Raw genomic sequence first — 46936 nt, forward strand, 5'->3', positions numbered from 1 at the left:
AAGTGCGCACCGCTGGTTGCGGCCGGCGCCCGACAGGTATCGAGCCCTGCCGAACTGTGCGCACACGCCGACATCGTCATGCTGTGTCTGGCCGACACTGCCGTGGTGCGTGAAGTGGTGTTTGGTGCTGGCGGTGTTGCCGAAGGTGCAAAAAACGGCCAGCTATTGGTGGATTTCTCAAGTCTTGAACCGACCGCGACTCGCGAGATGGCCGCAGAGCTGGCCGAGAAAACCGCTATGGGTTGGCTTGATTCACCGGTGTCCGGCGGTGTGGTCGGCGCCGAGGCTGGCAGTCTGGCGATCATGGTCGGTGGTGCAGCGGCAGATCTTGAGCGCGTGCGCCCGGTGCTGCTCAACCTCGGTCAGCGCGTCACGCACATGGGCGGCATCGGTGCCGGCCAGGTGACCAAGGCCTGTAACCAGATGATCGTCGCGTGCAATGCGCTGGTGATTGCCGAAGTGGTGGCGCTGGCCGAGCAGGCGGGGGTCGATGCCAGTCTGATCGCCGAGGCGCTGGCCGGTGGCTTTGCCGATTCCAAGCCCTTGCAAATCCTTGCCCCGCAAATGGCCGAGAGCCGTTTCGAACCGATCAAGTGGCACGTGCGCACGCTGCTCAAGGATCTCGACACGGCGGTGAAATTTTCCCGCGAGCAGGGCTCGGCGACGCCAATCAGCGGATTGGCCGCACAATTGATGCGCCTGCATGGGGCGCAAGGCTTTTTAGCGAAGGATCCAGCGACGCTGGTGCAAATGTATCGCGCGCCAGACTCAACGGATTGACCCCGAGGACGGGTTTGCGCTGGTTGATTTCATCGAGCACCGCGCGCAATTCGTCCAGCGGCACCGGGCGGCTGAGCAGATAACCCTGAATGAAATCGCAGCCCGAACGCTCGAGAAACTCGTATTGCTCCAGGCTCTCGACGCCCTCGGTGACTACCTGCAGATGCAGGGTGTGAGCCATGACAATGATCGCCTGGACGATCTCCATGTCCGCCGTGGCGGTGGGGATGTCGAGGATGAACGAGCGGTCGATCTTCAGGGTGTTCAGCGGCAGGCGCTTGAGGTAGGCCAGCGACGAGTAGCCGGTGCCGAAATCATCGATCGACAGCGACACACCGAGGGCGCGGATCTGCCGCAACAGCACCAGAGTGTCGGCGATATTGCCCATCAAGGCGTTTTCGGTGACCTCCAGTTCCAGGCGTTCCGGGGCAACGCCCGCCGTGTGCAAGGCGTGCTCGATCTCCTCGGCCAGCTCTTCGCGCGCCAGATTCAGCGGCGAGCAGTTCCAGGCGATTTTCAATTCGGCACAACCATGCCGCGACAGCTCGCCGAGATCCTTGCAGGCGCGGCGCAGCACCCAGTTGTCCAGTTCGGCAATCAAACCGTTGTTCTCGGCGATACCGATGAAGCGATCCGGCGTGAGCAAACCGTGAACCGGATGCTGCCAGCGAATCAGCGCTTCGAGTTTGGTCACGCGTCCGGTTTTCACTTCGAATATCGGCTGGTAGTAGAGCATCAGCGCGTGGTCTTGCCGCAGCGCACTGCGCAGTTCCTCTTCCAGTTGCAGCTCGAAACTGGCGCGGGTCTTCAGGCTGGAATTGAAGAAGTGCAGACCGTTGCGCCCGGCGCCTTTGGATTGGTACAAGGCCAGGTCGGCGTGCTTGAGCAGCTCTTCGCAAGTGGTGCCGTCTTCGGGGAACAGGCTGATGCCGATGCTGGTGGTCATCACCATGCGCCGGCCGGCCAGTTCGATCGGCTCTTTCATCTTGTGCATGATGCGCTGGGCCATGCCGCGCGCCTCCTCGCGGTCACGCAGGCTGATGAGGATGCAGAACTCGTCGCCGCCGAACCGCGCGACCACGTCTTCATGGCTGCGTACCGAGCTTTTGATGTGCTGGGCGATGACTTTGAGCAGCGCGTCACCGGCGTCATGGCCGAGGCTGTCGTTGATGCGCTTGAAGTGGTCGATGTCGAGAAACATCACCGCGAGCATGCCGCCCTCGCTGGTTTTCTGGCTGAGTTTTTCGGCGAACATCTGGTTGAAACCACGGCGGTTGATCAGATTGGTCAGCGCGTCGTAATTGGCCGCTTGCTGCAAGGACATGCGCGCCTGATCGAGTTGACTGAGCAAGGCGTTGACCCGGCGCAGGTCGTTTTCCTTGTTCTGCAGTTTCTTGTCGGCGAGGGCGGCGCTGATCGCACTGCCGAGGATCAACAGGATGATCAGCGCCACGGTCAGGCCCAGTTGCAAATGCCCGGTTTCACTGCCGCTCGCTGCCAGGGCACCTTCGGGAAGCACCAGATCCAGCGCAGCCATGCCAGTGAAGTGCATGCTGATGATGCCGGCGCCGAGAATCAGTGCCGCGCTGTACTTGAGCAATTGATGCGCCACGCCACTGCCTTCGCTCAAATAGCGCGCCACCCACAGCGCGGTGAAACTGGCGCCGATGGCAATCAGCACCGACAGCGCGAACAGCCCTGGCTGATAGTAGGCGGTGGCGCTCGACTTCATCGCTGCCATGCCGACGTAATGCATGCCCGCGATGCCCAAACCGATGACACATGCGGTCTTGAGGCAATGCAACGCGCTCGGCTGCACCTCACTGAGGGTATGCATGGCCAGCCACGAGGCGAGCAGGGCGATCAGTAACGACAAGAGGGTGATGCCGAGGTCGTACTGAATATCAATGGGGGTCTGGAAAGCCAGCATGCCGATGAAGTGCATGGCCCAGATGCCGCCGGCCAGGCAGGTCGCGCCGATCCAGCGCCAGATTCGCCGCGACCCCGGATCTTCGGCATGCACCAGGCGCTCTGCCATGTCCAGGGTGGCGAAGCTCGCCGCGCAGGCGACCAGATAGGCCACCATCACCAACAAAGGGTTGTGGCTGCAATCGAGGAGAATCTGCCCGCTCGCCGGCAGCTCGGCAACAAACTGCAAACCAAGCCACTCCATAGCATGCCCCGTCTCGGATTCATCTGGCCCTTGCGTCAATCAACGCAGGCGAATGAAAGCAGTATAGAGGCGGTTTTCCGGCTGCAAGCCGTAGTGGCATATTGGTGGTAATGATTTTGCCATTAGCCTCATAGCGATTTGCGCTAAGGCTCAGGCAATGCGCTCCAGCGGCAGATCATTCCAGTGTGGCGGCAAGGGGGGCAGGCCGTGGGCGGCGCGGGCCTTGTCGCAGTCGGGATTGTGCTCGCCGTTCTCCCACGACGCCTCGAACTCGCGGCAGGTGCTCGAGCGCTTGTCATAGATCGTGCAGGCCACAGCGCTGCCGACCTCACCCGCCAGGGACATGCAACGCGCCGGTTTGCGATCGGTGCCGATCATTGCCACCCGGCTCGGGGTGATCTGCGCGACCAGTTCATCGGGCACCGTCCCGCCAGAGGATGAGCACTCACCCCAGAAAAAAGACACACGAAAATGGGAACAGCAGGCACCGCAATTCAGACACGGACTGGCTTCGGACATGGGCGGGGGTATCAAAGGGATTGATCGGAAGATCCGGACGGATCCGGCGGCCATTCTAGACTTTGCCATGGCGTTGGGAAGGGGGGCGCGAAACTATTTTTTTGTCGCTGGATTTTGCCGCGAAAGCCCCGTATGGCGGGGGATTTCAGACTTATCAAGGGCTTACGTTTCGTTACAGTGCGATGGGTCGATATCAGGCTGACGAATGATGACAGACAGCCCCGGCGCAGCTGACTAGATTGCAGGTTCCGGGCTCGACGCGCTGGCAGTGAAGCCCTCATAACAATAAAGAGACGGACCCATGCAGAACTCGACCCAAGCGGCGAATGCCTGGCGCATTCTGTTCCTGCTGTTCCTCGCCAACCTGTTCAATTTCTTCGACCGCACCATCCCGGCGATCATCATCGAACCGATCCGCATGGAATGGCACCTCAGCGACTTTCAGCTGGGCATCATCGGCACCGCGTTCACCATCGTTTACGCGATTGCCGGCCTGCCACTCGGGCGCATGGCCGACACCGGTTCACGCAGCAAACTGATGGGCTGGGGCCTGGCCACCTGGAGTGCGCTGACTGCGGTCAACGGCATGGTCGGCAGTTTCTGGAGTTTCCTCATCGTGCGCATGGGCATCGGCATCGGCGAAGCCAGTTACGCACCAGCGGCCAACTCGCTGATCGGCGACCTGTTTCCCGCACACCGTCGGGCGCGGGCGATGGGTATTTTCATGCTTGGCCTGCCGCTGGGGCTGCTGCTGGCGTTCTTCACCATCGGCGCGATGGTCAAGGCGTTCGACAGCTGGCGCGCGCCGTTCTTCATCGCCGCCGTGCCGGGGCTGATCCTCGCGGTGTTCATGTTCTTCATCAAAGAGCCAAAACGCGGCGCAGCGGAAACCGTGCAGGTCTCGCAAGAGAAAGTCGACAAACCGATCCGCCGCGTCCTCGCCGTGCCGACCTTCCTGTGGCTGGTGATGGCCGGGCTGTGCTTCAACTTCGCGACCTATGCCTGCAACTCGTTTCTGGTGCCGATGCTGCAGCGCTATTTCCTCATGCCGTTGCAGGAGGCGGCGGTGGCCACGGGCGTGATCGTCGGCGTCACCGGACTGGTCGGGCTGACCCTTGGCGGCTGGATCGCCGACAAGATTCACCAGCGCTTCGCCAGTGGGCGGCTGTTGTTTGCCGCGTTCAGTCTGATCATTTCGACCCTGTGTACGGCGTGGGCGCTGCATGCCGGGCGCATCGAGATTGGTGTGTTCGTCGCGGTGTTCAGTGTCGGCTGGCTGTTCGCGTACAACTTCTATACCTGCGTGTACACGGCGATTCAGGATGTCGTCGAACCGCGCCTGCGGGCGACGGCGATGGCGTTGTTCTTTGCCGGTCTGTATCTGCTCGGCGGCGGGTTGGGGCCAGTGGTGGTGGGTGGGCTGTCGGATCATTTCGCGCATACGGCGATGCTGGCGGCGGGGGCTGAGCAGATGACCGAAGCGTTCAAGGCTGTCGGCCTGCATGACGCGATGTACCTGATCCCGGTGGCGCTGTTCCTGACGATGGTCTTTCTGTTTCTGGCATCGCGGTGTTTTGTTCGCGATGCGCAGCGGATGAAGGAGGGATTGGTGGCGGTGGTTGAGCCAGAAATTTCTGCGGCGACTGCTTAAGAACAAAAGATCGCAGCCTTCGGCAGCTCCTACATGTGAATGCGTTTCCCCTGTAGGAGCTGCCGAAGGCTGCGATCTTTTGCTTCTGAAATAAAAAAGGCCCGCATCACTGCGGGCCTCTTGGTTTTCAGCGGTGGAGCGGGGCGGTTAACCCGCCACCAACACCCGAATCGCTTCCAGGCGCAGCGCCGCTTTGTCGAGCATCGCCAGACCCTGCTCACGCTGAGTGCGCAACGCCTCCAGTTCGCTGTCGCGCACGGTCGGGTTGACCGCTTGCAACGCGGTCAGGCGCGCCAGTTCTTCGTCGGTGTCGGCGGCCAGACGACGGCGCGCTTCGGCCACACGCTCGGCGTGACGCGGGGCGATCTTTTCTTCGCCGGCGTTGATCCGTGGCGTCAGCTGATCGCGCTGGGCCTGGATGAACTTGTTGGCGCTGGCCCGTGGCACGCTTTCCAGCTGATCGTTGAGGGTTTCGAACGACACCCGTGGCGACAGGTCATTACCATTGGCATCGAGCAGGCAACGCAGCGCCGCCGGTGGCAGGTAGCGACCCAGTTGCAGCGAGCGCGGTGCGACCACTTCGCTGACGTAGAGCAATTCGAGCAACACGGTGCCCGGCTTCAACGCCTTGTTCTTGATCAGCGCGACGGCGGTGTTGCCCATCGAACCGGACAGCACCAGATCCATGCCGCCTTGCACCATAGGGTGTTCCCAGGTGATGAACTGCATGTCTTCGCGCGACAGCGCCTGATTGCGGTCGTAGGTGATGGTCACGCCTTCGTCGTCGCCCAGCGGGAAACTGGCGTCGAGCATCTTCTCGCTCGGCTTGAGGATCAGGGCGTTTTCCGAATGGTCTTCGCTGTCGATGCCGAAGGCGTCGAACAGGGTTTCCATGTAGATCGGCAGGGCGAACTGGTCGTCCTGCTCGAGGATCGCTTCTACCAGCGCTTCACCCTCGCCAGCGCCACCGGAGTTGAGTTCCAGCAGACGGTCGCGGCCAGTGTGCAGCTCGGCTTCGAGACGCTCACGCTCGGCGCGTGCTTCGTCGATCAGCGCTTGCCACTCGCCGTCATCGGCTTCTTCGAGCAGCGGCAGCAGGCGTGGGCCGAACTGATGCTGCAAGGCGTTGCCGGTCGGGCAGGTGTTGAGGAAGGCGTTGAGCGCTTCGTGGTACCACTGGAACAGGCGCTCTTGCGGGCTGGTTTCCAGGTACGGCACGTGCAGTTCGATGATGTGCTTCTGGCCGATCCGGTCGAGACGGCCGATACGCTGCTCGAGCAAGTCAGGGTGCGACGGCAGATCGAACAGCACCAGATGATGAGCAAACTGGAAGTTGCGACCTTCACTGCCGATTTCCGAGCAGATCAGCACCTGAGCGCCAAACTCTTCATCGGCGAAGTAGGCGGCGGCGCGATCCCGCTCGAGGATGTTCATGCCTTCGTGGAACACCGTGGCCGGGATGCCGGAACGCACGCGTAGGGCGTCTTCCAGGTCCATCGCGGTTTCGGCGTGGGCGCAGATCACCAGCACTTTGGTGCGCTTGAGCATTTTCAGCTGATCGATCAGCCACTCGACGCGCGGATCGAATTTCCACCAGCGCTGTTCTTCGTCGGCGTCCGGTTGCGCCTGGAAGCTGACTTCCGGGTACAGCTCGGCGTGTTCGCCCAGCGGCAGTTCGAGGTATTCGTCGGGGCACGGCAGCGGATACGGATGCAGTTTGCGCTCCGGGAAACCCTGCACGGCGGCGCGGGTGTTGCGGAACAGCACGCGGCCGGTGCCGTGGCGATCGAGCAGTTCACGCACGAGGCGGGCGCTGGCTTCAGTATCGCCATCGTTGACGGCGGTGAGCAGGGTTTCGCCTTCGTTGCCGAGGAAACCGTGAATGGTCTTGTGCGCCTCGGCGGAGAGACGGCCCTTGTCGAGCAGTTCCTGCACCGCTTCGGCGACCGGGCGATAGTTATCGCTCTCGGCGCGGAACGCGGCCAGGTCGTGGAAACGGTTCGGGTCGAGCAGGCGCAGACGGGCGAAGTGGCTGTCCTGACCGAGTTGTTCCGGGGTGGCGGTGAGCAGCAGCACGCCGGGGATGACTTCGGCCAGTTGCTCGACCAGCGAATACTCCGCGCTGGCCTTGTCTTCATGCCAGACCAGGTGGTGCGCTTCGTCGACCACCATCAGGTCCCAACCGGCAGCGAACAAGGCGTCCTGTGCCTTCTCGTCATCGACCAGCCACTCCAGCGCGACCAGCGCCAGTTGCGTGTCTTCGAACGGGTTGGTGGCATCGCTTTCGATAAAGCGTTCTTCGTCGAACAGCGCGACCTGCAGATTGAAGCGGCGGCGCATCTCCACCAGCCACTGATGCTGGAGGTTTTCCGGGACCAGGATCAGCACGCGGTTGGCGCGCCCCGAAAGCAGTTGGCGATGGATGACCAGACCGGCTTCGATGGTCTTACCCAGACCCACTTCGTCCGCCAGCAATACGCGCGGGGCGATACGGTCGGCGACTTCGCGGGCGATGTGCAGCTGGTGCGCGATCGGTTGCGCACGCACGCCACCCAGGCCCCACAGCGAGGACTGCAACTGGCGGCTGGTGTGTTCAAGGGTGTTGTAGCGCAGGGAGAACCACGGCAGCGGGTCGATCTGTCCGGCGAACAGGCGGTCGCTGGCCAGACGGAACTGAATGAAGTTCGACAGCTGGGTTTCCGGTAGGGTAACGACCTCGTTCTGCCCGTTGAGACCGTGGTAGACCATCAGCCCGTCGACGTCGTCGACCTGCTGCACGGTCATCTTCCAGCCTTCGAAATGGGTGATGGAGTCGCCCGGCGAGAACCGCACGCGGGTCAGGGGCGCATTCCGTAGCGCGTACTGGCGGGTTTCGCCAGTGGCCGGGTAAAGCACGGTCAGCAAGCGGCCGTCCTGTGCCAGAACGGTGCCTAAACCAAGCTCTGCTTCGCTGTCACTGATCCAGCGTTGCCCCGGTTGATACTGCTGCGCCATGCTGCCTGACTCCCACCTTGAAAAAGCGGGCTATCTTAACGGAATGCGACCCTGAGGCCAAAGAAATACTGGGGTAGGAGCTGCCGCAGGCTGCGATCTTTTGATCTGTGGGAACACTTCGGTTTTGCGTTGTCCCATAAGAGATCGCAGCCTTCGGCAGCTCCAGCAGGTGCCAAGTGCATCACAAGTTTGCGACAGGCGGCTCAAGGCGCCTGCGCCCCAGCCGATAGCCTGCAGACAGGAGACCTTTATATGTTGCCACCGATGCTCCCCTTGAGCGCCGTGCCGATCACTTCCCAGCAGGATCCGATCCGCCAGCGGCCGGACATCCCGCCAGTGGTGCCGGTGCAGGAAAGCTCCAACGAAAGCACGATCGATCTGCAGAAGCGTGATCCGGAAGAGGATCGTCTGCTGGCGCGCGAAGAACAGCGTCGTCAACAGGAACGTGACCGCCGACGCCGCGAGGCGGATGAAGATCCTGAAGAGCATCTGGCCGTGCCGGGTACCGAGTTGAACGCCGACAACACCGTGCCGGTGGTGCCGTTGATAGACGATCAGCCGCGTCAGGGGCTGTGGGTCGATATCGAGATTTGAGCAGTGACTGGTCAGCGCCTGCGCCAAGCGGCATGATTGGCGCAATCCTGTCGGTGACGGCAGCTGTGATCTCTTCTGCGATGTGCCGGACGCCATGAGCCAAGACGACAAACTGATCGACCTCAGCACTGAACGCGCCAAGCGTGTGCATGACCTCAACGAGAAGCGCCTGAACGAAGTGCGCCAGGCTTTCGAGCAGGCGATGCCGTTGGGAAAAGCCAAGAAAAAGTCGAAGAACAAGCCGAAAAAGCGTTGATCTCCCGCTGCATTGGTTGATGCAGATCAGTTATTTCCCCTCCTTTATTTCCCAACGTTGCGGATATTGATCCTGGTCAATATGTGCGCCTGTGTGTTTGTTAATTTGAATCCATCGCAGCAAAGCAGGGCCGGGAGGTCAGTCATGTTTTTCGATAACGTGGTGTTTGCCGGGGTTCTCACGGTGGGGCTCATGGTGCTGTTTTTTGCAGGGTTTGGATTTTTTATCTGGAAGGATGCGCATAAGCGGCGCAAGTGAGTTCTTCTGGATTGATGGGCACGCAAGGCATTTTGGGGCGACTTCGGTTGCCCCTTTTTTTTTGTGCCTTGGCGGCCTTTCGGCCGACCAGGCTGTTGGGGTTTTGGGTGAATATCCGTTGCTTCGGGTGTGGCGGCTGGCGGTTTCGCCCTTACGGCGACTTACTTTTTTACAAGCGCCTAGAAAAGTAAGCAAAAAACGCTAGCTCCTGCGTTCGGCCCTCGCAGGCTCGGGTCCCTTCGCTCCGGGACTGATCCGGGCGCAGCGGCTCCGGTTTGCTTCGCTGCACCTCCTTCCGCTGTGTCTGGCTGCGCCAGACGGTCGCTGCGCTCCCACGCCCGGATCAATCCCTCCACTCAGCCTTCCGACGTCGCCGGTGGATCAAGATCAAAAGCAGGCGAGCTGACACTCGGCCTATTGAGTGGTGAAAAGCGTGGGTGTTCGGCTTTTGATTTGCATTGTTGCTGCCCCTCACCCCAGCCCTCTCCCGAGGGAGAGGGGGCCGATTTGTGTGGTGTTCAAAACCTGCATCGACTCGGTATCTCAGGTCGGCGTACTTCGATTAAACACCTCGGTCAGTTCCCTCTCCCTCCGGGAGAGGGCTAGGGTGAGGGGCTCTTGATCTGGCTTTTGCTTTGGCTTTTGATCTTTTGCCCCTTCGGCAGACTTCTTACCCCCAATAACAAAAAAGGCGTGATCCTCACGAATCACGCCTTTTCCAATCAACAGCTAACGATCAACTACCCAAAGCCTTCGAAGCCAACCAGAACAACCCGGCCGACAGCGCCACGGTCGCTGGCAAGGTCAGTACCCAGGCCAGCAGAATAGTCTTGACCGTGCCACCCTGCAGGCCGCTTTTGTTGGCAACCATGGTCCCGGCCACACCCGAAGACAACACGTGAGTGGTCGACACTGGCAGGCTGAAGATGTTGGCCATGCCGATCAGACTGGCGGTGGTGATCTGCGCCGACATGCCCTGGGAATAGGTCATGCCCTGCTTGCCGATCTTCTCGCCAATGGTCAGCACTACGCGCTTCCAGCCGACCATGGTGCCCAGGCCCAGTGCCAGGGCGACCGCCAGAATCACCCAGAACGGGGCGTATTCAGTGGTGGTGGTCAGATCTTTGCGCAGCTTGTCGAGGTCAGCCTTTTCACGGGCTTCGAGGCCTGGCAGCTTGCCGACTTTCTTCGCCGTGTCGTCCAGGCAGAGCAGGTAGCGACGCACTTCGATGCGGCTGTCCGACGACAGCGAATGGTAGTCCGCTACACCTTTAAGGGTGTGCAGCAGGGCGGTGATGGTCGGTTCGGTCTGCTGCGGGTTGCAGCGGAATTTCTCCGGCAGGTCGCCTTCCACGCTCTTGCCCAGGGCCAGGAACTCACCCAGCGAATCGGCGTTGCGCTGGTAGAACTGGCTCAGGTGCAGGGTCGCGTCGCGGGTGCGTTCGATCTGGTAGGTGGTGCTGTTCAGGTCGAGTACGAACTGCGCCGGGACGATACCGATCAGTACCAGCATGATCAGGCCGATGCCTTTCTGGCCGTCGTTGGAACCGTGCACGAAGCTCACGGCCATGGCCGAGATCACCAGGACCAGACGGTTCCAGAACGGCGGGTGCTTTTTGTCGTCGATCTTGCGGCGTTGTTCCGGCGTCTTGTGCATCTTCGACAGCGGGCGCCACCATTTCAGGCCGATCAGCACCAGCGCGGCGATGAGGAAGCCGGCCATTGGCGAGAACACCAGCGAGGCGCCGATGTCGATCGCTTTCTGCCAGTTCACGCCATCTCTCAACGGAATGTCGTTGATCAGCGCGTTGGCCAGGCCGACACCGAGGATCGAGCCGATCAGGGTGTGCGAGCTGGAAGCCGGGATACCGAAGTACCAGGTGCCCAGGTTCCAGGCGATTGCCGCGGCGAGCAACGAGAACACCATCGCCAGGCCATGGCCGGTGTTCACATTGATCAGCAGTTCAACCGGCAGCAGGTGGACGATGGCATACGCCACGCCAACGCCGCCCAGCAGCACGCCGAGGAAATTGAACACACCGGAAAAGAACACCGCCAGGTGTGGCGGCATGGCTTTGGTGTAGATAACAGTGGCTACCGCGTTAGCGGTGTCATGAAATCCATTGATGAACTCGAAGGCGAGGACAAACGTCAGGGCGAGCAAGAGGCTCACAAGCACCCAAGCATCCAGTCCGCTGAATAAATCGATCATGAAGGTTTTCTGACCCGGTCGTAAGGGGGCGCGATTATGCCAGAAAAGACAGGAAATCGATGCCCCGTCTGCTCACTGGTCACACCCTTCTTCGATTTAATTTGTTGCAGGGCGTGAAAACCAAGCAGCACGCAGGGTTTTTCAACTACTTGATTTTATTGAATAAACTATATTTTCGAGGCGTTTTTTCAGACATCGCAAAGGCTCAAACGCTTGTCTGAAATATCTCTGAAACCTGTGGGACGCTCGTTCATACGCCGCAGAACAGCGATGCAGCCGCTGCCCGCGGATAGCGGGCGCGCGAGGTGTCGTCTTCCACCGCGCTGTGGCTCAGGCGGACGCCGACTTTCGAATGCTCAACCGCCGTGGCTCATGGCTCTTCGGCTTTGAGTTCCTTTTCGATCTTTTCAATTTCCTGCTTGAACACCTGATCCTGGACGGTAGGGCGCTTGCGCCATGCCTTGCGTTCCGGTTCCGGCTGAGCGGCGTAGGTGGTGACTTCCCCGCCGTAAACTTCCTTGTAACGTTGTTCCTGGCGCTCTAGTTCCGCGCGCAGTTCGTCTTTTGTCACGGTGCTACCTGTATGAGTTGAATTGAATATCCGGTGAAACACACTGCAACGAGTCAATTGCGCGCCCCCGCCAGTCATCCACAGCCCGATCAGGCGCGGAGACATTGCAGAGGCGATCAAGACTTCCGTGTTACAGGCGGCTACGGCACCAGATAAAAACTGACGCAGCATCAGTTTCCTGTTTCAGCGAGCGCTGGCGTTGCATGTGTGATGGGCGCCGGGCGCTGGCCGGAGCTGAGACGAAGGACCTCGTTTCAGCAAGTCGCGGGCTTTTGATTAAAGCGCCGCGACTAGGGTGCATTATAGCGGCCGATTCGGGAATGACTATCTTTGCCAAGTTAAAAACGGTTCTGAATGTGTGATGGTTTTGTTGCTGGCAACTTTTGCCGCTAGTTAAGTGTAAAGACAGCGTTATAGAACCGGCGTTCTGTTTTTGGCGCCATTAACTGGAACAACTAAGTTGCGAGCAGAATCGCTAAAGCTGCCTCTAGCATGAAGAGGAGGGCGGGGCACTGGATTGCGATTATCGGTCGGCGGTTCGATAATCGCCCAATGTTGGCGCCCCGGTGCTTGTGCATCGCGCGGCGAGCCGTTTGACTAGGCATCGATGCGTGCCGGACAAGGACAAGAAATGAACGATCAAATGCGCAACTCCTTCACGTCGGTGGCGCCGCCCATCGTCGCCTCGCCGGCCAAGCGCATTCAGGCGCTGACCGGTGATCCGGATTTCATGACGTCCCTGGCCCGTGGTCTGGCGGTAGTGCAGGCGTTTCAGGAGCGCAAACGCCACCTGACCATCGCGCAGATCAGTCATCGCACGGAAATCCCCCGCGCCGCCGTGCGCCGTTGCCTGCACACGCTGATCAAGCTCGGCTACGCCACCACCGACGGGCGCACCTATTCGCTGCTGCCGAAAGTGCTGACCCTCGGCCATGCCTATCTGTCCTCGACGCCGCTGGCGGTCTCGGCCCAACCGTATCTGGATCGCATGAGCGAGCAACTGCACGAGGCCTGCAACATGGCGACGCTGGAGGGCGATGACATTCTCTATATCGCGCGTTCGGCGACCACTCAGCGATTGATCTCGGTCGACCTTTCCGTCGGCGGGCGTCTCCCTGCCTATTGCACGTCGATGGGGCGCATTCTGTTGGCCGCGCTGGACGACACCTCCCTTGGCGAATACCTCGACCACGCCGAACTGGTGGCCAAGACCAGCCGCACCATTCATACCCCCGACGCGTTGCTCGAATGTTTGCAGCAGGTGCGGCAGCAGGGCTGGTGCATTGTCGATCAGGAACTGGAACAGGGGCTGCGCTCGATCGCTGTGCCGGTGTACGACGCCTCGGGGCAAGTGGTCGCCGCGCTGAATGTCAGCACCCACGCCGGGCGGGTCAGTCGCGCCGAGCTGGAGCAGCGCTTCTTGCCCGGCCTGCTCAGCGCCAGTCGCGACCTCAGTGCGCAGCTGTTCGCCTGAGGAAGCTGTTCGATAAACGCACAGTGTTGCGTTTATCGAATTGACGCTAAAACCCTCGGATCATTAATGTCGCGGCAGCGTCATCCGGCGCTGATGTGAATGAGCTCGCCGGACTGTCGACCCCATAATAATGACAAGAGGCAACTCACCATGCGCTCGCTCCCCGACTGTCTGTATCCCGCCCGTTGTTGCCGGGTTCACCGCAACGCCTGATTACAACCTTCTATTCTTGTGACCGTGCCTTCCTTTGGCCGGCCGCCGTTCGACTGCGTTTTTTGCGTGGAATAAAAATAATGAACCAGCCTCAGTCCGCTGTGGGTAACTGCCTCGATGTGCAGACCTTCATCAACGCCCAACCGATCTCGCGCTATCAGTGGCGGGTGGTGATCCTGTGTTTCCTGATCGTATTTCTCGACGGCCTAGACACCGCCGCCATGGGCTTCATCGCCCCGGCGCTGTCGCAAGACTGGGGCATCGACCGCGCCAGCCTCGGCCCGGTGATGAGTGCTGCGCTGATAGGCATGGTCTTCGGCGCTCTCGGCTCCGGCCCTTTGGCTGACCGCTTCGGGCGCAAAGTCGTCCTCGTCGGTGCGGTGATTCTGTTCGGCGGCTTCAGCCTGGCCTCGGCGTACAGCACCAACGTCGAACAACTGCTGGTGTTGCGCTTCCTCACCGGCCTCGGTCTCGGCGCGGGCATGCCCAACGCCACGACCCTGCTTTCGGAATACACACCCGAGCGCAAGAAGTCGCTGCTGGTGACCAGCATGTTCTGCGGTTTCAACCTCGGCATGGCCGGCGGCGGTTTCATCTCCGCGAAGCTGATCCCGGCGTTCGGCTGGCATGCTCTGCTGATGATCGGCGGGATCCTGCCGCTGATCCTCGCCGTGGTATTGGTGTTCTGGCTACCGGAATCGGCGCGCTACCTGGTGGTGCGCAACCGTGGCACCGACAAAGTACGCAAGACCCTCGCGCCGATCGACCCAATTACCGTCGCCCAGGCTGCGAGCTTCAGCGTGCCGGAACAGAAAACCGTCAAGGCACGCAACGTCTTCGCGGTGATCTTCTCCGGCACTTACAGCACCGGCACGCTGCTGTTGTGGCTGACTTATTTCATGGGGCTGGTGATTGTGTACCTGCTGACCAGTTGGCTGCCGACGCTGATGCGCGACAGCGGCGCGAGCATGGAGCAGGCCGCGTTCATCGGTGCGTTGTTCCAGTTTGGCGGCGTGTTGAGCGCGGTCGGGGTGGGCTGGGCGATGGATCGCTTCAATCCGCACAAGGTCATCGGCATTTTCTACCTGCTGGCCGGGGTGTTTGCCTACGCCGTAGGGCAGAGCCTGGGCAACATCACCTTGCTGGCGACGCTGGTATTGGTGGCGGGGATGTGCGTCAACGGCGCGCAATCGGCGATGCCGTCATTGGCCGCGCGCTTCTACCCGACTCAAGGCCGCGCGACCGGTGTGTCGTGGATGCTCGGCATCGGCCGCTTCGGCGCGATCCTCGGCGCGTGGATGGGCGCAACCTTGCTCGGCCTGGGCTGGAATTTCGAGCAGGTGCTGACCGCACTGGTGATCCCGGCCGGTTTGGCGACGGCGGCGGTGCTGATCAAAGGCATGGTCAGTCATGCGGATGCGACCTGAGTCGGGCGCAGATCGTTATTGAACAGACTGGCCCCTTCGCGAGCAGGCTCGCTCCCACATTCTGGAATGCATTCCAAGGTGGGAGCGAGCCTGCTCGCGAAGCTTTTGATCAGATTGTTAGCTGAACAACAATCCGTTCGATAAACGAACGCTCAGTCGATTATCGGATTGTTTGGCGAATTTCCCGAGCTTAATCTTCAGTGACTCCGGCGCTGAACCTCGCGCCTTTTTATCACTGGCGATTCCTTACAAGAACAGGAGCCCGCTCCATGGCTGAGATCCTTTCGCTGCACGACGCGGTGAAGCAATTCGTCAACGACGGCGATACCGTCGCCCTCGAAGGCTTCACTCACCTGATCCCTACGGCAGCGGGTCATGAAATCATTCGTCAAGGCAAGAAAGATCTGACGCTGGTGCGGATGACGCCTGACCTGATCTACGACCAACTGATCGGCGCCGGTTGCGCGCGCAAACTGATTTTCTCCTGGGGCGGCAACCCGGGTGTGGGCTCGCTGCACCGCCTGCGTGACGCGGTCGAGAAACAGTGGCCGCACGCGCTGGAAATCGAAGAACACAGCCACGCCGACCTCGCCAACGCCTACGTCGCCGGCGCGTCCGGCCTGCCGTTCGCAGTGCTGCGTGCCTACGCCGGCTCCGACCTGCCGAAGGTCAATCCGCTGATCAAAACCGTGACCTGTCCGTTCACCGGCGAAGTGCTGGCGGCAGTGCCATCGGTGCGCCCGGACGTCACCGTGATTCACGCGCAGAAGGCCGACCGCAAAGGCAACGTGTTGCTCTGGGGCATTCTCGGTGTGCAGAAAGAAGCCGCGCTGGCGGCCAAGCGCTGCATCGTCACCGTGGAAGAAATCGTCGACGACCTCAATGCACCGATGAACGCTTGCGTACTGCCGACCTGGGCCTTGAGCGCGGTCTGCCATGTGCCGGGCGGCGCGCATCCGTCCTACGCCCACGGTTACACCGAGCGTGACAATCGTTTCTATCAGGCGTGGGACCCGATCGCTCGCGACCGTGAGACGTTTACCGCGTGGATCAACGAATACATCCATGGCTGCGCTGACTTCAGCGAATTCCAGGCCAAATTGGCCGCTGCTTCGGAGGCCAAGTAATGACTTACACCACCAATGAAATGATGACCGTCGCGGCGGCCCGGCGCCTGAAGAACGGCTCGGTATGCTTCGTCGGCATCGGCCTGCCATCGAAAGCCGCCAACCTCGCGCGCCTGACTTCATCGCCGGACGTGGTGCTGATCTACGAATCCGGCCCGATTGGCGCCAAGCCGAGCGTACTGCCTTTGTCCATCGGTGACGGTGAGCTGGCCGAGACCGCCGACACCGTGGTGCCGACCGGTGAGATTTTTCGCTATTGGCTGCAGGGCGGGCGCATCGACGTTGGCTTCCTCGGCGCCGCGCAGGTCGACCGTTTCGGCAACATCAACACCACCGTGGTCGGCGACTACCACGCGCCAAAAGTGCGCCTGCCGGGTGCTGGTGGCGCGCCGGAGATTGCCGGTTCGGCGAAAAGCGTGCTGATCATCCTTAAACAGTCGGCGCGTTCGTTTGTCGACAAGCTCGATTTCATCACCTCGGTCGGTCACGGCGAAGGTGGCGATTCGCGTAAACGTCTCGGACTGCCGGGCGCCGGGCCGGTGGGCATCATCACCGATCTGTGCATCATGGAACCGGAGGAGGGTACCCACGAATTCGTGGTCACCGCGCTGCATCCGGGCGTGACCCGCGAGCAAGTGGTCGCCGCCACCGGTTGGGCGATCCGTTTTGCCGACTCTATTGAAACCACCGCTGAGCCGACCGAAGTCGAGCTGACGGCGCTGCGTGATCTGGAAGCGCGCACCGCTGCCGCCCACGGTCAGGCACCGGGAGAAGCATGATGCGTGACGTGTATATCTGCGACGCGATTCGCACCCCTATCGGCCGTTTCGGCGGCGCACTGTCCGCCGTGCGCGCCGATGACCTCGCCGCCGTGCCGATCAAAGCCCTGATGGAGCGCAATCCTTCGGTGGACTGGAATGCCGTCGATGAAGTGTTCCTCGGCTGCGCCAACCAGGCCGGCGAAGACAACCGCAACGTTGCGCGCATGGCGCTGCTGCTGGCGGGGCTGCCGGACAGCGTGCCCGGCGTTACGCTCAATCGTCTCTGCGCTTCGGGCATGGACGCGATCGGTACTGCATTCCGTGCGATCGCCAGCGGCGAAATGGAGCTGGCGATTGCCGGTGGCGTCGAATCGATGTCTCGCGCGCCGTTCGTGATGGGCAAGGCCGACGCGGCGTTCTCGCGCAACATGAAGCTGGAAGACACCACCATCGGCTGGCGTTTCATCAACCCGCTGATGAAAGCGCAGTACGGCGTCGATGCCATGCCGCAGACCGCTGACAACGTCGCCGACGACTATAAGGTCTTGCGCGCAGATCAGGACGCCTTTGCCTTGCGCAGTCAGCAACGTACCGCCGCCGCGCAGGCTGCCGGTTACTTTGCTGAAGAAATCGTCGAAGTGCGCATCGCCCACAAAAAGGGCGAAACCGTGGTCAGCGAGGACGAACATCCGCGCGCCGACACCACGATTGAAGCGCTGGCGAAACTGAAACCGGTCAATGGCGCGGATAAAACCGTCACCGCCGGCAATGCCTCCGGGGTCAACGATGGTGCTGCTGCGCTGATTCTGGCGTCAGCCGAAGCGGTGAAAAAACACGGCCTGACCGCCCGCGCAAAAGTGCTCGGCATGGCCAGCGCCGGCGTCGCACCACGGGTGATGGGCATCGGCCCGGTGCCGGCGGTGCGTAAACTGACCGAGCGCCTTGGCGTCGCGGTCAGCGATTTCGACGTGATCGAACTCAACGAAGCGTTTGCCAGCCAGGGGCTGGCGGTATTGCGCGAGTTGGGCCTGGCCGACGATGCGCCGCAGGTCAACCCGAATGGCGGCGCGATTGCCCTCGGTCACCCGTTGGGCATGAGCGGTGCGCGGCTGGTGCTGACCGCCCTGCATCATCTGGAAAAAACTGGCGGCAAGAAAGGTCTGGCGACCATGTGCGTCGGTGTTGGCCAGGGTCTGGCCCTGGCCATCGAACGTGTCTGACGCGCTGCGGCACTTACAAGAACTGAGGAAAGCGAAATGACTGACAAGCCTGGTTACCGTCGCCCACAGGCAGGCACTCAGCCTGACTACCTGCACCCGACGTATCAATCCACCAACCTGCGCTCGCCGTCCAAGCCGTTGGTGCACCTGCCGCACTCGCTGTCGGAAATCACCGGGCCGACCATCGGCGCCGAACACGTTGCCGAGAAGGACAATGACCTCACCGCTCAGCACGACGGCGAGCCGTTGGGCGAGCGCATCATCATTCACGGCCGCGTGCTCGACGAAGACGGCCTGCCGGTGCCGGGGATTCTGGTGGAGATCTGGCAGGCCAATGCCGCCGGCCGCTACAACCATGCCCGCGACCTGCACGACGCGCCGCTGGACCCGAACTTCACCGGCACCGGCCGCACCGTCACCGATGCCGATGGCTGGTACCAGTTCCAGACCATCAAGCCCGGCGCCTATCCTTGGGGCAACCACCACAACGCCTGGCGCCCGGCGCACATCCACTTTTCCCTGTTCGGGCCGAGCATCCTTACGCGTCTGGTCACGCAGATGTACTTCCCCGGCGACCCGCTGCTGGCGTATGACCCGATCTACAACTGCGTGCCGGACACCTCGGCCAAGGAACGCCTGATCGCTGCTTTCGATCTGGAAAAAACCATTCCGTCCTACGCCCTCGGTTACCGCTGGGACATCGTGCTGCGCGGGCGTGAAGCCACGCCGATGGAGAAATAAGATGACGCTCTATGCGACCACGTCCCACACCGTCGGGCCGTATTACCACATCGGCCTGACGTGGCTGAACCGCGAAACCCTGGCCAACGAGCTGACTCTCGGCGAGCGCGTGGCGATCACCGGCCAGGTGGTCGACGGCAACGGCGATGTCGTCAACGATGCCATGCTCGAAGTCTGGCAGGCCAACGCCGCCGGCAAGTACGACCACCCGGAAGATCAGCAGGACAAACCGCTCGATCCGAATTTCGAAGGCTTTGGCCGGGTACCGGTGGACGCTGAAGGGCGCTTCCGTTTCACCACGATCAAACCGGGCACCGTGCCGGGGTTGAAAGGTTCGACCCAGGCGCCGCATCTGGTGGTGCTGGTGTTTGCCCGTGGTCTGGTCAAGCATTTGCTGACGCGGATTTATTTTGAAGGTGAACCGGCGAACGTGGCTGACCCGTTGCTGGAATGTGTGCCGGCGGAGCGTCGTCAAACCTTGCTGGCCAAGGCGGATGCGTCGGGTGTGTACCAGTGGAATGTGGTTCTGCAGGGCACCGATGCCGAGACGGTGTTCTTCGATTATTGAGAGAACACCCCAAATCCCCTGCAGGACAGAGTCCCTGTGGTGAGGGGATTTATCCCCGCTGGGCTGCGAAGCAGCCCCAAAAACCAGTCGGCGCGGTATTCAGATGAACCGCGTGTATCTGATTTGCGAGTGCTTCGCACTCGAGCGGGGATAAATCCCCTCGCCACAAAGGCTGATCCAGACTTGAGTGATGATCCGGTGTGGAACGGGACTGTTGCAAAGTATGTCTAGACTGTGACTGTCCCTATCGAGTGAAAAAACAATGACAACCACCACCTCCCACTACACCGGCGAAGAGCGCAGCAAGCGCATCTTCGCCATCGTCGGCGCTTCCTCCGGCAATCTAGTCGAGTGGTTCGACTTCTACGTCTACGCCTTCTGCGCGATCTATTTCGCCCCGGCGTTTTTCCCCTCCGATAACCCCACCGTGCAACTGGTCAACACCGCTGGCGTATTCGCCGCCGGGTTCCTGATGCGGCCGATTGGTGGCTGGATTTTCGGCCGGGTCGCTGACAAGCACGGGCGCAAGAACTCGATGCTCATCTCGATTCTGATGATGTGCTTCGGCTCGCTGCTGATTGCCTGCCTGCCGACCTACAAGGACATCGGCGTCTGGGCGCCGCTGCTGTTGCTGTTCGCGCGTTTGCTGCAAGGTCTGTCGGTGGGCGGCGAGTACGGCACCACCGCGACCTACATGAGCGAGGTTGCGCTCAAGGGCCAGCGCGGTTTCTTCGCCTCGTTCCAGTACGTGACGCTGATTGGCGGACAACTGCTGGCGGTGTCGCTGGTGGTGGTGCTGCAACAGTTCCTCACTGAAGAAGACCTGCGTGCCTACGGCTGGCGGATTCCGTTCGTGGTCGGTGCGGTGGCGGCGCTGATTTCGCTGTTCCTGCGTCGTTCGCTGAAGGAAACCACCAACGAGGAAACTCGCGCACACAAAGACGCCGGCAGCATCACTGCACTGTTTCGCGATCACAAAGCGGCGTTCATCACCGTCCTCGGTTACACCGCTGGCGGCTCGCTGATTTTCTACACCTTCACCACCTACATGCAGAAATACCTGGTGAACACCGCCGGGATGCACGCCAAGACCGCCAGCTACATCATGACCGGCGCGCTGTTCCTGTATATGTGCATGCAGCCGTTGTTCGGCATGCTCGCCGACAAGATCGGCCGACGTAACTCGATGCTCTGGTTCGGCGCCCTCGGCACGCTGTTCACCGTGCCGATTCTGCTCAGCCTGAAAAGCATCAGCAGCCCGTTCCTCGCCTTCGTGCTGATCACTCTGGCGCTGGCGATTGTCAGCTTCTACACCTCGATCAGCGGTCTGGTAAAAGCCGAGATGTTCCCGCCGGAAGTGCGCGCCCTCGGTGTCGGCCTGGCTTACGCGGTGGCCAATGCAATCTTCGGCGGCTCGGCAGAATTCGTGGCCCTGAGCCTCAAGGCCGGCGGCATGGAAAACGCCTTTTACTGGTACGTCACGGCGATGATGGCGGTGGCCTTCCTGTTCAGCCTGCGTTTGCCCAAGCAGGCGAAGTATCTGCACCACGATCTGTAAACCCATGTGCGCGGGCTGCGAGGCCCGCGCCGGCAAGGACTGTTTATGACTCAGCGACCGGGCAATCAATTGTTCGATGCCTACTTCACCGCCCACGATATGCGCGAAGTGTTCTGCGATCAGGGCCGGGTGCAGGCGATGCTCGATTTCGAAGCGGCTCTGGCCCGGGCCGAGGCGCGGGTCGGGCTGATTCCTGCATCGGCCGTGGCACCGATTGCCGCAGCGTGCGAGGCGGGTCTGTATGACTTCACGGCGCTGGGCGAGGCGATTGCTACGGCCGGCAATTCAGCGATTCCGCTGGTCAAGGCGCTGGGTAAGCAGGTCGCCTCAAGCGATGCCGAAGCCGAGCGCTATGTGCATCTGGGCGCGACCAGCCAGGACGTGATGGATTCCGGGCTGGTCCTGCAATTGCGCCAGGCGCTGGTGCTGATCGAAAACCAACTGGCACAACTGGCCGACTCGCTCGCCGTTCAGGCACAACGTTTCGCTACCACGCCACTGGCCGGGCGCACCTGGCTGCAACATGCCACGCCAGTGACCCTCGGTATGAAAATCGCCGGATGGCTGGGCGCCGTCACGCGCAGCCGTCAGCGTCTACAGGAGCTGAAACCGCGTCTGCTGGTGCTGCAATTTGGTGGCGCCTCCGGCACCCTCGCGGCGCTGGGGGCACAGGCGTTGCCGATCGCTGAGGCCTTGGCCGAAGAGCTGCAACTGACCCTGCCCGAGCAACCGTGGCACACCCAGCGTGATCGCATCGTCGAATTCGGCGCGGTGCTTGGCCTGATCGCCGGCAGCCTCGGCAAATTCGGCCGCGACATCAGCCTGTTGATGCAGACCGAAGCAGCGGAAGTATTCGAGCCTGCGGCACCGGGCAAGGGTGGTTCGTCGACCATGCCGCACAAGCGCAACCCGGTTGGCGCAGCGGTGCTGATCGGCGCGGCCACGCGGGTGCCGGGGCTGGTGTCGACGCTGTTCAGCGCGATGCCGCAGGAACATGAACGCAGCCTTGGTTTGTGGCATGCCGAATGGGAAACCCTGCCGGAAATCTGCTGCCTGGTGTCCGGTTCGCTGCAACAGGCGCGCTTGCTGGCCGACGGTCTGGAAGTCGACGCGGCGCGCATGGCCCGCAACCTCGAACTGACCCAAGGCCTGGTGCTGGCCGAAGCGGTGAGCATCGTCCTTGCCCAACGCGTCGGCCGCGACACCGCGCATCACCTGCTCGAACAATGCTGCAAACGTGCAGTGGCCGAGCAACGTCATTTGCGTGCGGTGCTCGCTGATGAGCCGCAAGTCACTGCCGAACTCAGTGGCGCTGAACTCGATGATCTTCTCAACCCCGCGCATTACCTCGGCCAGGCGCAAGTCTGGGTCGAGCGCGCGGTGGCTGAACACAACGCTTTGACTGTCTGAAGGAGAGGGCTGTGGCTTTCGTTCAACTCGCCGATGGCGAACTGCACTATGAAATTGAGGGCCCGGCGGAGGCGCCGGTGCTGGTGCTGTCCAACTCGCTGGGCACCGACCTGCACATGTGGGACGCGCAAATGCCGGCGTTCACCGAGCATTTCCGCGTGCTGCGTTTCGACACGCGCGGCCATGGGCAATCGCTGGTCACCGAGGGGCCGTACAGCATCGAACAACTCGGTCGCGACGTGCTCGGTCTGCTCGATGCGCTGCACATCGAGCGCGCGCATTTCTGCGGACTGTCGATGGGCGGGCTGATCGGTCAGTGGCTGGGGATCAACGCAGGCCATCGTCTGCACAAACTGATCGTGTGCAACACGGCGGCGAAAATCGGCGATCCGTCGGTATGGAATCCGCGCATCGAAACCGTATTGCGCGATGGCCCGGCGGCGATGGTCGCGCTGCGTGATGCCTCGATTGCGCGCTGGTTTACCCCGGACTTTTCCGCAGCGCATCCCGAGGCGGCGAAGAAGATTACCGACATGCTTGCCGCAACCAATCCACAAGGCTATGCGGCCAACTGCGCGGCTGTGCGCGATGCCGATTTCCGTGAACAACTGGCTTCGATCAACGTGCCGTTGCTGGTGATTGCCGGCAGCGAAGATGCGATGACGCCGCCGTCCGGCGGGCACTTCATCCGCGACCACGTGCGCGGTGCCGAGTACGCCGAGTTCCATGCGGCGCATTTGTCCAACGTGCAGGCCGGTGCCGCTTTCAGCGACCGTGTGCTGGCGTTTCTGCAGGCTCAGTGAGGAAGAATTTGTGGACGAGAAACAACGTTACGACGAAGGCATGCAAGTACGCCGCGCGGTGCTGGGCGATGCCCACGTCGATCGCAGCCTGACCACGCTGACCGAGTTCAACTCGGAATTCCAGGAGATGATCACCCGCCACGCCTGGGGCGACATCTGGACCCGCCCGGGCCTGCCCCGTCATACCCGCAGCCTGATCACCATCGCCATGCTGATCGGCATGAACCGCGAGGGCGAACTGAAACTGCACTTGCGCGCGGCAGCCAACAACGGCGTCAGCCGTGGCGAGATCAAGGAAGTGATCATGCAGAGCGCAATTTACTGCGGCATCCCGGCGGCGAACGCGACGTTTCATCTGGCGGAGTCGGTGTGGGATGAGCTAGGAGTCGAATCCCGGGATTGACGGTTGAAACCGAAAAAGATCGCAGCCTTCGGCAGCTCCTACATTTGGAATGCGTTGCCCTGTAGGAGCTGCCGAAGGCTGCGATCTTTTGCTCTTCAAACCGTGGCGACAATAAATATTCGCTTGAATGCAAACAACGTATGCCCATCCCCCTCTTGCGGATAATGCTCATGCACCCGCATCAGGTAGTGATAGATAAACCGCGCCTGTTCCGCTGAACTCAACGCCTGCATCACCGGCCGCAGCGCCGAGACCTTCACCCAGTCATACACCGGCGACTTGCCGTCAACCACCTGCAACTGCTCGGTCTCCCAGATATCCAGCGACGTAGTCATGGGCGCGAGCAACCGGTAGTAATCCTCCAGTGCCAATAACGGCCGCGCCGCCATGCGCTGGCGTAGTTCAGGTGTGCCCAGTGGTGTGCCACCGGGGCCGCCGTTTTCGAGGGTGTCGAGCATCAGCCGATACCACAGCGCATCGCGCCAGTCCGGCATGTGCGCCGCCAGACAGCCGCCGGGATTCAGATAACCGAGCAGGCGCGGCAGCAGTTTTTCATGGCCTTCGATAAAGTGCAGCACGGCGGCCGCGAACAGCAGATCCGCCGGCTGCTCAGGTTGCCAATCAAGCAGGTCGCAATGTTTCCACAACGCCCGGATCGGCAGGCAGCGTGCCTCATCGAGCATCTGCGCGGAGCTGTCGACGCCCTGCAAATGCGCACGCGGCCAACGCTTGGCCAGCAACTGCGTAGCGATGCCGGTGCCGCAGCCCAGATCGTAAATGCGTTGGGGGTTATGCAGTTCGATACGGTCGAGCAATTCGTTGACCGGACGTTGTCTGAGACGGGAAAACTGTTGGTACGCCTTGGCGTCCCAATCGGTGGTGCGGCGCGTGATCATGAGGTGATCCTCCGGTGATCAAATGGTGTCTTCCGATGACAACCTGGTGCACAGCTGGAGACCGACTACGAAACGGAAGCGTGAAGGGTTGGAGCACCTGAGTCCTTCAGGTTTGCTCACTGTAACTGTCGCCCGCAAAAGCGCTACATGGCCTGACCAATGGCACAAATCCCTCATGCAGGAGCTGCCGCAGGCTGCGATCTTTTGATCTTGTGGTTAAGAAATCAAAATCAAAAGATCGCAGCCTTCGGCAGCTCCTACACATGATCGGTGGTTAAAGCAGGCTGATCGGGTAGCTGACGATCAGGCGATTTTCATCGAACTCGTTGTTGCTGAAGTCGCGGCGCATGGTCGAGTTGCGCCATCTGACGTTCAAATCCTTCAAAGTGCCGCTCTGCACCGTGTAACCCAGTTCCGATTCGCGGCCCCATTCCTTGCCGTCGGTGATTGTCCCGGTGTGCACGTTGTCGCCGCTGATGTAGCGGTTCATCAGGGTCAGGCCGGGGATGCCCATGGCGGCGAAGTTGTAGTCGTGGCGCAGCTGCCAGGAGCGTTCCTGAGCGTTGTCATAACTGGCGTTGTAGCTGTCGTTGGCCAGCGTGCCGCCACTGGTGCCGTTGACGCGCATCCACGCGCTGTCGCCGGTCAGTTTCTGCAAGCCGAGGTAGAACGTGTTGCCGCCGTACTTGGCCGAAAACATGCCGTACCAGGTCTTGTTGTCCAGGTCGCCGGCACGCGCGCTGCCATCTTCCTTGCCGTAGAAAACGCCGAGGTTGGCGCCCAGCGTCCAGTCGCCGAGCGGCTGGCTGTGCAACACGTTGAGGTACTGCTGGCTGTAGATGTCCTTGAGCTGCGCGTTCCACAGGCCGATCTGCGTGCGCTTGTCGTTGAACAGGTATTCGCCGCCCTGGAAGTTGAAACGATCAGAGGTGAACGCGGCTTTGCCGGTCATCGACATGTCGCTCATGCTGCTGTCGTCGCGCGGGCTGTTGGCGCGGAACTGGCCGCCATAGAGGGTCAGGCCGGCGATTTCCTTGGAGGTGATCTGGCCGCCACGGAAGGTTTGCGGCAGCGAGCGACCGTCGTCCGAACGCAGAATCGGCAGCACCGGCATCCACTCGCCGACCTTGACCTCGGTCTGGGAAAGTCTGGCCTTGAACGCGACGTTGGTGCGGCCGAAGTTGTCCGCCGGGCGACCGTCATGGTCCAGCGGCAACAGCTGCGTACCGCCCGTGCCTTTGCCGCCATCAAGCTTGACCGAATACAGCCCGAGCACGTCCATGCCGAAACCGACCGTGCCTTGGGTGAAGCCGGATTTGGCGTCGAGGATGAAACTCTGCGTCCACTCTTCAGCCTTGCCCTGGGTTTTGGTCGGGTTGGTGAAGTTGCGGTTGATATAGAAGTTGCGCAGATTGAGGTTGACCTTGGCGCCTTCAACGAAGCCGCCTTCTTCGGCGCTTGCCGGCAGGGCCAGACCGGCGATGGCCAGGGCGATCACAGCGGGCAATGTGTAGGGCACAGGGAAAACTGTCATGGACTTGGGTCTCTCTTGTTTTTTTAGGGCGAACGGGTGCGCTGCGGCCGGTTTTCGGGGTGCAGACTTGGAAAGTATTCAGGGGTGAAACGATGGCAATCAGCCGGACGGGGCAGGGCGCGGGAGCATGGTGTCGAACCTGTTGTTATTGGTTTTGTGGAGCGAATGGTGCGGGGGGCGGATGTTGGGATTCAATTGGGTAAAGCGGGTTTTGGGCGATTATCGAACAGCATTGAAGATCAAAAGATCGCAGCCTTCGGCAGCTCCTACAGGGCAACGCATTTCAAATGTAGGAGCTGCCGAAGGCTGCGATCTTTTGATTCTCAGGCAACAAAAAGCCCACCAATCGGTGGGCTCCTTGTATTCAGCCGATGATGATCAGAACAGCTTCATCTTCGGCGCTTCTTCTTTCAGCGCTTCGTTCTGCGCGGTCTGCGCATTCCAGCCACCGCCCAGGGCCTTGTACAGGTTGACCGCACTGGTCAGCTGCGCGAGGCGGTCGGTGATCAACGATTGTTGTGCGCTGAACAACTGACGCTGGGCATCGAGGAAGGTCAGGTTGCTGTCGACGCCGATGCGGTAGCGACGTTCGGCCAGGCGGTAGTAATCCTGGTTGGCCTGCACGAAGTCACGCTGCGCTTGCAGCTGCTCGGTGTAGGTCTGGCGGGCGGCAAGGCCGTCGGCGACTTCCTGGAAGGCGGTCTGAATGGACTTCTCGTAGTTCGCCACGCCAATGTCCTTCTGGATCTTGGCGTAGTCGAGGCTGGCGCGCAGGCTGCCGGCGTTGAAGATCGGCAGGTCGATCTGCGGCTGGAACAGCCACGTCCCCGAGCCACCCTTGAACAGACCGGACAGATCCGGGCTCAGGCTGCCCGCGTTGGCGGTCAGGCTGATGCTCGGGAAGAACGCTGCACGCGCCGCGCCGATGTTGGCGTTGGCGGCTTTCAGGTTGTACTCGGCCTGCAGAATGTCCGGACGACGTTGCAGCAGGTCCGAAGGCAGACCGGCCGGTACGTCGCTGAGCAGATCATCAGACAGCGGTTTGGCTGCTTGCAGATTGGCCGGAATACCGGTGCCGAGCAGCAGGGTCAGGCTGTTTTCGTCCTGTGCGACCTGGCGGGTATAACGCGCCAGTTGCGCCCGGGCGTTTTCCACCGAGGTACGCGACTGTGCCAGATCCAGCGCCGAAGCCACACCGACTTCGTTGCTGCGGCTGGTCAATTTGTAGCTTTCTTCGAAGGCACCGAGGGTGTCCTGCGTCAGCTTGAGCAGTTCCTTGTCCGCCTGCCAGGTCAGGTAGGCATTGGCGACGTTGGCGACCAGACTGATCTGCGTACTGCGGCGTGCTTCTTCAGTAGCGAAGTACTGTTGCAGCGCTTGCTCGCTCAGGCTGCGCACCCGACCGAACAGGTCGAGTTCGTAGGCGCTGACGCCGACGGTGGCGGAATACGAACTGCTGATCATCGACTCGCCGGTCTGCGAGGCACGGGCCGGCAGACGCTGGCGGCTGCCGGCGGCATTGGCCGACACTGCCGGGAACAGGTCGGCGCGCTGGATGCGGTACTGCGCCGCGTAAGCGTCGATGTTCAGCGCCGCGACACGCAGGTCGCGGTTGTTTTCCAGGGCGACCTGGATCAGCTGTTGCAGAGCCGGGTCATGGAAAAACTGCTTCCAGCCCTGTTCGGCAGCGGCTTGCGCCGGAGCCTGGGCCGGCGAGTACGCCGGCCCCTGCGGGTACTGGCCTGCGACCGGAGCCTCAGGCTGCTGATAGTCAGGTATCAGCGAGCAACCGCTCAGCACGAAGGCGGCGACTGCGATGGAGAGTAGCGACTTGCTCATTGGCCAGCCTCTTTAGGAGTTTCAGTAGTGTCATCCGCGTCGGTCTTTTTGCGCTGACCGATGGACGACACAGTAACGAAGAACAGTGGGACCCAGAAGATCGCCAGGATCGTGGCCGTGAGCATACCGCCAATCACGCCGGTACCGATCGCGTGCTGACTGCCTGAACCGGCGCCGGTGGAGATCGCCAGCGGTACCACACCGAGGACGAAGGCCAGCGAGGTCATGATGATCGGGCGCAGACGCATGCGGCAGGCTTCAATCGCCGCTTCACGCAGGCTGCGTCCCTGTTCATGCAGTTCCTTGGCGAATTCGACGATCAGAATGGCGTTTTTAGCCGCCAGACCGATGGTCGTCAACAAGCCCACCTGGAAGTACACGTCGTTGGACAGACCGCGCAGGCTGGTAGCCATCAGTGCACCGATGATCCCCAGCGGTACCACGAGCATGACCGCGATCGGAATCGACCAGCTCTCATACAGCGCCGCCAGACACAGGAACACCATCAGCAGCGACAGGGCGTACAGCGCTGGCGCTTGCGAGCCGGACAGACGTTCCTCGTAGGACAGACCGGTCCAGGAGATACCGACACCGGACGGCAGCTTCTTGGCAATCGCTTCGACTTCAGCCATCGCTTCACCGGTGGAGTAGCCCGGCGCCGGAGCCCCGAGGACCTCGACCGCTTCCACACCGTTGTAGCGCGCCAGCTTCGGCGAACCGTAGACCCACTCGCCCTTGGCGAACGCCGAGAACGGAACCATGGTGCCTTCGGCGTTGCGCACGTACCACTTCTTCAGGTCTTCGGGGCTCATGCGCGAGTCCGGCTGGCCCTGCACATACACCTTCTTCACCCGACCACGGTCGATGAAGTCGTTGACGTAGCTACTGCCCAGCGCGATCGACAGGGTGTTGTTGATGTCGCTGATGGTGATGCCGAGGGCACTGGCCTTCTCGTCGTCGATTTCCAGCTGGAACTGCGGCTCGTCGTTCAGGCCGTTCGGACGCACCTGGGTCAGCACCTTGCTTTGCGCCGCCATGCCGAGGAACTGGTTGCGCGCTTCCATCAGTTTTTCGTGACCGATACCGGCGCGGTCCTGCAGGAACACGTCGAAACCGGTGGCGTTACCCAATTCCAGAACCGCTGGCGGGGCGAAGGCAAACACCATCGCGTCGCGGAAACTGAAGAAGTGTTGCTGGGCACGCGCAGCGAGGTTGAACACGCTGTTGTCGGCGTTACGTTCGCCCCACGGCTTGAGCATGATGAACGCCATACCCGAGCTCTGGCCACGGCCGGCGAAGTTGAAGCCGGTCACGGTAAACACCGAAGCCACCGCGTCCGCCTCACCGCCGTCCTTGTTCGGACGCAGCAGGTACTCACGCATTTCATCCACCACCACCTGCGTGCGCTGGGCACTGGAACCGGCCGGGGTCTGCACCTGAGCGAACAGTACGCCCTGGTCTTCTTCCGGCAGGAACGCGGTCGGGATGCGGGTGAACAGCCAGATCATGCCCACGACGATCAGCAGATACGCCAGCAGATACGGCGCCTTGCGGGTCAGCATGTTGCCGACGCCGCGCTCGTAGCTGCGTACGCCACGGTCGAAATTGCGGTTGAACCAGCCGAAGAAACCTTTCTTCGGGGTGCCGTGCTCGCCTTTCGGAATCGGCTTGAGCATGGTTGCGCAAAGCGCCGGGGTGAAGATCAGGGCAACCAGTACCGACAGGGCCATGGCCGACACGATGGTGATCGAGAACTGCTTGTAGATCACACCCGTGGAACCACTGAAGAACGCCATCGGCAGCAGTACCGCCGAGAGCACGAGGGCGATACCGACCAGTGCACCCTGGATCTGGCCCATGGATTTTTTTGTCGCTTCCTTCGGTGACAAGCCTTCTTCGCTCATCACCCGCTCGACGTTTTCCACCACGACGATGGCGTCGTCCACCAGCAGACCGATGGCCAGCACCATGCCGAACATGGTCAGGGTGTTGATGCTGAAACCGGCGGCGGCGAGGATGCCGAATGTACCGAGCAGTACCACGGGCACGGTCATCGTGGTGATGACGGTGGCGCGGAAGTTCTGCAGGAACAGGAACATCACCAGGAACACCAGCGCGATCGCTTCGACCAGCGTGTGCACCACGCCTTTGATCGACTCGGTCACCACCGGGGTGGTGTCATACGGGAACACCACTTCCATGCCTTGCGGGAAGAACGGCTTGAGGCTGTCGATGGTGTTGCGCAGCGCTTTGGCGGTATCGAGGGCGTTGGCGCCGTTGGCCAGTTTCACCGCCAGACCGGAAGCCGGGCTGCCGTTGAACTGGGCGCTGATCGCGTAGTTCTCACCGCCGAGGCCGACTTCAGCCACGTCTTTGAGGCGAACCTGCGAACCGTCCTTGTTGACCTTGAGCAGGATTTCCTTGAACTGCTCAGCGGTCTGCAGACGGGTCTTGCCGATGATCGTCGCGTTCAGTTGCTGGCCCTGCACGGCAGGCAAGCCACCGAGCTGACCGGACGACACCTGGACGTTCTGCGCGGCAATGGCGTTTTTCACGTCGACCGGGGTCAGGTTGAAGTTGTTCAACTTGGCCGGGTCGAGCCAGATACGCATCGCGTACTGCGCACCGAAGACCTGGAAGTCACCGACACCGGCGGTGCGCGAGATCGGGTCCTGCATGTTCGACACGATGTAGTTGGACAGGTCGTCCTTGGTCATGCTGCCGTCACGCGACACCACGCCGATCACCAGCAGGAAGTTCTTCACTGCCTTGGTCACGCGGATACCCTGTTGCTGCACTTCCTGCGGCAGCAGCGGGGTGGCCAGGTTCAGCTTGTTCTGGACCTGGACCTGCGCGGTGTCGGAGTTGGTGCCTTGCTCGAAGGTCGCGGTGATGGTCATGCTGCCGTCGGAGTTACTTTCCGACGACACATAACGCAGGTTGTCGATACCGTTGAGCTGTTGCTCGATGACCTGCACCACGGTGTCCTGCACGGTTTGTGCGGACGCGCCTGGGTAGGTCACCTGAATCGCAATGGCCGGTGGCGCAATGCTCGGGTATTGGTTGATCGGCAATTTCAGGATCGAAAGTGCCCCGACCAGCATGATCACCAGGGCGATTACCCAGGCGAAAATCGGACGGTCGATGAAGAATTTTGACATGGGTTACTCCCCTTTGCCGCCGGCGGCTTTGTCAGCTGCCTGTGCGGGGGCCGGGTTCTTGGTGCCGACGTTAGTCGCTTCGGTCGCTTTGACCTCGACGCCCGGTTTGACGTACTGCAGTCCTTCGGTGATCAGACGATCGCCGGCTTTCAGGCCGTCTTCGATCAGCCACTGGCTGCCGACGGTGCGGCTGGCCTTGAGCTGACGCAGCTCGACCTTGTTGTCGGCGCCGACGACCAGTGCGGTCGGGGTGCCTTTGAGGTCGCGGGTCACGCCTTGTTGCGGCGCGAGGATCGCTGCGCTGTTGACGCCGGCTTGCAGCTGGGCGTGAACGAACATGCCTGGCAGCAGGGTGTGATCCGGGTTCGGGAACACCGCGCGCAGGGTCACCGAGCCGGTGGTCTGGTCAACCGAAACTTCGGAGAATTCCAGCTTGCCGTCGAGCTTGTACTGGCTGCCGTCTTCCAGGGTCAGCTTGACCGCAGCGGCGTTGTCGCCGGCCTTCTGCAGACGGCCGCTTTCCAGTTCGCGGCGCAGTTCCAGCAGTTCCACCGACGACTGGGTCACGTCGACGTAGATCGGGTCGAGCTGCTGAATCACTGCCATTGCATCGGCCTGACCATTGCTGACCAGTGCGCCTTCGGTGACCGAAGAACGGCCGATGCGGCCGGAAATCGGCGCGTAGACTTTGGTGTAGCGCACGTTGATCTGCGCGCTCTGCAACGATGCTTCCGATTGCAGGCGGTTGGCCAGTGCGGTGTCGTATTCCTGACGGCTCACGGCTTGTTCGTCGACCAGTTGCTTGTAGCGGTCGGAAATCGACTTGGTCGAACGCAGCTCGGCTTCGGCGCTTTTCAGCGTAGCTTCATAGACCGACGGATCGATCTGATACAGCTGCTGGCCGGCTTTGACGTCGGCGCCTTCCTTGAACAGACGCTTGAGGATAATGCCGTTGACCTGCGGGCGAACTTCCGCGATGCGGAACGCACTGGTGCGGCCCGGAAGTTCCGAGGTCAGGGTAAAGGCTTGTGGTTGCAGGGTGACGACGCCGACCTGAGGAGGCGGAGCGGCTGGGGCCGCTTCTTCCTTTTTACATCCGCTGAGCAGCGATGCCAGGGCGACGGCAGTGACCAGAGCGGTAACAGCTGGCTTGAATTGCATGAAGATCCTCGGGTCAGGCGCGCAAGAAGCGCACAAGAAGTGTGAAAGAGTAAAAATCGGGCACCGGGTGGATAAGTAGCTTGCTAAGTAATATACTTACGTTCATGGTTGTTTGTAAACACCTGCGCCGCGTACCCACCCTGATACAAAAGTCGTCGCAAGGTTTGAAATTGTAGGCCGGGGAGCCGATTCACGAGAGATCGCCCCCTCTTTATTCAGCGGATATTCAGCCATCCCTGAAACATCCTGTTTGAGGTTTTACTGCCATGGTCCGTCGTACCAAAGAGGAAGCTCAGGAAACCCGCAGCCAGATCCTGGAAGCGGCCGAGAAAGCCTTCTATGAAAGGGGGGTTGCCCGCACCACCCTGGCGGACATCGCGACCCTCGCCGGCGTGACGCGTGGCGCCATCTACTGGCATTTCAGCAATAAGGCCGACCTGGTCCAGGCCATGCTCGACAGCCTGCACGAACCGCTGGATGAACTGGCCAAGGCCAGCGAAAGCGAGGACGAACCGGACCCGCTGGGCTGCATGCGGCAGTTGCTGATTCATTTGTTTCATCAAGTTGCACTGGACCCGAAAACCCGGCGCATCAACGAAATTCTGTTTCATAAGTGCGAATTCACCGATGAAATGTGCGATCTGCGCCAGCAGCGCCGGACGGCCAGTCTCGATTGCAACGTGCGCATCGGCCTGACCCTGCGTAATGCGGTGAATCGCGGCCAGTTGCCGGAAGATCTCGACACTGCCCGCGCGGCCATCAGCATTCATGCCTACATCGACGGCCTGCTGTACGGCTGGCTGCTGGCCCCGGACAGCTTCGAACTGCACGCCGAGGCTGAACGCTGGGTCGACACCGGGCTGGACATGCTGCGCCTGAGCCCAAGCCTGCGCAAATGAAACAAAATGCGCAATTGCCCGGCAGGATGTCAATCAGCCGCCATGGCTGATGATCGCGGCGGGGAGTTTAAACGTAGCGAGTCGTGGATTTTGTAGGGAAATTGTGTCGCTGTTGTGAAACGGTGTTCGCTGGCTCTTACCCTGCGCCAACAGCAAAAAGCCCCAGACTCTCACAAGTCCGGGGCTTTTTCATTTCTGCGCTACAGCCTGATTACAAGGTCGGATAGTCGATATAACCGACCGGACCCTTGCCGTAGAAAGTCTCCGGATGCGGCTCGTTCAACGGCGCATCGGCCTGCAAACGGGCCGGCAGATCCGGGTTGGCAATGAACGGCACGCCGAACGCGACCGCGTCTGCCTTACCGCTGGCCAGCCACTCATTGGCGCTTTCCTTGGTGAACTTCTCGTTGGCAATGTACGGGCCACCGAACGCTTCTTTCAATTGCGGGCCGAGGCTGTCCGCGCCTTCTTTTTCGCGCGAGCAGATGAACGCGATGCCACGCTTGCCCAGTTCACGGGCGACGTAGGTGAAGGTCTCGGCAAGGTTGTCATCGCCCATGTCGTGGGAGTCGGCACGCGGTGCCAGGTGCACACCAACGCGGCCAGCGCCCCAGACTTCGATCGCGGCGTCGGTCACTTCCAGCAGCAGGCGCGCACGGTTTTCCAGCGAGCCGCCGTACTGGTCGGTACGCTGGTTGGTGCTGCTTTGCAGGAACTGGTCGAGCAGGTAGCCGTTGGCGCCGTGGATTTCCACGCCGTCGAAACCGGCGGCCTTGGCGTTCTCGGCACCGGTGCGGTAGGCGTCGACGATGTCGGCGATTTCAGCAGTTTCCAGAGCGCGCGGCGTTGGGTAGTCGGCCAGTGGGCGCACCAGGCTGACGTGGCCCTTTGGCTGGATGGCGCTTGGCGCAACCGGTGCTTCACCGTTCAGGTACGAAGGGTGAGAAATGCGGCCAACGTGCCACAGTTGCAGGAAGATCTTGCCGCCGGCGCCGTGAATCGCCTTGGTCACGTTGGCCCAGCCACGCACTTGATCGTTGGACCAGATGCCCGGGGTGTCCGGGTAGCCGACGCCCATCGGCGTTACCGAAGTGGCTTCGCTGAGGATCAGGCCGGCCGAGGCGCGTTGTACGTAGTATTCGGCCATCAGCGCGTTCGGCACACGGCCTTCGTCGGCGCGGCAGCGGGTCAGCGGGGCCATGATGATGCGGTTGTTCAGCTCGATATCGCCGAGTTTGATCGGGTCGAAAATAGTCGCCATGTCTAAAAGCCTCTCTTGATAAGGAAGTTGATCAGTTGGAAGCAGGCGCCAGCTCGGCATTGCCGTTCTGGCGGAAAGTAATCAGGGTCACCAGCAGGGCAAGCACGGCCAGCGCGGCGGCGGCCAGTGGCACGCTGGTCAGGCCGTAGCCGTGGGCGATGACGCTGCCGCCGACCCAGGCGCCGAGGGCGTTGCCAACGTTGAAGGCGCCGATGTTCAGGGTCGAAACTAGGTTCGGTGCAGCCTTGCCGAAGGTCACCACGTTGACTTGCAGCGCCGGCACAGCGGCGAAACAGGCGGTGGCCCAGAGGAACAGGGTGATTTCAGTCGGGATCAGCGCAACGCTGGTCCAGCTCAGCACCGTGGATACCACGGCCATGGCGATGAACACGCCGATCAGCGTGGCGGCCATGCCTTTGTCGGCGAGTTTGCCGCCGATGATGTTGCCGACCGTCAGACCGAGGCCGATGAGCATCAGCGTCCAGGTCACGCCACGCGGCGACACACCGGTGACTTCACCGAGCAGTGGGGCGACGTAGGTGAACAGGGTGAACACCGAAGCGGCGAACAGCGCGGTCATGCTCAGCGACAGCCAGATGCCGGCGCCTTTGAGGGCGGCCAGTTCGGCGCGCATGTCGAGTTTCTCTTCGTCACGCTTGGCCGGCAGAAAGCGGATCAGGCCGATCAGCGCGATCACACCGATGACGGTTACCGCCCAGAAGGTCGAACGCCAGCCGGCTTCCTGACCCAATGCGGTGCCCAGCGGTACGCCGAGCACGTTGGCCAGGGTCAGACCGGTGAACATCAACGCGACCGCCGAGGCACGTTTGTTTGGCGCGACCAGATTGGCCGCTACTACCGAGCCGATGCCGAAGAATGCACCGTAGCACAAAGCGGTGACTACCCGGGCAAACATCAGCACGTTGTAGTCGCTGGCGATGGCGCAGAGCAGGTTGCCGACAATGAAGATGCCCATCAACGCCACCAGCGCGGCCTTGCGCGGCAGCTTCGCGGTGGCCAGCGCCATGAACGGAGCACCGATTGCCACGCCCAGGGCGTAACCGGTGACCAGCCAGCCGGCGCCTGGAATCGACACACCGAGGTCCGCCGCCACGTCGGGCAGCAGGCCCATGATGACGAACTCGGTGGTGCCGATGGCGAAGGCGCTCAGGGCGAGGATGAGAAGCGAAAGGGGCATGCAGGTTTCCTTGTCGGCTGGCTGACGTTAAGGGTCAGAGCTCTTTACTGAGGGTGCTGAGAAACGCCTGGATGACGTCCTCGTTACGTTTGAAAAAATGCCACTGCCCGGCCTTCTGGCTGCTGATCAGCCCGGCCCGTTGCAACGTCGCCAGATGCGCGGAAACGGTCGATTGCGACAGGCCGCAACGCTGATCGATCTGCCCGGCACAGATGCCGTACTCGTGGTTGTGCAACTGCTCGGGGAATTCGCCTTTCGGGTCTTTCAGCCAGTTGAGGATGTCTCGCCGTACTGGGTGCGCCAGGGCTTTTATTATTTCGTCGAGGTCGAGGTTCATGGCTTGGGCTCGTGGTGGCAGTAGCGATATATCGCGATGGAGCGAACTTTAAATCGTTGGATCGCGATATACCAATATGAATTCGGTCTGACGACCGCATAAATCGCTATATCGGGTTATAACGATACGAGGATGCTGGAGGAGCGAGCGCAGTGCTAAGCTGCGCCCATGAACTATCTCGCGCATTTGCATCTCGGCGGCCAGCGCCCCGGTCAGTTACTCGGCAGCCTGTATGGCGACTTCGTAAAAGGTCGGCTGCAAGGCCAGTTCGACCCGGAAGTGGAGGCGGCGATTGCGCTGCATCGGCGCATCGACGTCTTCACCGATCGCCATCCACTGGTCGACATTGCTTTGGGGCGCTTCAGCGAAACGCGGCGGCGCTATGCCGGAATCGTCCTCGATGTGTTTTTCGATCATTGCCTGGCGCGGGACTGGACGCTGTATGCCGACCGGCCGCTGGAGCAGTTCACCGCAGACGTCTATCACGTGCTGTCCCGCGAACGACAGTTGCCGGAACGGCTGGCAAAGATCGCCCCGCACATGGTCGCCAACGACTGGCTGGGCTCGTATCGCGAATTCGAGGTGCTGGAGCAGGTGCTGCGCGGGATCTCGCGGCGCCTGACCAGGCCGGAGGAATTGGCCGGGGCCATGGCGGAGTTGCGGCGGTTGTATGAGCCGCTGAGTGAAGATTTCAGCCTGTTTTATCCGCAACTGCAGGATTTTGCAGTGCAATCACATACAACCTGAATCCCTGTGGGAGCTGGCTTGCCAGCGATAGCGTCGGCACATTCAACTTTGATGTTGATTGATCGACCGCTTTCGCGGGCAAGCCCGCTCCCACAGGGGACCAAGGTGATTTGGGGATTTGTGTTTCAGGCAGCGATTGCCGGGCGCATTGGCGATTGTCGGGTTTCCGGAATCGATCCAAACAACACCTTTTGCACCGCCTGCTGCGCTTCGAACGCCAGCGCCGCGCGCTCGCGGCCCTGACAGGCAATCGGCTTGAGCAGATGCACCTCGACATCGCCGCAGTCATGGCTGAACAGGCGCATCAGGTGCGAGAGCAGGTCATCGTCACCAATGAACGGCGCCAGCGTATCGATTTCGCCGTCACGCAGATAACGAATCGCCACCGGTTGCAGCATCACTTCGGAATCGATCGCCGCCGACAGCAGGCGACCATGAAAAGTGCGCAGCGAACGGCCATCGGTGGTGGTGCCTTCAGGGAACATCAGCAGCGCATGTTCGGTTTGCAGATGGCGGGTCATCTGCTTGCGGATCAACTGGCTGTCGCCCGATCCACGGCGGATGAACAGGCTGCCGGCCTTGGCTGCGAGCCAGCCGGCCACCGGCCAGGTGCGCACTTCGGCCTTGGACAGAAACGACAGCGGCGTGAGCATGCCCAACAGCGGAATGTCGGTCCACGACACGTGATTGCTGACCCACAGCATCGGCTGTTTCGGCAGCTCGCCATGCACGCTCACGCGAAACGGCAGGGCATTGCTCAGCCGCGCCATGAAGAAGCGCGACCAGCGCTGCCGCCGCTCCATCGAGTGGGCCAGACCGATACGTTCGAACACGCCGAACACGCTGGCCATGGTCAGCCCCAGCGTCACCACCAGCAGCACTCGCGCGATTCGCGCGTACACCCGCAACCGGCTCATCACACCGCCGCCTTGAAGTGCTTGGCGTAGCGCGGGCAGAGTTCGTCGCGCTTGAGCAGGATGAACACGTCGGCGACCTGGAAGTCTTCGTCCCAGCACGGCTCGCCGCAGATCTTCGCCCCGAGGCGCATGTAGGCCTTGAGCAGCGGCGGCATTTCGGCGATGACGTTGGACGGGATATCCAGCGTCGGCAGCGGGTTTTTCGGCTCGGCGCGCAGGTGTTCGGTGCACAGATAACGTTCGCGCAGACGCTGCATGATCGCGTGGGCCTGAATGCCGCCGTCCTGCATCGGGATGCTCGCGCAACCCATCAGATAGCTGTAGCCGCCCTGATTGAGCACTTCGGCCAATTCGCCCCAGAGCACGGCGATGGTGCCGCCGTTGCGATAGGCCGGATCGACGCAGGTGCGGCCGATTTCCAGGATCGGGCCTTGCAGATGCGCCAGGCCATGCAGGCTGAATTCTTCTTCGCTATAGAACTTGCCGAGGCTGCTGGCGGCGGTGTGATCGAGCAGACGCGTGGTGGCGACCAGGCGCCCGGTATTCAGATCACGCACGCCGATGTGGCTGCAGTGAACATCATAATCATCCATGTCCAGACCCAGTTCCGCGCCTTTGAGTTTGGCGTTGAATTCGCCACTGAAGACGGCGAAGCGCAGGGCCTGGGCTTGCTGCAAGGCTTCGGCGCCGATCAGGCGTTCGGCTTGCAGGCGGCGTTCATTGCCGGTGTCGCTGATGCGGGCGATTTGCGTCATGTGAATCTCCGTACGGGCCTTTAACCCGTCGTGGGTTGCAGCCGATCGACTTTCTTTATGCAGCCGTGTTGTGCAAAGTCAGGCTATGTAGCCCCGGTGTCATCGCCATGAACGTTCGGTGATGCTTATATGACAGCCCACAAGGAGGCGCCCATGCCCTGGACAGATCTGTTGCACCGTCGTGAACGCTTGCCCGCCGCTGCTGATCTGGCCGAGGGCTTTGCAACGTTGTTGCAGGCGCTGGGCAACGTCACGCCGTTCGAATTGGCGGTGGCCGGCGGGCGGCGGATGGCCACGCCGGGGCTGGCGTTTCTGGTGGGTTATCAGGCGGCGCTGCGCATGTTGTGGCCGAGCGCGCCGCCGAGCCTTGGCGCCTTGTGCGCGACCGAACAACGCAGCCTGCGCCCGGCCGATATGCAAACGCGGCTGCGCGATTTGCGCTTGAGCGGGCGCAAGGATTTCGTCACCGCAGGCGACGCCGCCGATTGGTTACTGGTGGCTGCGCGCAGTGAGGAGCTTGGCGAAGCACCGCGCCTGAGTCTGGCGGTGGTGTATCCCGGCGAGCCCGGCGTGAAGGTGGAAAAACTGCCGGCGTTGCCGTTGATGCCGGACATCAGCCACGGCCGCCTGCACCTCGACGGTGCCCTGTGCGAATTGCTTGCCGGCGATGGCTGGGACGCCTACGTCAAACCGTTTCGCAGTCTTGAAGATGTCTACGTGCTCAGCGCCATGACCGCGTGGTTGTACGGCGTCGGCCAGGACAGCGACTGGCCGCAGGCCCTGCAACTGCGTTTGCTGGCGCTGCTGGCCGGGTGCGCCGAGGCCAGCCGGCAAGCGCCGAACAATCCGGCCGGACATGTAGTGCTGGGCGGATTGTTTGCGCAGTTTGAAGCGCTGGCGGGGGAGGTAGATGAGGCGCTGGGCAATGGCCCGGCGGAGTGGGCGCAGATGTGGCAGTGGGACAAGGGCGTGATGCAGTTGGCGGCGGGGGCGAGGGCCAAGCGCTTGGCCAAGGCTCTTGCGTTGGCCTGACTGGCCTCATCGCGGGCAAGCCCGCTCCCACAGGTTTCAAAGGTGTTCATGAAATGTGTGTTCACTTGGGACCCCTGTGGGAGCTGGCTTGCCAGCGATGGCAATTTCATGGACGACCAACATCTAAAATTTGTCATAAACCCCGACTAGTCTCGACAGGTTCATTCCCAGAGCGCCCACCATGTTCAAAGGCCTGTCGCTGTTCCTGCTGCTGGTCAGCCTCACCGTCCGAGCCGAACAATGGCCGAATGAGCAATGGCCAATCGGCTCGCCAATCAGCGGCCCGGCTGTCGAAGCATTGGAAAACTACGCCTTCGCGCCCCGCAACGACGCCACCCGCGAAGGCATCCGCACCGACGCCTTGCTGATCATCCGCGACGGCCAGATCATCTACGAACGCTACGCCGCTCCGACCACTGCACAGACCCCGCACTTGACCTGGTCGATCAGCAAAAGCCTGCTGGCCGCCGTCCTCGGCGTGGCCTACGGCGAAGGCCGATTCAAGCTCGACGATCCAGCGCTGAAGTTCTACCCGGCGCTGGAAAAACACCCGGCGATCACCCTCGGCCATCTGCTGAACTGGGCCTCCGGTCTGGATTGGCAGGAAGACTACGAATACGCGCCGCTGAAATCTTCGGTGGTGGCGATGCTCTACACCCGCGGCCATCGCGACATGGCCGCGTTCACGGCGGGCCACGACGCCTACGCCGCACCGGGTCAGGCTTTCCGTTATTCCAGCGGTGACAGCAATCTGCTCGCCGCCGCCCTGAAAACCATGGTCGGCCCAGCACGTTATGCCGACTATCCGTGGACAGCATTGTTCGAGCCGTTGGGCATTCGTCACGCCGTGTGGGAAAGCGATGCCAGCGGCACCTTTGTCGCCTCGTCCTATGCCTATCTCACCGCGCGGGATCTGGCGCGGGTCGGTCTGCTGATGGCGCGCGGCGGGCGCTGGAACGATCGGCAGTTGCTGCGCGAGGATTGGCTCGCGTTCAACCTCACACCGTTTGCCGGCTACAAGGCGCATCAGGACGAAGCCGTACCCGGCGGCCATTGGTGGCTCAATCGTCCTGTCGACGGCGCCACATCACCATGGCCCGACGCCCCACCCGACACCTTCGCCGCCCTCGGCCACTGGGGCCAGGCGCTGTATGTGATGCCCAGCGAGAAACTGGTGATCGTGCGTTACGGCGATGATCGTGATGGCAGCTACCAGCACAACGAATTGCTCAAACGCGTGTTGCAGGCGGTGCGGCCATGAAGCGCTTCCTATTGTTGCTGTTGGTCGTGCTGCTCGGTTGGGGTTGGTATGAATGGGAAAACCTCTGGGCGTTCCCGGACATCATCAGCGCCTACACCGCCAAGGAATATTGCTCGTGCCGTTATGTGATGAACAACGATGCCGGGTATTGCCGTGGCTATGTGAAGCAATGGCTGCCAACCAGCGGTTTTACCGATGAAGCTTCGAGCAAAACCATCACCGTCAGCGGCATGGGCCGCAGCCACAGCGCGCAGTGGCTGAGCGAACGCCAGGGCTGTCGCTTACAGCCTTGAAAGATCGCAGCCTTCGGCAGCTCCTACTTTGGAATGCGTTCCCCTGTAGCTGCCGAAGGCTGCGATCTTTTGATCTTGATGTTGCAATAAACCCAAGGGCGGTTAAGGTTCGTGCAGGTTTATCGCCCCCACGAGTGTTTAATGTTCAACCGCTCCCTCTATACAACCTTCGCCAGTCTGCTGTTGACCGCCGCTGCACTGCCGGCCCAGGCCAATTGGTACCTGGACGGCGAGTCGTCGCGGCTGTCGTTCGTCAGCACCAAAAATGCCAGCGTATCGGAAGTGCAGCGTTTTCTGGTGCTGCACGGCAAGGTCGACCCCAACGGTCGCGCCGAGGTCGAAGTCGAGCTCGAATCGATCAACAGCGGCATTCCGCTGCGCGATGAGCGCATGCGCAAGGAGCTGTTCCAGATCGAGCAATTTCCCGCAGCCACTATCACCACGCAGATCGACCTGCGCCCGATCAACGATCTGGCTCCCGGCGCGCAGCTGGAGTTGCGCCTGCCGCTGACCGTCAGCCTGCACGGCAAGCAGCACGAATACCCGGCCGAGTTGCTCGCCACGCGTCTGGATGATCGGCGCTTTCAGGTGGTGACCCTGGAGCCGCTGGTGATCAACGCCGAGGATTTCGATCTGGCGCCGGGCCTGGAAAACCTGCGCAAACTCGCCGATCTGTCGGCGATCAGTCTATCGGTGCCGGTGGGTGCGGTGCTGATTTTCACGGCGCGCTGACATGCGCGGTGCGGTGTTTCCCTGGCGTGACGGCAACCGTTTCGAACTGTTGATCGACGGCCCGCAGTTCTTTCCGCGCATGCTCGAGCACATCGCTGGAGCTACAGAGCAGATCGAACTGGAGCTGTACCTGGTCGAGGCCGGCGCCTGCGCCGAAGCCATCGTCCAGGCACTGGTCGCGGCGGCCGAGCGCGGCGTGCGCGTGCGTTGCCTGTTCGATGATTACGGCAGCCTCGCGTTCACGCTGCATCTGCGCCAGCGCCTGACTCAGGCCGGGGTCGAGCTGCGTTTCTACAATCGCCTGAGCTGGCGGCGCTGGGTCGGCAATTTCTATCGTGACCACCGCAAATTGCTGCTGGTCGACCAATGCCTGGCCGTGGTCGGCGGCACCGGCGTGACCGATGAATTCTGGACGCCGGGCCATGATGTCAGCGAGTGGCACGAGGTGATGGTCGAGATCAGCGGCCCATTGGTGATCGATTGGCAATTGCTGTTCGATCGCCAGTGGATCGCCAACCGTTACCGCCGCGCCTGGCGCCCGGCCGCGCATTTTGGTCTGCCACGTTTGCCGCGCGTGCCGGACAAGGGCGAGGGCATGGGCCGTGTGGCGTATGCCGACGCCCGCCAGCACCGCGATATTCTGCAATCGCTGTTTCGCGCGCTGAACAGCGGGCAAAAACGCATCTGGATGGCCACGCCGTACTTCCTGCCGACCTGGAAAATCCGCCGCTCCCTGCGCAAGGCTGCCGCGCGCGGCGTCGATGTGCGCTTGCTGCTGACCGGGCCGCGCACCGATCACCCGTCAGTGCGCTACGCCGGACACCGCTACTACCCGCGCCTGCTCAAGGCCGGGGTGCAGATCTTCGAATACCAGCCGTGCTTCCTGCACCTGAAAATGGTTCTGGTCGACGAATGGGTAAGCATCGGTTCGTGCAACTTCGATCACTGGAATCTGCGTTTCAATCTGGAGGCGAATCTGGAAGCACTGGACCCGGCGTTGACGGCAGCGGTGGAGGCGAGCTTCGTGAAGGACTTCGGCTTGAGTCAGCTGGTGAGTCTGGAGGAATGGCAGCGCCGACCGTTTTGGCGGCGGGTCAAGCAGCGGGTGTGGGGCTGGGTGGATCGGTTGGTGGTGAATATTCTCGATAGACGCGGTTGAAGCAAGATCAAAAGATCGCAGCCTTCGGCAGCTCCTACAATGGCAGGGTGTACACCCTGTAGGAGCTGCCGAAGGCTGCGATCTTTTGCTTTTTGATCGTTCCCACGCTCCGCGTGGGAATGCCTCCAGGGACGCTCCGCGTCCAGTGACGCGGAGCGTCACGGGCTGCATTCCCACGCAGAGCGTGGGAACGATCAGTGCAGGGGGGCGGTGTGCTTGCTGTTACAGCAATTCAAAGCTCTGCTGCGTCACCGCCTGCGAATCCAGGCCGATCTGCACGTTGAACTTGCCAGGCTCGGCCGCGTATTTGAGCTGGGCGTTGTAGAACTTCAGGTCTTCCTCGGTGATGGTGAAGTGCACGACTTTCTGTTCGCCGGCCTTGAGCACGATCTTCTGGAAGTTCTTCAGTTCTTTCACCGGGCGGATCATCGAACCGGTGACGTCCTGGATGTACAACTGCACCACGGTTTCGCCGTCACGCTTGCCGGTGTTCTTGACCATGACGCTGGCGTCGAGCTTGCCGCTGGCGTTGAGGGTGGTCGATGACAGCGCCATATCGCTCAGGGCGAAGGTGGTGTAGCTCAGGCCATAACCGAACGGAAACAGCGGGCCGGTGGTGTCATCGAAATACTGCGAGGTGTAGTTGCCCGGTTTGCCCGGAGTGAACGGCCGGCCGATGCTCAGGTGGTTGTAGTAGGTCGGGATCTGGCCCACGGAACGCGGTAAAGTCACCGGCAGTTTGCCCGACGGGTTGTAGTCGCCGAACAGCACGTCGGCGATGGCGTTGCCGCCCTCGGTGCCGCTGAACCAGGTTTCCAGGATCGCATCGGCGGACTGGTTCTCTTCGAGAATCGTCAGCGGACGGCCGTTCATCAACACCAGCACCAACGGCTTGCCGGTGGCTTTCAGCGCACGGATCAATTCGCGCTGGGTTTGCGGGATGTTCAGGTCAGTGCGACTCGAGGATTCGTGGGACATGCCACGGGACTCGCCGACAGCGGCGACGATCACGTCAGCATCCTTCGCCGCTTTCACCGCTTCGTCGATCAGCACGTTGGCCGGGCGCGGGTCATCGACCACTTCCGGGGCATCGAAGTTGAGGAAGTTCAGGTAGTCGAGGACCTTCTTGTCGCCCGTGATGTTGGCGCCACGGGCGTAGATCAGGTTGGCCTTGTCGCCGATCACCGAACTCATGCCGTCGAACAGCGTGACCGATTGTGCCGGGCGCCCGGCGGCGGCCCAGCTGCCCATCATGTCGATCGGCGCTTTTGCCAATGGACCGACCAGCGCGATTTTCGCGTCTTTCTTCAGCGGCAGAGTTTCGTTGTGGTTCTTCAGCAGTACCAGACTGCGCCGCGCCACTTCGCGGGCCTCGGCACGGTGCAGGCGGCTCTCGGCGTAGGTGTCGGCGGGGTCATCTTCAGCCTTGCCGATGCGCAGGTACGGGTCCTTGAACAGGCCCATGTCGTACTTGGCCGCGAGCACTTCGCGCACAGCGTTGTCGATGTCTTTCTGTTCGATCTCGCCGGACTTGAGCAGCCCCGGCAGCTCTTTGCCGTAAAGGGTGTCGTTCATGCTCATGTCGATGCCGGCCTTGATCGCCAGCTTCGCCGCTTCGCGACCGTCGCGAGCGACACCGTGCTTGATCAGTTCGAAAATCGCGCCGTGATCGCTGACTGCCAGGCCTTTGAAGCCCCAATCCTTGCGCAGCAGATCGTTCATCAGCCAGGTGTTGGCCGTGGCCGGAATGCCGTTGATCGAGTTCAACGCCACCATTACACCGCCAGCGCCGGCATCGATCGCGGCGCGGTACGGTGGCAGGTAATCCTGGTACATCTTCACCGGGCTCATGTCGACGGTGTTGTAGTCGCGACCGCCCTCGACCGCGCCGTACAGGGCGAAGTGCTTGACGCTGGCCATGATGCTGTCGGCGGCGCTCGGGGTCTCGCCCTGATAGGCCTTGACCATGACTTTGGCGATGCGCGAGGTCAGGTAGGTGTCTTCGCCGAAACCTTCGGAACTGCGGCCCCAGCGTGGATCGCGGGAGATATCCACCATCGGCGCGAAGGTGATGTCGAGGCTGTCGGCGGCGGCTTCTTTAGCCGCAACGCGACCGGACTGGCCGATGGCGTCCATGTCCCAGCTCGACGCGAGGGCCAGCGGAATCGGGAAAATCGTACGGTGACCGTGGATCACGTCGTACGCGAAAAACATCGGAATCTTCAGGCGACTGCGCATGGCCGCGTCCTGCATCGGACGGTTTTCCGCGCGGGTGATCGAGTTGAACGTGCCGCCGATGTTGCCGCCAGCGATTTCCTTGCGGATCAGCTCGCGGGGCATTTCCGGACCGATGCTGATCAGGCGCAACTGGCCGATCTTCTCGTCGAGGGTCATTTGTTTCATCAGGTTGCTGATGAAAGCGTCCTTGTTTTCCAAAGGTACCGGGGTCGTGGCGGCCAGTACCTGATGACTGGCCAGGCTGACGAACAGACCCAGCAAACACAGCTTCTTCATGAATTTTTTCTCTAGAGCCCAAACGGTGATGCAACACCGGCCAGCCAAAATGTAGGGAGCGACTATTGTTGTTCGGATACCGGCGCAAAATCCTGAGCCGGAAAACCGCAGCCGACAGCGGCAACGTGAACGCGAAGGGCACTTTTTAGCCGATTAGCCCGTCGCATGCCAGTGGCGGCGCCGATTATGCCCCAACCGCTGGCCGGGAATGCCCAGCGCTCGGTTTTTAAATCAAATGTGTCATGGAGCATCACTGCAATGAATATCAGCTCAACCTCCCGTTCACGGTTACAGATCGCCACGTTGCTGGTGTTCGCCACGCTGTTGACCGCGTGCGGCATCAACAATATCCCGACCCTCGACGAACAGGCCAAAGCCGCCTGGGGCCAGGTGCAGAACCAGTACCAGCGCCGTGCCGACCTGATCCCCAATCTGGTGGAAACCGTGAAGGGCTACGCGGCCCACGAACAGGAAACCCTGACCGCAGTGATTGAGGCGCGAGCCAAGGCGACGTCGATTCAGGTCGATGCCAGCACCCTCGACAACCCCGAGAAACTCAAGCAGTTCCAGCAGGCGCAGGATCAACTGACCGGCGCATTGAGCCGCTTGATGGTGGTCTCCGAGCGCTACCCGGATCTGAAGGCCAACCAGAACTTCCTCGCTCTGCAATCGCAACTTGAAGGCACGGAAAACCGCATTGCCGTGGCGCGTCGCGATTTCATCCTGGCGGTGCAGAAATACAACACCGAGATCCGTACCTTCCCCGGTCGCCTGTGGCACAGCGTGATGTACAGCGATCTGCCGATGCGCGAAACCTTCGAAGCCACCACGCCCGGCGCGGAAAAAGCCCCGGAAGTGAAATTCTGACTCGAGGTCGCCCATGCGTGTGTTGAAACTGGGCCTGGTGCTGATGCTGTGGCTGTTCGCCGTCAGCGCCCGGGCCGAACTGACGTTTCCGCCGCTGAGCGGGCGCGTGGTCGATCAGGCGCAGATGCTCGAGCCATCGATTCGCGCCCAACTGAGCCAGCAATTGCAGGCGCACGAGCAGGCCACCGGCGAGCAATTGGTGGTGGTCACGCTGCCGGATCTGCAGGGAACCACCATCGAAGATTTCGGCGTTCAGCTCGGTCGGCACTGGGGCATCGGCCAGAAGGACAAGAACAACGGCGCCTTGCTGATCGTCGCGCGTGACGAGCGCAAACTGCGCATCGAAGTCGGCTATGGCCTGGAGGATCGCCTGACCGATGCGCAGTCGTCGGTGATCATTCATCAGGTCATCACGCCGGCGTTCAAGGCCGGCAACGTCAGCAAAGGCATCAGCGATGGCGTTGCGGCGATGTTGGTGGTGCTCGGTGGCAATCCGCTCGATGAGCCGTCCACCGTGTACGAATCCAGCGGCGACCCGGCGGATGATTTCATCTCGCGGCACCCGGCGCTGTTCATGTTTCTGGTGATGTTGTTCATCGTGACGGTGTTTGTCTGCCAGATGCTCGGTATCCTGCCTGCCGGCCGGGGCGGCTCCGGAGG

General features: G+C 61.4%; 41 protein-coding genes (1 of these 41 cut by a window edge). 25 read left to right on the forward strand and 16 right to left on the reverse strand.

Going from position 1 to position 46936, the window contains the following annotated elements; translation table 11 throughout:
• On the forward strand, positions 1-780 hold the 3' portion of the coding sequence (locus D8U60_RS23330; protein WP_177435491.1) for an NAD(P)-dependent oxidoreductase. Its footprint begins 117 nt before the window's first position; 780 of the gene's 897 nt are visible here — the last part of the coding sequence; its start codon lies beyond the left edge, outside the window; its stop codon occupies positions 778-780.
• Here D8U60_RS23330 and D8U60_RS23335 read toward each other — a convergent pair.
• Positions 671-2953: an EAL domain-containing protein gene (locus D8U60_RS23335; protein ID WP_110600012.1), complete on the reverse strand. Its 2283-nt coding sequence runs from the start codon at positions 2951-2953 to the stop codon at positions 671-673. The two genes, D8U60_RS23330 and D8U60_RS23335, sit on opposite strands and share 110 nt — an antisense overlap.
• Before the next feature lie 150 nt (positions 2954-3103).
• Positions 3104-3472: a YkgJ family cysteine cluster protein gene (locus D8U60_RS23340; RefSeq protein ID WP_024011928.1), complete on the reverse strand. Its 369-nt coding sequence runs from the start codon at positions 3470-3472 to the stop codon at positions 3104-3106.
• A gap of 301 nt (positions 3473-3773) precedes the next feature.
• Between D8U60_RS23340 and D8U60_RS23345 the strand changes: the two genes are divergently transcribed.
• Positions 3774-5123, forward strand: a complete 1350-nt coding sequence (locus D8U60_RS23345) for an MFS transporter (RefSeq protein ID WP_073475856.1) — start codon at positions 3774-3776, stop codon at positions 5121-5123.
• Positions 5124-5270: 147 nt separating this feature from the next.
• Here D8U60_RS23345 and rapA read toward each other — a convergent pair whose 3' ends face one another.
• Positions 5271-8117 carry an RNA polymerase-associated protein RapA gene (gene rapA, locus D8U60_RS23350; RefSeq protein WP_130901039.1) on the reverse strand — a complete coding sequence of 949 codons (2847 nt, stop codon included), beginning with the start codon at positions 8115-8117 and terminating at the stop codon, positions 5271-5273.
• 252 nt (positions 8118-8369) lie between these two features.
• Here rapA and D8U60_RS23355 point away from each other — a divergent pair, with 252 nt between their 5' ends.
• The 3 genes from D8U60_RS23355 to ccoM all read left to right on the forward strand — a co-directional run bounded on the left by D8U60_RS23355 (position 8370) and on the right by ccoM (position 9225).
• Positions 8370-8711, forward strand: a complete 342-nt coding sequence (locus D8U60_RS23355; protein WP_024011931.1) for a hypothetical protein — start codon at positions 8370-8372, stop codon at positions 8709-8711.
• Between the two features lie 94 nt (positions 8712-8805).
• Positions 8806-8967, forward strand: coding sequence for a hypothetical protein (locus D8U60_RS27720; RefSeq protein WP_016771347.1), 162 nt, complete (start codon positions 8806-8808; stop codon positions 8965-8967).
• 144 nt (positions 8968-9111) lie between these two features.
• Entirely contained in the window at positions 9112-9225 is a 114-nt protein-coding gene (ccoM, locus tag D8U60_RS28010; protein WP_016771346.1) for a cytochrome c oxidase subunit CcoM, read from the forward strand.
• A gap of 736 nt (positions 9226-9961) precedes the next feature.
• On the opposite strand, the gene D8U60_RS23360 is transcribed toward ccoM, so the two are convergent.
• A complete protein-coding gene (locus D8U60_RS23360) occupies positions 9962-11437 on the reverse strand; it encodes an inorganic phosphate transporter (RefSeq protein WP_016771345.1) in 1476 nt (491 codons plus the stop codon).
• A 370-nt stretch (positions 11438-11807) separates the two neighbouring features.
• Positions 11808-12008 (reverse strand): hypothetical protein, encoded by a 201-nt coding sequence (locus tag D8U60_RS23365; protein ID WP_008080067.1) that lies wholly within the window; start codon positions 12006-12008, stop codon positions 11808-11810.
• A 631-nt stretch (positions 12009-12639) separates the two neighbouring features.
• On the opposite strand from D8U60_RS23365, the gene pcaR reads away from it, so the two are divergent.
• From pcaR to pcaC, 11 genes are all read left to right on the forward strand, one after another.
• Complete coding sequence (gene pcaR, locus D8U60_RS23370; protein ID WP_016771343.1) at positions 12640-13482, forward strand: pca regulon transcriptional regulator PcaR; 843 nt, start codon at positions 12640-12642, stop codon at positions 13480-13482.
• Between the two features lie 293 nt (positions 13483-13775).
• Positions 13776-15122 carry an MFS transporter gene (locus D8U60_RS23375; RefSeq protein ID WP_041478919.1) on the forward strand — a complete coding sequence of 449 codons (1347 nt, stop codon included), beginning with the start codon at positions 13776-13778 and terminating at the stop codon, positions 15120-15122.
• 269 nt (positions 15123-15391) lie between these two features.
• Complete coding sequence (locus D8U60_RS23380) at positions 15392-16249, forward strand: CoA transferase subunit A (RefSeq protein WP_024011937.1); 858 nt, start codon at positions 15392-15394, stop codon at positions 16247-16249.
• The gene (locus D8U60_RS23385; RefSeq protein WP_130901040.1) at positions 16249-17028 is read left to right on the forward strand and encodes a CoA-transferase subunit beta; all 780 of its coding nucleotides are present in this window, start codon (positions 16249-16251) and stop codon (positions 17026-17028) included. The genes D8U60_RS23380 and D8U60_RS23385 overlap by 1 nt, the downstream gene beginning before the upstream one ends.
• The gene (pcaF, locus tag D8U60_RS23390; RefSeq protein WP_177435492.1) at positions 17025-18230 is read left to right on the forward strand and encodes a 3-oxoadipyl-CoA thiolase; all 1206 of its coding nucleotides are present in this window, start codon (positions 17025-17027) and stop codon (positions 18228-18230) included. The genes D8U60_RS23385 and pcaF overlap by 4 nt, the downstream gene beginning before the upstream one ends.
• 36 nt (positions 18231-18266) lie before the next feature.
• Positions 18267-18971 carry a protocatechuate 3,4-dioxygenase subunit beta gene (gene pcaH, locus D8U60_RS23395; protein ID WP_076566301.1) on the forward strand — a complete coding sequence of 235 codons (705 nt, stop codon included), beginning with the start codon at positions 18267-18269 and terminating at the stop codon, positions 18969-18971.
• A gap of 1 nt (position 18972) precedes the next feature.
• On the forward strand, positions 18973-19539 hold the full coding sequence (gene pcaG, locus D8U60_RS23400; RefSeq protein ID WP_076566302.1) for a protocatechuate 3,4-dioxygenase subunit alpha: 567 nt from the start codon (positions 18973-18975) through the stop codon (positions 19537-19539).
• Positions 19540-19801: 262 nt separating this feature from the next.
• On the forward strand, positions 19802-21097 hold the full coding sequence (locus tag D8U60_RS23405) for an MFS family transporter (protein ID WP_130901042.1): 1296 nt from the start codon (positions 19802-19804) through the stop codon (positions 21095-21097).
• A 45-nt stretch (positions 21098-21142) separates the two neighbouring features.
• A complete protein-coding gene (locus D8U60_RS23410) occupies positions 21143-22507 on the forward strand; it encodes a 3-carboxy-cis,cis-muconate cycloisomerase (protein WP_130901043.1) in 1365 nt (454 codons plus the stop codon).
• 11 nt (positions 22508-22518) lie between these two features.
• Positions 22519-23310 carry a 3-oxoadipate enol-lactonase gene (pcaD, locus tag D8U60_RS23415; RefSeq protein ID WP_130901044.1) on the forward strand — a complete coding sequence of 264 codons (792 nt, stop codon included), beginning with the start codon at positions 22519-22521 and terminating at the stop codon, positions 23308-23310.
• Positions 23311-23320: 10 nt separating this feature from the next.
• On the forward strand, positions 23321-23713 hold the full coding sequence (gene pcaC / locus D8U60_RS23420) for a 4-carboxymuconolactone decarboxylase (RefSeq protein ID WP_024011942.1): 393 nt from the start codon (positions 23321-23323) through the stop codon (positions 23711-23713).
• Between the two features lie 95 nt (positions 23714-23808).
• Here the strand turns inward: pcaC and D8U60_RS23425 are convergent, their stop codons facing one another.
• From D8U60_RS23425 to emhA, 5 genes are all read right to left on the reverse strand, one after another.
• Positions 23809-24609 carry a methyltransferase domain-containing protein gene (locus D8U60_RS23425; protein WP_122612590.1) on the reverse strand — a complete coding sequence of 267 codons (801 nt, stop codon included), beginning with the start codon at positions 24607-24609 and terminating at the stop codon, positions 23809-23811.
• A gap of 274 nt (positions 24610-24883) precedes the next feature.
• Positions 24884-26143, reverse strand: a complete 1260-nt coding sequence (locus D8U60_RS23430) for an OprD family porin (protein ID WP_122700005.1) — start codon at positions 26141-26143, stop codon at positions 24884-24886.
• 378 nt (positions 26144-26521) lie between these two features.
• On the reverse strand, positions 26522-27982 hold the full coding sequence (gene emhC / locus D8U60_RS23435; RefSeq protein ID WP_130901045.1) for an efflux RND transporter outer membrane subunit EmhC: 1461 nt from the start codon (positions 27980-27982) through the stop codon (positions 26522-26524).
• Positions 27979-31143: an efflux RND transporter permease subunit EmhB gene (gene emhB, locus D8U60_RS23440; RefSeq protein ID WP_110600001.1), complete on the reverse strand. Its 3165-nt coding sequence runs from the start codon at positions 31141-31143 to the stop codon at positions 27979-27981. The genes emhC and emhB overlap by 4 nt, the downstream gene beginning before the upstream one ends.
• 3 nt (positions 31144-31146) lie before the next feature.
• Positions 31147-32304: an efflux RND transporter periplasmic adaptor subunit EmhA gene (gene emhA, locus D8U60_RS23445; RefSeq protein WP_016771331.1), complete on the reverse strand. Its 1158-nt coding sequence runs from the start codon at positions 32302-32304 to the stop codon at positions 31147-31149.
• A 266-nt stretch (positions 32305-32570) separates the two neighbouring features.
• On the opposite strand from emhA, the gene emhR reads away from it, so the two are divergent.
• Positions 32571-33203 (forward strand): efflux system transcriptional repressor EmhR, encoded by a 633-nt coding sequence (gene emhR / locus D8U60_RS23450; RefSeq protein WP_024011948.1) that lies wholly within the window; start codon positions 32571-32573, stop codon positions 33201-33203.
• A 211-nt stretch (positions 33204-33414) separates the two neighbouring features.
• On the opposite strand, the gene D8U60_RS23455 is transcribed toward emhR, so the two are convergent.
• The 3 genes from D8U60_RS23455 to D8U60_RS23465 are packed head-to-tail and all read right to left on the reverse strand — an operon-like array spanning position 33415 to position 35999.
• Entirely contained in the window at positions 33415-34464 is a 1050-nt protein-coding gene (locus D8U60_RS23455; RefSeq protein WP_016771329.1) for an alkene reductase, read from the reverse strand.
• 31 nt (positions 34465-34495) lie between these two features.
• Positions 34496-35662, reverse strand: a complete 1167-nt coding sequence (locus D8U60_RS23460; protein ID WP_130901046.1) for an MFS transporter — start codon at positions 35660-35662, stop codon at positions 34496-34498.
• Positions 35663-35696: 34 nt separating this feature from the next.
• Positions 35697-35999: a metalloregulator ArsR/SmtB family transcription factor gene (locus D8U60_RS23465; protein ID WP_016771327.1), complete on the reverse strand. Its 303-nt coding sequence runs from the start codon at positions 35997-35999 to the stop codon at positions 35697-35699.
• Positions 36000-36167: 168 nt separating this feature from the next.
• Between D8U60_RS23465 and D8U60_RS23470 the strand changes: the two genes are divergently transcribed.
• Positions 36168-36746, forward strand: coding sequence for an ACP phosphodiesterase (locus D8U60_RS23470; protein WP_024011949.1), 579 nt, complete (start codon positions 36168-36170; stop codon positions 36744-36746).
• A 125-nt stretch (positions 36747-36871) separates the two neighbouring features.
• On the opposite strand, the gene D8U60_RS23480 is transcribed toward D8U60_RS23470, so the two are convergent.
• Together D8U60_RS23480 and olsB are read right to left on the reverse strand one after the other, a co-directional pair.
• On the reverse strand, positions 36872-37663 hold the full coding sequence (locus D8U60_RS23480) for a lysophospholipid acyltransferase family protein (protein WP_073475829.1): 792 nt from the start codon (positions 37661-37663) through the stop codon (positions 36872-36874).
• Positions 37663-38418, reverse strand: coding sequence for an L-ornithine N(alpha)-acyltransferase (gene olsB / locus D8U60_RS23485; RefSeq protein ID WP_016771324.1), 756 nt, complete (start codon positions 38416-38418; stop codon positions 37663-37665). Before olsB ends, D8U60_RS23480 begins: the two co-directional genes overlap by 1 nt.
• Positions 38419-38571: 153 nt before the next feature.
• Here olsB and D8U60_RS23490 point away from each other — a divergent pair, with 153 nt between their 5' ends.
• From D8U60_RS23490 to D8U60_RS23510, 5 genes are all read left to right on the forward strand, one after another.
• Entirely contained in the window at positions 38572-39450 is an 879-nt protein-coding gene (locus D8U60_RS23490; RefSeq protein WP_130901047.1) for an acyl-CoA dehydrogenase family protein, read from the forward strand.
• Between the two features lie 181 nt (positions 39451-39631).
• On the forward strand, positions 39632-40711 hold the full coding sequence (locus tag D8U60_RS23495) for a serine hydrolase (protein WP_130901048.1): 1080 nt from the start codon (positions 39632-39634) through the stop codon (positions 40709-40711).
• Positions 40708-41004 carry an amidase gene (locus D8U60_RS23500; protein ID WP_130901049.1) on the forward strand — a complete coding sequence of 99 codons (297 nt, stop codon included), beginning with the start codon at positions 40708-40710 and terminating at the stop codon, positions 41002-41004. Before D8U60_RS23495 ends, D8U60_RS23500 begins: the two co-directional genes overlap by 4 nt.
• Positions 41005-41145: 141 nt before the next feature.
• The gene (locus D8U60_RS23505; protein WP_039762684.1) at positions 41146-41736 is read left to right on the forward strand and encodes a YceI family protein; all 591 of its coding nucleotides are present in this window, start codon (positions 41146-41148) and stop codon (positions 41734-41736) included.
• A 1-nt stretch (position 41737) separates the two neighbouring features.
• Positions 41738-42895: a phosphatidylserine/phosphatidylglycerophosphate/cardiolipin synthase family protein gene (locus D8U60_RS23510; RefSeq protein ID WP_122612582.1), complete on the forward strand. Its 1158-nt coding sequence runs from the start codon at positions 41738-41740 to the stop codon at positions 42893-42895.
• 222 nt (positions 42896-43117) lie between these two features.
• Here D8U60_RS23510 and bglX read toward each other — a convergent pair whose 3' ends face one another.
• A complete protein-coding gene (gene bglX / locus D8U60_RS23515; protein ID WP_130901050.1) occupies positions 43118-45409 on the reverse strand; it encodes a beta-glucosidase BglX in 2292 nt (763 codons plus the stop codon).
• A 258-nt stretch (positions 45410-45667) separates the two neighbouring features.
• On the opposite strand from bglX, the gene D8U60_RS23520 reads away from it, so the two are divergent.
• Complete coding sequence (locus D8U60_RS23520; RefSeq protein ID WP_024011957.1) at positions 45668-46276, forward strand: LemA family protein; 609 nt, start codon at positions 45668-45670, stop codon at positions 46274-46276.
• A gap of 13 nt (positions 46277-46289) precedes the next feature.
• Positions 46290-46936, forward strand: a 647-nt coding sequence (locus D8U60_RS23525) for a TPM domain-containing protein (protein ID WP_130901051.1), incomplete at its 3' end; no start/stop codon positions are given.

Origin of the sequence: Pseudomonas sp. Sample_11 (genome assembly GCF_004307505.1) — a bacterium.
Lineage (GTDB): Bacteria > Pseudomonadota > Gammaproteobacteria > Pseudomonadales > Pseudomonadaceae > Aquipseudomonas > Aquipseudomonas atacamensis.

Coding starts and splice junctions, on each gene's coding strand:
- D8U60_RS23430 (WP_122700005.1), bottom strand. CDS start 26,143: ATGACAGTTTTCCCTGTGCCCTACACATTGCCCGCTGTGATCGCCCTG.
- pcaF (WP_177435492.1), top strand. CDS start 17,025: ATGATGCGTGACGTGTATATCTGCGACGCGATTCGCACCCCTATCGGC.
- D8U60_RS23495 (WP_130901048.1), top strand. CDS start 39,632: ATGTTCAAAGGCCTGTCGCTGTTCCTGCTGCTGGTCAGCCTCACCGTC.
- D8U60_RS27720 (WP_016771347.1), top strand. CDS start 8,806: ATGAGCCAAGACGACAAACTGATCGACCTCAGCACTGAACGCGCCAAG.
- pcaH (WP_076566301.1), top strand. CDS start 18,267: ATGACTGACAAGCCTGGTTACCGTCGCCCACAGGCAGGCACTCAGCCT.
- D8U60_RS23490 (WP_130901047.1), top strand. CDS start 38,572: ATGCCCTGGACAGATCTGTTGCACCGTCGTGAACGCTTGCCCGCCGCT.
- D8U60_RS23335 (WP_110600012.1), bottom strand. CDS start 2,953: ATGGAGTGGCTTGGTTTGCAGTTTGTTGCCGAGCTGCCGGCGAGCGGG.
- emhA (WP_016771331.1), bottom strand. CDS start 32,304: ATGCAATTCAAGCCAGCTGTTACCGCTCTGGTCACTGCCGTCGCCCTG.
- D8U60_RS23470 (WP_024011949.1), top strand. CDS start 36,168: ATGAACTATCTCGCGCATTTGCATCTCGGCGGCCAGCGCCCCGGTCAG.
- D8U60_RS23505 (WP_039762684.1), top strand. CDS start 41,146: ATGTTCAACCGCTCCCTCTATACAACCTTCGCCAGTCTGCTGTTGACC.
- D8U60_RS23345 (WP_073475856.1), top strand. CDS start 3,774: ATGCAGAACTCGACCCAAGCGGCGAATGCCTGGCGCATTCTGTTCCTG.
- D8U60_RS23520 (WP_024011957.1), top strand. CDS start 45,668: ATGAATATCAGCTCAACCTCCCGTTCACGGTTACAGATCGCCACGTTG.
- D8U60_RS23355 (WP_024011931.1), top strand. CDS start 8,370: ATGTTGCCACCGATGCTCCCCTTGAGCGCCGTGCCGATCACTTCCCAG.
- pcaR (WP_016771343.1), top strand. CDS start 12,640: ATGAACGATCAAATGCGCAACTCCTTCACGTCGGTGGCGCCGCCCATC.
- pcaG (WP_076566302.1), top strand. CDS start 18,973: ATGACGCTCTATGCGACCACGTCCCACACCGTCGGGCCGTATTACCAC.
- D8U60_RS23405 (WP_130901042.1), top strand. CDS start 19,802: ATGACAACCACCACCTCCCACTACACCGGCGAAGAGCGCAGCAAGCGC.
- emhC (WP_130901045.1), bottom strand. CDS start 27,982: ATGAGCAAGTCGCTACTCTCCATCGCAGTCGCCGCCTTCGTGCTGAGC.
- D8U60_RS23340 (WP_024011928.1), bottom strand. CDS start 3,472: ATGTCCGAAGCCAGTCCGTGTCTGAATTGCGGTGCCTGCTGTTCCCAT.
- bglX (WP_130901050.1), bottom strand. CDS start 45,409: ATGAAGAAGCTGTGTTTGCTGGGTCTGTTCGTCAGCCTGGCCAGTCAT.
- D8U60_RS23455 (WP_016771329.1), bottom strand. CDS start 34,464: ATGGCGACTATTTTCGACCCGATCAAACTCGGCGATATCGAGCTGAAC.
- D8U60_RS23360 (WP_016771345.1), bottom strand. CDS start 11,437: ATGATCGATTTATTCAGCGGACTGGATGCTTGGGTGCTTGTGAGCCTC.
- rapA (WP_130901039.1), bottom strand. CDS start 8,117: ATGGCGCAGCAGTATCAACCGGGGCAACGCTGGATCAGTGACAGCGAA.
- D8U60_RS23465 (WP_016771327.1), bottom strand. CDS start 35,999: ATGAACCTCGACCTCGACGAAATAATAAAAGCCCTGGCGCACCCAGTA.
- ccoM (WP_016771346.1), top strand. CDS start 9,112: ATGTTTTTCGATAACGTGGTGTTTGCCGGGGTTCTCACGGTGGGGCTC.
- D8U60_RS23460 (WP_130901046.1), bottom strand. CDS start 35,662: ATGCCCCTTTCGCTTCTCATCCTCGCCCTGAGCGCCTTCGCCATCGGC.
- D8U60_RS23510 (WP_122612582.1), top strand. CDS start 41,738: ATGCGCGGTGCGGTGTTTCCCTGGCGTGACGGCAACCGTTTCGAACTG.
- emhB (WP_110600001.1), bottom strand. CDS start 31,143: ATGTCAAAATTCTTCATCGACCGTCCGATTTTCGCCTGGGTAATCGCC.
- D8U60_RS23425 (WP_122612590.1), bottom strand. CDS start 24,609: ATGATCACGCGCCGCACCACCGATTGGGACGCCAAGGCGTACCAACAG.
- D8U60_RS23480 (WP_073475829.1), bottom strand. CDS start 37,663: ATGAGCCGGTTGCGGGTGTACGCGCGAATCGCGCGAGTGCTGCTGGTG.
- D8U60_RS23375 (WP_041478919.1), top strand. CDS start 13,776: ATGAACCAGCCTCAGTCCGCTGTGGGTAACTGCCTCGATGTGCAGACC.
- D8U60_RS23500 (WP_130901049.1), top strand. CDS start 40,708: ATGAAGCGCTTCCTATTGTTGCTGTTGGTCGTGCTGCTCGGTTGGGGT.
- emhR (WP_024011948.1), top strand. CDS start 32,571: ATGGTCCGTCGTACCAAAGAGGAAGCTCAGGAAACCCGCAGCCAGATC.
- D8U60_RS23380 (WP_024011937.1), top strand. CDS start 15,392: ATGGCTGAGATCCTTTCGCTGCACGACGCGGTGAAGCAATTCGTCAAC.
- D8U60_RS23410 (WP_130901043.1), top strand. CDS start 21,143: ATGACTCAGCGACCGGGCAATCAATTGTTCGATGCCTACTTCACCGCC.
- olsB (WP_016771324.1), bottom strand. CDS start 38,418: ATGACGCAAATCGCCCGCATCAGCGACACCGGCAATGAACGCCGCCTG.
- D8U60_RS23385 (WP_130901040.1), top strand. CDS start 16,249: ATGACTTACACCACCAATGAAATGATGACCGTCGCGGCGGCCCGGCGC.